This is a genomic window from Nonomuraea composti, from assembly GCF_012034275.1.
Classification (GTDB): domain Bacteria; phylum Actinomycetota; class Actinomycetes; order Streptosporangiales; family Streptosporangiaceae; genus Nonomuraea; species Nonomuraea composti.
Map to the genome: position 1 here is coordinate 1 of NZ_JAATEP010000043.1, position 55,599 is coordinate 55,599.

Below are 55,599 nucleotides of genomic sequence, written 5' to 3' on the forward strand. Positions count from 1 at the left end.
CGCGCCCATGGCCAGCATGAACAGCACCGCCACCGGCAGGTCCACCAGCTGCAGCGGCGTCTGCACCCCGAACAGGTTCACCACCGGCCCGAACGGCACGATGGAGAAGGCCAGGAACGCCGGCACCACCATGATCACCGGAGCCAGCAGGTAGAGCACCTTGTCCACGGTCCGCGGGAAGATGTCCTCCTTCAGGCCCATCTTCAGACCGTCGGCCACGGACTGCAGCAGACCGAACTTGCCGGCCCGGTTGGGGCCGTAGCGGTGCTGCATCCGCGAGATCAGCTTGCGCTCGAACCAGACGCCGAACAGGATGCCCAGCATCAGGAAGGCGAACAGCATCACGGCCTTGATGATGGTGATCCAGAGCGGATCGTGGCCGAAGTTCTCCAGAGTGGGACTCATGAGGCGCTCCCGATGGTGACGATGTCGCCGGCCACCGCGCGCAGGTCACGGGTGACCGAGCAGCCGCCGGAGTTCGCCGGCACCCAGACCACGCGGTCGGGCAGGTCGGCGATGCGCACCGGCAGGGTGACGCTGTCGCCCACGACGAGCTTGTCGCCGTCGGCGACGCCCAGCTCGGCGGCGGTGCTCTCGGAGACCAGGGCTTCGGCGGTGCGGGCGGTGCCCGCGAGGTACGGCTCGCCGTCCTGCAGCCTGCCCTCGTCGAGCAGCAGGTGCCAGGTGGCCAGCAGCGCCTGACCCTGCTCGGGCAGGTCGAGGGCGCGGGCCAGGGCGACCGGCGCGCTGACGCGGCTGCCGCGCCAGGAGCCGAGGCTCGACAGCTCGCGCCGGGCGGCCTTGGCGTCGGGCAGGCCCAGGTGCACGTCCATCCGGTCGGCCAGGTTGGCGATCACGGACAGGTCGGACTGGATGCCGGGCACCTTGAGCGGCGCCTCGAACGAGCGGCCCCTGCCCTCCCAGTTGACGAACGTGCCGCCCTTCTCCTGCACCGCGGCGACGGGCAGGACCACGTCGGCGCGGTCGGTGACGGCGCTGGCGCGGATCTCCAGGCTGACGATGAACGGCGTGTGCTCCAGCGCCTCCAGCGCCGCGGCCGGGTCGGGCAGGTCGTACGGGTCGACGCCCGCCACGACCAGCGCGTCCAGCTCGCCGTCGCGGGCGGCGGCGAGGATGCCGGAGGTGTCGCGGCCGGGGGTGGCGGGCAGCGAGGCCACGTTCCACGCCCTGGCGACCTCGGCCCTGGCGCTCTCGTCGTCCACGGGGCGGCCGATCGGCAGCAGGTTCGGCAGCGCGCCGGCCTCGACGGCGCCGCGCTCACCGGCGCGGCGCGGGATCCAGGCGATCCGCACGCCGGAGGAGGCGGCGGCCAGGCGCACCAGCGCCGACAGCGCGCCGGGCACGGTGGCCAGGCGCTCGCCGGCCAGCACGATCGTGCCCTCGGCCAGCGTGCCGACCAGGTCGCCGATCGCGTCGGCCTCGCCGCCAGGGGCGGTGCGGATGAGCGTGCCGCCCATCTTCGCCAGGCCCGGGGAGGCGAACGGCGCGATCGAGCTGACCTTGAGACCCTTCTTCCGCCACGCCTTGCGCAGGCGCAGGAAGACGATCGGCGACTCCTCCTCGGGCTCGAACCCGACGAGCAGCACGTGCGGGGCGTTCTCCAGGTCGGCGTAGCTGATCTCGATGCCCTTGCCGGCCACCGCGTGCGCCAGGAACTGCGCCTCCTCGACGGAGTGCGGCCTGGCGCGGAAGTCGACGTCGTTGGTGCCGAGCGCGACCCTGGCGAACTTGGCGTAGGCGTAAGCGTCCTCGACCGTGACCCGGCCGCCGACCAGCACGCCCGCCTTGCCGCGGGCCCTGGCCAGGCCGTCGGCCGCCACCTGCAGCGCCTCCGGCCACGAGGCGGGCACGAGCACGCCCTCCTCGTTGCGGACCAGCGGCTGCTTGAGGCGGTCGGGCTGCTGCGCGTAGGTGAACGCCCAGCGGCCCTTGTCGCAGTTCCACTCCTCGTTCACCTGCGGGTCGTTGCCCGCCAGGCGGCGGGTGACGCGGCCGCGCCGGTGGTCGGTGCGCAGGCTGCACCCGGAGGCGCAGTGCTCGCACGCGCTCGGCGTGGAGACCAGGTCGAACGGGCGGGCGCGGAAGCGGTAGGCGGCGCCGGTGAGCGCGCCGACCGGGCAGATCTGCACCGTGTTGCCGGAGAAGTAGGAGTCGAACGGCTTGCCTTCGGCCGTGCGGACCTGCTCCTTGGCCCCGCGCTCGAAGAACTCGATGAGCGGGTCGCCGGCGATCTGGTCGGAGAAGCGGATGCAGCGCGCGCACTGGACGCAGCGCTCGCGGTCGAGCAGCACCTGCGTCGACAGCGGCAGCGGCTTGGGGAAGGTGCGCTTCTGCTCCTGGAAGCGGGACTCGCCCTGGCCGTTGGACATCGCCTGGTTCTGCAGGGGGCACTCGCCGCCCTTGTCGCAGACCGGGCAGTCCAGCGGGTGGTTCATGAGCAGCAGCTCCATGGCCCCGCGCTGTGCCTTCTCGGCGACCGGCGAGGTGAGCTGGGTCTGCACCACCATGCCCTCGGCGACCTCGATCGCGCACGACGGCTGCGGCTTGGGGAAGCCGCGGCCGTTGCCCGCGTCGGGGATGTCGACCAGGCACTGCCGGCAGTTGGCGGCCGGGTCGAGCAGCGGGTGGTCGCAGAACCTGGGGATCTGGATGCCCAGCAGCTCGGCGGCCCTGATGATCAAAGTGCCCTTGGGGACACTGACCTGGAACCCGTCGATGGTCAGGGTCACCAGGTTCACTTCTGTCTCTACGACGGTCACTGCTCACCCCAGAGAGTGGACTTCTTCGGGTCGAACGGACAACCGCCGATCTCGAAGTGCTTGAGGTACTCCTCGCGGAAGTACTTCACCGAGGAGTGGATCGGGCTGGTCGCGCCGTCGCCCAGCGCGCAGAAGGAGCGGCCCAGGATGTTGTCCGCGATGTCGGTGATCGTGGCCAGGTCGTCCTCGGTGCCCTGCCCCTTCTCCAGGCGCTTGAGCACCTGCTTGAGCCAGTACGTGCCCTCGCGGCAGGGCGTGCACTTGCCGCAGGACTCGTGGGCGTAGAACTCGGTCCAGCGCAGCACCGTGCGCACCACGCACGTGGTCTCGTCGAAGATCTGCAGCGCCCGGGTGCCGAGCATGGAGCCCTTGGCGCCGACCGCCTCGAAGTCGAGCGGCACGTCGAGGTGCTCGTCGGTGAAGATCGGCGTGGACGAGCCGCCCGGGGTCCAGAACTTGATCTGGTGCCCCTCGCGGATGCCGCCCGCCATGTCGAGCAGCTCGCGCAGCGTGATGCCGAGCGGGGCCTCGTACTGGCCGGGCCTGGTGACGTGGCCGCTGAGGGAGAAGATGCCGAAGCCCTTCGACTTCTCCGTGCCCATCCCGGCGAACCACTCGGCGCCGTTGGCGATGATCGAGGGAACAGACGCGATCGACTCGACGTTGTTCACGACAGTCGGCGAGGCGTACAGGCCCGCCACGGCCGGGAACGGGGGCTTGAGCCGCGGTTGACCTCTGAAGCCTTCCAGCGAGTCCAGCAGCGCCGTCTCCTCGCCGCAGATGTACGCGCCCGCGCCGCTGTGCACGACGAGCTCCAGGTCGTAGCCGGAGCCGAGGATGTCGGTGCCGAGGTAGCCCTTCTCGTACGCCTCGCGCACGGCCGCGTGCAGCCGCCGGATGACGTGCAGCACCTCGCCGCGCACGTAGATGAAGGCGTGGTTGGCCCGGATCGCGTACGAGGTGATGATGATGCCCTCGACCAGCGCGTGCGGGTTGGCCATCATGAGCGGGATGTCCTTGCAGGTGCCCGGCTCCGACTCGTCGGCGTTGACGACGAGGTAGTGCGGCTTGCCGTCGCCCTGCGGGATGAAGCCCCACTTCATGCCGGTGGGGAAGCCGGCGCCGCCGCGGCCGCGCAGGCCGGAGTCCTTGACGGCCTGGATGACCGCGTCGGGGTCCATGCCCAGGGCCTTCTTCGCCGCCTCGTACTCTCCGTAGGCGTCGAGGGTGAAGGAGTTGGGCTGGTCCCAGTTCGCGGTCAGGACCGGTGTCAAAGTGGTGCTCATGCCTCCGGTGCCTTCCATCCCTTGGCCTTGGCGACCTTCAGGCCCTCCAGCGACGCGCCGGCGGCCGACGGGCCCTCGCCCGCGAGGTCGTCGGGCAGGCCGGAGAGCACGCGCGAGGCCTGCTTGAACGTGCACAGCTTGCTGGGCCCGCGGGTGGGCGCGACCTCCTTGCCGGCGCGCAGGTCGTCGACGAGCTGCTTGGCCGACTCGGGCGTCTGGTTGTCGAAGAACTCCCAGTTGACCATCATGACCGGCGCGAAGTCGCAGGCCGCGTTGCACTCCAGGCGCTCCAGCGACACCTTGCCGTCGGCGGTGGTCTCCTCGTGGCCGACGCCGACGTGCTCCGTCAGCTCGTCCCAGATCTGGTCGCCGCCCATGACCGCGCACAGCGCGTTGATGCACACGCCGACGTGGTACTCGCCGGCCGGCTTGCGCTTGTACATGGTGTAGAAGGTGGCGACGCCCGTGACTTCGGCCTTGCTGATGCCGAGCATCTCGGCACAGAACTCCTGGCCGTCGTCGGAGACGTACCCGTCCTCGGACTGCACGAGGTGGAGCAGCGGCAGCAGGGCCGAGCGCGCCTTGGGGTAGCGCCCCATGATCTCCTTGGCGTCCCGCTCCAGACGCTCACGGATCTCCGGTGAGTAAGTCACCGGTCCACACCTCCCATGACGGGGTCGATAGAAGCCACCGCGGCGATCACGTCGGCGACCTGGCCGCCCTCCGCCATGGCGGGGAAGCTCTGCAGGTTGCAGAAGGACGGCTCGCGGAAGTGCACGCGGTAAGGCCGGGTGCCGCCGTCGCTGACCACGTGCGCGCCGAGCTCGCCCTTGGGCGACTCGATGCTGGCGTACGCCTGCCCGGCCGGCACCCTGAAGCCCTCGGTCACCAGCTTGAAGTGGTGGATGAGGGCCTCCATGGAGGTGCCCATGATGTGCGCGATGTGGTCGGGCGAGTTGCCGAACCCGTCGGGGCCGAGCGCGAGCTGCGCGGGCCAGCCGATCTTCTTGTCCTCGATCATCACGGGGTCGCCCTTGAGCGGACCGGCGATGCGGTCCAGCGCCTGCTCGATGATCTTGAGGGACTCCTCCATCTCCTTCATGCGGACGAGGTAGCGCGAGTACACGTCGCAGCCGCGCTCGGTGGCGACATCGAACTCGTAGGTCTCGTAACCGCAGTAGGGCTGCGACTTGCGCAGGTCCCACGGGAGGCCGGCGGCGCGCAGGATGGGCCCGGTCACGCCGAGCGCCATGCAGCCGGTCAGGTCGAGGTAGGCGACGTCCCTGGTGCGGCGCACGTAGACGGGGTTCTCGTCGAGGAGCTTGCGGATGTCCTTGATCCGCTTGGGCATCTCCTTGAGGAACTCGCCGACCTTGTCCACCGCGCCGGCCGGCAGGTCCACGCTCACGCCGCCGGGGCGGATGTAGGCGTGGTTCATGCGCAGGCCGGTGATGTACTCGAACAGGTCCATGATCATTTCACGATCGCGGTACCCGAACAGGAACGGCGTGGTCGCGCCCAGCTCCATGCCGAACGTGCCCATCGCCACCAGGTGCGAGGCGATGCGGTTGAGCTCCATCATCATCACGCGGATGGCCTGCGCCCGCTCGGGCACACGGTCGGTGATGCCGAGCAGCTTCTCCACGCCGAGGCAGTAGGCCGTCTCGTTGAAGATCGGCGAGAGGTAGTCCATGCGGGTCACGAACGTGGTCCCCTGGGTCCACGTCCGGTACTCCATGTTCTTCTCGATGCCGGTGTGCAGGTAGCCGATGACGCCGCGCGCCTCGGTCACCGTCTCGCCGTCGAGCGTCAGCACCAGCCGGAGCACGCCGTGCGTGGACGGGTGCTGCGGGCCCATGTTGACGACCAGGCGCTCCTCCTCGGAGTCGCGCACGCCGGTGACGACCTGGTCCCAGTCAGCGCCGTTGACCGAATAGACCTTGCCCTCGGTCGCCTCGTCATAAGCGGTGCTCATGAGTAGCTCCTTCTGTGGTCAGGCGAGGGGATGGTGGCGCCGCGGTACTCGACCGGGATGCCGCCCAGCGGGTAGTCCTTCCGCTGCGGGTGACCGTCCCAGTCGTCCGGCATCATGATCCGGGTGAGCGCGGGGTGACCGTCGAAGATGATGCCGAAGAAGTCGTACGTCTCGCGCTCGTGCCAGTCGTGACCAGGGTAAACGCTGACCGTCGAGGGGATGTGCGGGTCGGCGTCGGGGGCGCTGACCTCCAGGCGCACCCGCCGGTTGTGCGTGATCGAGACCAGGTGGTAGACGGCGTGCAGCTCCTCGCCCGCCAGGTGCGGGTAGTGCACCCCGGACACGCCCGTCGACAGCTCGAAGCGCAGGGCCGGGTCGTCGCGCAGCTTCTGGCAGACCTCGACCAGGCGCTCGCGCTTGACGTGCAGGGTCAGCTCGCCGCGGTCGACTACCACGCGCTCGATCGCGTCGTCCATCGCCAGGGCGTCGACGATCTCGTCGAAGTAGCCCCCGTACGGGCGGGGCGTCGAGATCTGCGGCGGCCGGCGCACGACGAGACCGCCGTAACCGGAGGTGTCGCCGCTGTCCTGGGCGCCGAACATGCCCCGGCGGGCGACCGGCGGCTCCTGCGCCGCCGGCACGTCCGGGACCTGCGGGTCGGGGACCTCGGGCAGGTTGTCGGGCGAGGTCACTTCGAGGCCCCCTGGTCGATCAGCGGCAGCGTGCGCAGCGCCTGCAGCTCGAGCTCCTCGATCTGCTTGGCGCGGTGCGCGCCGAACTTCATGTTCTGGATCTTGTCGTGCAGCTTGACGATCGCGTCGATCAGCATCTCGGGCCGCGGCGGGCAGCCCGGCAGGTAGATGTCAACGGGGACGACGTGGTCGACGCCCTGCACGATGGCGTAGTTGTTGAACATGCCGCCGCTGGAGGCGCACACGCCCATGGAGATGACCCACTTCGGCTCGGCCATCTGGTCGTAGATCTGCCGCAGGACGGGCGCCATCTTCTGCGACACGCGCCCGGCGACGATCATCAGGTCGGCCTGCCGGGGAGACGCCGAAGCGCGCTCCATACCGAAGCGCGCCAGGTCGTAGTGGGGGCCACCGGTGGCCATCAGCTCGATGGCGCAACACGCGAGGCCGAACGTGGCCGGCCACACGGAGTTCTTTCGCGCCCACCCCGCGGCCGCTTCGACCGTGCTGAGGATGAACCCGCTGGGGAGTTTCTCTTCAAGTCCCATTTTCAGTCCCAGTCCAGACCCTTGCGGCGCCACACGTACGCGTAGGCGACGAGCACGGTGACGATGAACAGCAGCATCTCGACGAGCGCGAACAGGCCAAGGCCCGAGGAGAGCACGCGGCCGAGGTCGTCCGTCTGCGGAGCGAACGAGACGGCCCACGGGTATAGGAAGATGATCTCGATGTCGAAGACGATGAAGAGCATCGCCGTGATCATGTATTTGAGCGGGAACCGTCCACCACCGACAGGCTGGGGCGTGGGCTCGATGCCGCATTCGTAGGCGTCGAGCTTGGCGCGGTTCCAGCGCTTGGGACCGGTGAAGGGAGCGATGGCGACCGAGAAGATCGCGAAGCCCCCCGCGAGAACGGCGAGCACCAGGATGGGCACGTAAAGGTCCATCGCTACGCCTCCTCTGGAGTCGCCGCGCGCGCGGGCGCGCAGCCGGATCTGTTGATTGCGAGATTCATGCTGATGGCGCGACCTTTGAGAGTGCGTTGATGATCATGTCTGACGCATCGCCTCGCCGGTCGGTGAGATTACCAAGGAGTTTGAGCGCGAAGCGCATCAGCCTCGGGTGCGGAAGCCCGTGCCTGGTGCCGAAGCTCATCACACCCGGCTTCCCGATCGCCTCGACGAACAACCTCCCGAGCGTGAAATAACCGCCGTAGGCGTCCTTCAGCACTTGAGGATAGGTCCGCAGGATCCGCTCGCGTTGCGCGGGGGTGGTGTTCCTGAACGCCTTGGCGATGACCTCGGCGGCGATCTCGCCGGTCTCCATGGCGTAGGCGATGCCCTCGCCGTTGAACGGGTTGATCGACCCGCCGGAGTCACCCACGAGCAGCAGGCCGCGGGTGTAGTGGGGCTGCCGGTTGAAGGCCATCGGGAGCGCGGCGCCGCGGATCGGGGCCGTCATGTTCTCCTCGGTGAAACCCCAGTCCTGAGGCATGGAGCGGCACCAGCGGCGCAACAGGTCACGGTAGTCGATGTTCTTGAACTGGGCGCTGGTGTTGAGCAGGCCCAGCCCCACGTTCGCGGTGCCGTCGCCGACGCCGAACACCCAGCCGTAGCCGGGCAGCAACGTGTCGCCGTCCCACAGCTCCAGCCAGGTCTCGAGGTAGTCGTCGTCGTGGCGCGGGCTCTCGAAGTACGTCCGCACGGCCACGCCCATCGGGCGGTCCTCGCGCTTGTGCAGGCCCATGCTCAGGGCCAGGCGGGTGCTGTTGCCGTCGGCGGCCACGACCACGCGGCTGCGGTACTCGCGGCCGTCCTTGGTGGTCACGCCCACGATGTGGCCGCTGCGGTCGTCGAGCACCGGGCCGGTGACGGTGACGCCCTCCATGAGGCGTACGCCGTTCTTGACCGCGTTGGCGGCGACGATCTGGTCGAAGTCCTGGCGGGTGCGGACGAGCCCGAAGTCGGGGAAGCGCTCCAACCGCGGCCAGTCGAGCTCGAAGCGCAGGCCGCCACCGACGACGCGCAGGCCCTTGTTCCTGATCCAGCCGGGAGCGTCGATGTCGACGCCCATGTTCTGCAACTGCTTGACCGCGCGGGGCGTCAGCCCGTCGCCGCAGACCTTCTCGCGGGGGAACCTGGTCTTCTCCAGGAGCAGCACGTCGAGGCCGGCCTGAGCGAGGTAAAAAGCAGTGGCGGAACCGGCGGGACCGGCGCCGACGACGATGACATCGGCGTCAGCCTGTATGGCTGTTGGCACGGTCACTGGACTAGTCCTGTCCCTACACGCTCGAAGGCCGTGGGGTGTCGCGCCTTCGTTCCTTTGTGAACCCCTTCACAAACTTACCGGCCCGCAGTCTACTGCTTTTCCTGTACATAGTGGCAGTCGGGGTGCGGTTCTGTGACCCATGAGGACGGCGTGTCGCCTGAGGCCGCGCAGTCATGATCGTCACGCTAGCAGCAGCCCCCCGGGCGATCAGAGCCCGGCCAGTGAGGCGATGCAGTCTCGAGATGCTTCTTCGCCGAGCGCGGCCTGCCGCAGCAGGTCGAAGAGCAGCGAATAACGGTAGACCCGGTCCTCCGACTCGATCAGCTCCAGCCCCGGATAGTCCTCCGTGTAGACCACATCGCTGGAAATCGGGCCGAGCAGTGGCATCGAGGGAAATCGCAGGTGCACGAAGCTCGACAAGTCGATGGGGTGCGGCTGCTCCAGCAGCATGACATGAATCGTGATATTCGGCAGGAGGGAGAGGCGCAGCAAGTGGCGTAACTGCTCGCGCATCATCGCCTCGTCGGCCTCGCCGAACCTGCGGCGCAGGGCCGCCTCCTCCACCACCGCCGTGTAGGTCACCCGGCCGTTGGTGAGCAACTGCTGGCGTCGCATGCGCACGCGGATCCGGCGCTCGATCTGGCTCGGCGTGGCCACCTCCACCGCGCGGTAGAGCCGGGCCAGCTCCGTGGCGTAGGCGCGGGTCTGCAGCAGGCCGGGCAGCACGTTGTTGTGCCAGGCGCTGATGACGCTGGCGCCGTCCTCCAGGCCGACGTACTCCAGAGCGATCTCGTGCAGCACGTCGGAGTAGGACTCCCACCAGCCCTTGCTGACGTGGTTGCCGGCCAGCTCCAGCAGCAGGTCGCCCTCCTCGCCCAGGGCGTCGTAGTGCTTGAGCAGCCGGGCGACGTCCTTCGCGGCGGGCGCCACCTGCCCCGTCTCCAGCCGGGAGAGCTTCGAGGTGGACCAGCGCAGCGCCTGCGACACCTGGACCCCGTTGAGCCCCGCTTCTTCACGGAGCCGCCGCAGCTCAGAGGCGAGTTTCCGGCGGCGGAGTGTCGGATTGATCTCCCCGATCACCCGGGCTCCTCTCGGACATTCTTCGAAATATGCCCGCCCCATCCGCGCGCAATCGTCGCCGGGAAGAATGAGTCACGTTCCGCCAGGAATCCCCTGACTCATCCCCGCGGGAATTGCACGGGGCCGCCCGATGGCACACCCTCAGGGTAGCCCGCAGGCAGGAAAGCGGGCCAGATGGAAATGAGGTTTTCGCCAGACGCGAGCGGGCGGATGGTGGGAGCCCATCCGCCCGTGACCGCGCAGCACCCCGACTCTGTCCGAAGAGCGGAAATTGGGAGCCGCGGCATGAACGACGCTACACGGGGCGCCGGAGATCGCAAGGGCGGATGGCAGCGATTAACCATCGCCGTCAACAGGTGGCTCTGGCGCCGGTCCAACGACTTCGCGAGGGAGCACGGCTGGGAGATCGACAGGTCGGCCTGGGGCGGGCGGAGATACCGCGACCCCCGGTTCGAGCAGCGCAAGAAGGAGATCCTGGAGTCGCCGCTTCAGGACGAGCCGATCAGCGAGCCGCCCCCGCGCAAGTTCAGCCCGGGGGACGGGTTCCCCAGGAAACACCCGAAGATCGCCAGAGCCTACGGGCCCGTCGCCACCGCGGGCCTGCTCTGGCGGTGGCGCAGCGAGATCACGTTCGCCGGCGTGAGCTCGCTGATCGCCTGGCAAGGGCCGGTGGCGGCACTGCTGCTCGCGGGGGCGGTGCTCGCCGGCGGCGCGATCCCGGCCGTACGCCGGGCCGCGGGGCGGCTCGTCACCCGCCACCGCTTCCAGGGGTTGTGCCTGCGTACGTCGATGCGCACCCCCGAGGGGCGGCTACCCCTGATCGTCCACACGCAGTCGATCCCCGGCGGGACCGCGATGCTGATCTGGTGCAGGTCGGGCATGAGCCCTGAGCTGTTCGAGGACTACATCCCGGAGATCAGGGTCGCCTGCTTCGTCAAGGAGGTCACGTTCCACCGTCATCCCCGCTGGGCCCACCTGCTGACTATCGAGCTCAGGCGGGCTTGAACCCCCTGTGCATGGCGACGATCCCCATCGTGAGGTTGCGCCATGCCACCCGTTGCCAGCCGGCGTCCTGGATCGTCCGGGCCAGCGTCGGCTGGTCGGGCCAGTCTCTGATCGACTCCGCCAGGTACTCGTAGGAGTCGTCGTTGGACCCGAACACCTTGGCCACCTTGGGCAGCAGCCGCATCAGGTATTCGCGGTAGACCAGGTCGAACGCGCCGAACGTCACGTGCGAGAACTCCAGGATCACCAGGCGGCCGCCCGGCTTCGTCACCCGCAGCATCTCGCGCAGCGCCTGCCCGGTGTCGTGCACGTTGCGCAGCGCCACCGAGATCGTCACCGCGTCGAACACGTCGTCGGCGAACGGCAGCCGCATCGCGTCGCCCGCGATGAACGGCACGCCCGGCCCCGACAGCGCGTTTCCGCCGTGCCGCCGCACCCCCGTGCTGAGCATGCCGAAGGAGAAGTCGGAGGCGATCGCCCGCGCGCCCAGCGTGGTGAACGCGTCGGTGGACGTGCCGGTGCCGGCACCCAGATCGAGCACGAGCTCTCCCGGCCCGGCGTCGACGGCGGCGGCCACTGCCTTGCGCCAGAGCCGCACCTGCCCGAGGGAGATCACGTCATTGACCAGGTCGTAGCGCCGGGCGGTGCGATCGAACATCGCGGCGACCTCGTCCGGCTGTTTGTCCAACTGAGCGCGCGTCATGCCTCACACCTTATTGGGGGCCGCCCGCTGGTACGCGGTCATGCCCATCCGGGACAATCAACGGAAAGTAGTCGCAGGACTACCCAACGTCTGCTAGATATTGGCGAATGCTTGCCCGTGCCGCTCTTGCGGCCATCCTCGCCTCTTCCCCCGTCGCGCAGGCGCGCGTCGTGTCGGCCGACCCGATCGACAGCACCCCCCACGTGCTCGACGGCATCGTCAACGCCATCACCGTCGTCGGCCGCACCGTCGTCGTCGGCGGCTCGTTCAGCGAAGTGAGCGACGCGTCCCGCACGACGGTGCTCGCCCGCGACAACCTGTTCGCCTACGACCTGGTGACCGGGCGCATTCTGCCCGGCTTCGCGCCGAGCATGGCCGGCCCCGTGTACGGCCTGGCGGCCGGCGACGGCGGCACCGTCTACGTCGGCGGCGAGTTCCACGGCGTCGACAACCGCCGGGCCCGCGCCCTGGCCAGGCTCAACGTGGCCGACGGCTCCCTGGTGCCGGGCTTCCAGCCGCGCATCGGCGGCGGCATGGTGACGACGCTGGCCAGGCAGGGCCCGCACCTGTACGTGGGCGGCGACTTCAGCAGCCCGCGCACGGCGCTGGCCAGGCTGGACGCCACCACGGGCGCGGCCGACCCCGGCTTCGCGATCGAGCCGGACGCGCCGCTGACGTCGCGGGTGAAGGTCTACGCGCTGGCCGTCTCGGGGCGCCGGCTCGCCGTGGACGGCTCGTTCACCACGCTCGACGGGCAGTCGAGGCCGCAGCTCGGGCTGATCGACGTCGGCGGCCCGGCCGCCAGGGTGGCGCCGTGGCGCACCGAGGCGTACGCGCGCAAGTGCAGCAGCGCCTTCCCCTCCTACGTCCGCGGCCTCGACTTCGCCCCCGACGGGCGCTCCTTCGTGGTGGTCACGACGGGCGGCGCCAGGGGCGGCATGTGCGACACGGCGGCCCGCTTCGAGACCTACACCAGGGGCTCCGCCATCCGTCCGACCTGGGTCAACAGCACCGGCGGCGACTCGCTCTACTCCGTCGCGGTCACCGGGGCGGCGGTGTACGTGGGCGGCCACCAGCGCTGGCTGGACAATCCGCAGGGCCGCGACTCGGCGGGCCCGGGCGCGGTGTCGCGGCCGGGGATCGGCGCCATTCATCCGAGCACTGGAAAGGCTCTCAGTTGGAATCCCACACGGGAGCGCGGCATCGGGGTGAAGGCGTTTTACGCGCACGCCAGTGGACTACTTGTCGGTAGCGACACAACGAGACTCGGACGGGAGTACCATGCCCGGATTGGCATGTTCCCCCTGCCCTAGTCGTTCTGCGGCTTCGGCCGGTCGATCCTGTCGCTGAGACGCGCACTCACGGCGTCGCGCTGCTTGGACAGCAACACGTAGCTGGCTATGCCGCTGATCAAGAAAGAAGCGGCGATGAGGATCAGCGGGTTTTGGAGTCCGAGCAGGTACAGGACACCCAGGGTCACGAGAAACAAGCCGATCCGCGACGCGGTGTAAACGAGAACGGGACGCACAGGTTCGAGGTTACTCGGACCTGCGTAGCGGTCGCTCTTCGCATCGGTCGCGAGCACTGCTAGTGTTCCCAGTTAGGGAGTTTCGTAAAGAAACACCCACGAGAGCCCCAAAGAGGCTCTATCATATAACAATCGGGCAGTCAGCTGATAACAACCCGTGATCTTTGTAGAAAACCACGGATAAATCAGGCTTCGCTCGACACACTGGTTACCTGTCCGCCCGCTGGCAGGAAGCGGGATGCGAGGGGGAGAGATTGGTGGAGAGTAGCAGCGAGCGTCTGCTGACCCCAGGAGAGGTTGCCGCCCTCTTCCGGGTAGACCCAAAGACGGTTACGCGCTGGGCTGCGGCAGGCCGCATCAGCAGTATCCGCACCCCCGGAGGGCACCGGCGCTTCCGCGAGTCGGAAGTCCACGCCCTTCTCCGAGGCGAGGACGTTCTCACGGCCGACAGGCCAGCAGGTGAGTCCCCGCGCGTCTGACGTTCCGTCTAGTCGGTGATCCTGCACGGCGGGCCGCCTGAACAGCGGTCCCTCCCGCCAGGATCACCGCTGGCGGAACCACTGCAACGCGTGCCCTCCCGGCCACACTTCCGTACGGGAACGGCACGGGGCGGCGCCAACCGCCGACCGTGGCTGGCGCCTGTCCGTTCGCCCGGCCCCGGCCCGCACATCCCCTCGCCGGTCCCGGCCCGCACGTCTCCCCGCAGGCCCCCGGCTCGCGCGTCCGCCCGGCTCAGGCCCCGGCTCGCGCGCCCGTCCGCCTGGCTCAGGCCGCGTGTCCCCCTCCGCTGCCCGGTCAGGCGTCTTCCTGCCGCGCCTTGAAGGCCAGGAACTCCCGCTCCAGCTCGTCGTTCTCCTCTTCCCAGCGCCGCCGCCGCAGCCGCGCCTCCTCCTCGGTCAGCGACTCGGCCAGCCACCGCTCGTAGTCGGGCTCACCGGGCTGGACCTCCACGTAGGCGTTGCCGATCAGACGGCCGTCCTGGCTGGTCAGGCTCTGCGGTACGCGCAACGTCCCGTCCGCGAGCCGGATGACGTACATGGCCGATCACCTAGATTCCGTAGCGCCGGTTGAAGAACAGCATGATGTCGAGCGCCATCCGCGTGTCGCCGCCGAGCATGTCCACCAGGGCCGGGCGCTGGCGCGCGGCGATCGCGGCGAAGGCGTCGGCGAAGAACTCCTTGCGGCCCAGCCCGCCCCCCTGCCGGTGGAACGTCGAGGCCAGCAGCGGCGCGGCCGACTCGTAGAGGCGCACGAACTCCGGCGAGTCCGACACCCACTCGCCGTACGCCGCGTCGATGTCGTCGATGGCGTGGCCGACCTCGTGCATCATCACGTCGGGCGTGGGCGAGGGGCGGTCGCCCACGACGATCTTGCGGTCGCCGTACGCGCCCGCGCAGATGTCCCACGTCGCCCGGCTCGACGGGAGCGGGGCGCCGCGCAGGTAGCCCATGTCGTCGAGATCGGGCACGCCGCCCGGCCCCACGTAGATGCCCTCCAGGCCGGAGGCCAGCAGCTCCTTCAGCCGCTCGGGCAGCCGCGCCAGGCTCTCCACCGCCCTGACCACGTCCGCCGGCGGCGGGCCCTGCCGGGCGTCCCACTGCCGGTGCAGGATCGACTCCAGCCGGCCGCAGTGCCGCAGCCCGTCGCCCAGCGAGGGCGCGTCGGGGCGGTGCGGGCGGGCCCTGAGCGGCTCGTCCACGAGCTCGAAGTCGTCCCAGGTGTAGCGGGGGCGATCCACCACGACGGCGGCCGGCAGCCGCTCGCCGCGCTCCCGCACCGAGAACGCGTCCCAGCCCGCCCCAGGCTCACCACGCTCGCGCCCCTTGTAAGCGCCGCGCCCCGGCTCGCGCACCGCGTCGGCGGAGCGGCCGGGCTCGCCGGTCAGGGGCCACATCGTGCGCTCGGGACCGTCACCGCCGGGCCATAACACCCTGTCCTGGGGGCCGGTCGCCGTCCCGTTCTCACCGGGCCGCCCCGTCCGGTGCGGCTCCCCGCCGCCCTCCTGGCGCCTCTCCCGGGCGTCGGACCAGAACGAGCGGTCGGCGTCGGGCCGCGCCTCGCCACGGCGGGAGAAGAGGTACGAGCCGCGCCGCCACCACCGGCCGCGCCGGTGCCGTCCTCGGTCGTTGGGTCCCCTGTCGGAAGAAAAGGCCATCGCACCCCTCAACGCCACGTGGAGCCCCTTGGACACCGACGCATCGGCTTCCACCGTACGACGCCGATCTTCCGCTAGTCACCCGAAAGGGGACATCAGGCAGCACGATCACGCCGAAACATGGCTTACAGTTCGGGACATGGCAGGTGTTCTGATCGGCCTGGCGCTGCTGGCCTTCTGGCTCTTCTCACTGTTCGACGTGGTGACCACCCCCGAAGACGAGGTGCGGAACGTACCGAAGCCTCTCTGGATCCTCATCGTGGTGCTCATCCCGCTGCTCGGCGGCCTGGTGTGGATGGCGCGCGGCCGTCCGCGCGCGCCCAGGGCGGCCTGGCCGGTGCCTCCGGGCCCGGGCGTGCCGAAGGGCCCGGACGACGACCCCGACTTCCTGCGTGATCTCGACCGGCGGATGCGCGGCGACGACGTCTCCTGACCGCCCCTTACGGCACGTCGGCGTAGCTGTGCAGGCCGCTGATGAAGATGTTGACGCCGATCAGGTTGAACAGGAGGCAGCCGAACGCCACGAGCTGCACGATGGTCGCGGCCTTCCCCCGCCAGCCCGCCGTCACCTTCGCGTGCAGGTAGGCCGCGTAGGCCACCCACGTGATGAACGACCACACCTCCTTGGGGTCCCAGCCCCAGTAGCGGCCCCACGCCCGGTCCGCCCACAGCGCGCCCGCGATCACCGCGAACGTCCACAGCGGGAAGGCGAACACGATCGCCCGGTGCGCCACCTTCTCCAGGTCCGCCCGCGACGGCAACCGCGACATCCCGTCGCCGCGCACCAGGTAGAGCACACCCGACACGCCGGCGAGCGTCAGCAGGCCGCTGGAGATGATCGCCGCCGTGACGTGGATGGCGATCCAGTACGAGTTCAGCGCCGGCACCACGGGCCCGGCGGTCGTGTAGAAGACCTTGACGGCCAGCCCGAGCCCGAGCGCGGCCGTCACCATGACGAACCCGCCCAGGAAGCGCACGTTGTGGCGGAGCTGGGTGCCGAGGAACGCGGTCACGGCGGCGAAGCAGATCGCGACCACGAACTCGTACATGTTGCCCCAGGGCCAGCGGTCGACGGCGAGGCCGCGGGTGACGATGGCGCCGAGGTTGGCCGCCCAGCCGAGCCAGGCGAGCACGAGCGCCACCGTACCGGCCTTGACGGCGCCTCCCGGCGGCGCGGGCACGGGAGCGTCGGCCGAGGCGGCGACAGGCGTCTCAGAGACGGTGCCGGCGCCCGCGCCGGAGGAGGCGGCCCCGACCGCGACGGGCTGCTTGACCTCCGCCCGTGCGGCGGCTCCGGCCTTGCCGGGGCGGGCCCGCCCGAAGGCGAGCTCGATCGCGAAGCCCACCATGGCGACGACATAGAGCAGGACGGCTGCGACGACGAAAAGATCGCTCAGCTCGGCGAGTTGCTCAGCGGACATCCTTCTCTCCTGCTGATAGGGCCTTGACGATGTCGGAGAACTCTTCGGCGAAGCCCGCCGCGGAGCCCTCGGTGCGGGTCAGGCCGCCCACGTCGACCTTGCCCCCGGAGGTGCGGACGAAGACCCGCCGGCGGCGGATCATGAGCGACAGCGCGATGGCGATGACGGCCGTGGCGGCCGCCACCAGGGCGGGGAAGCGCCCGGGGTCGTAGGACGTCTGGAGCGTGATCCACTGCTTGACGCCGGTGAACTCGAGCTTGCCCAGCCCGTCGGGCAGCTCCAGCGACTGCCCCACGGCCAGCGGCTTGGGCGCGGCGGACCCCATGACGAGGGGCTTGAGCTTCTTCAGCACCTCGGGCTCGGCCAGCTCGTAGACCGACTGCGGCTTGCCGGAGCGCACCCCGAGGTCGCCGGAGAACGCCCCGAGGAGCTTGACCTCGGGGTTGAGCTCGCCGGGGAAGGCGGAGGCGTAGTCGCCGTTGGTCAGCGGCACGCTGGTCGGCAGGAACCGCAGCAGGAACCCGAGCTGCGACGGCTGCGCGTCGGGCACCTTGACCACGCAGCCGGAGGTCATGGTGGTCTTCTGCTCGATGAGGCAGGGCACGGGCCCCTCGAAGGCCACCTGCCCCTTGCCGTCGGTGACCTTGAAGACGGGCGCGTAGCCGTTGCCGATGAGGTACATCTGCGTGCCGTCGACTTCCAGCGGCTCGTTGACCTTGAGCTCGAAGTCGCGCGTGGGCGCGGAGGGCGTGTCGTTGACCTTGAGGTGCGCGGAGTAGTCGAGCGCCTGCCCGCGCTTGTCGCCGGCGACCTGGTAGGCCACCTTGAACTTCGACAGCGTGAAGGAGAACGGCTGCAGCGACTCGGCGGAGACCTGGTTGCCGGGCATGAACCGGTCGTAGGCGGCCACGGTGTTGGCGAACCCGTCGCCCTCGACGACCAGGACGTTGCCGCGGTAGCCGTAGAGGGAGCCGGCGCCGATGGCGAGCAGGATGCCGAGCAGGGCGACGTGGAAGAACAGGTTGCCGGTCTCGCGCAGGTACCCCTTCTCCGCCGACACCCAGCCGTCGCCGGTGACCACGCGGAAGCGCAGCTTGCGCAGCCGGCGCGCGGCCTCCTCGACGGTGAGCCCGGACTCGAAGGAGGCGGAGTGGGGCAGGCGCGACAGGTGCTTGGGCGCGGCGGGCGGCTTGCGGCGCAGCTCGCGCAGGTAGGTGGCGGTGCGCGGGATGATGCAGCCGATGAGCGAGGTGAACAGCAGCAGGTAGACGGCCGCGAACCAGGTGGAGGTGAACACCTCGAAGAGCTGGAAGCGGTCGTACCACTCGGCCAGCGCAGGGCTCTGCTCGTAGAGCTGGGCGACCTTGTCGGGCTCGACGCCGCGTTGCGGCACCAGCGAGCCGGGCACCGAGCCCAGCGCGAGCAGGAACAGCAGGATGAGCGCGGTCTTCATCGAGGTGAGCGTGCGCCACGCCCACCGCAGCCACGCCAGCGGGCCGAACCCGCCCTGCTTGGGCGCCTGCTCCTTCTCCAGCTCCTGGACGCTCATCAGATCACCGGCTCGAACGCGCCGATCAGCCCTTGCATGGCGGCGATCATCTCTCCCCAGAGCCCGCTCACCAGCAGGACGCCGACGGCCACCATCATGCCGCCGCCGATCCTGGTGATCAGGCGCGAGTGCTTGCGGATGGCACGGAACGTGCGCAGCGCCCTGCTGTAGGCGAGCGCGGCGGCCACGAAGGGCAGGCCGAGGCCCAGGGCGTAGGCGACGGCCAGGATCGCTCCCCTGCCCGCGCTGCCTTCGTTGAGCCCGAGCGTCAGCACCACGGCCAGCGTGGGGCCGATGCACGGCGTCCAGCCCAGCCCGAACACCACGCCGAGCAGCGGCGCGCCGGCCAGCCCGGCGGCCGGCAGGCGGTGGATGCGCACGTCGCGCATGAGCCCGGGCAGCACGCCCAGGAAGGCGAGCCCGAGCACGATGGTGAGGACGCCGAGCACGCGCGTGATGACGTCGGCGTTGCCCAGCAGGACGGAGCCGAGACCGCCGAACAGCGCCCCGCTGAGCACGAAGACCAGCGCGAACCCGGCCACGAACAACGACGCCCCGAGCACCAGCCGCCCCCGCTTGGGGTCGGCGCTCATGCCCGTGACGTACGACAGGTAACCCGGCACGAGCGGCAGCACGCATGGCGACAGGAACGACACCACCCCGGCCAGCACCGCGATCGGCACGGCCAGCAGCAGCGAGCCCGAGGCGACGACGTCACTCATCGCGCACCTTGGTCACGGTGTCGAGCAGGTCGGTGTACTTGACGGCGCCGAGCGCCCTGGCCGCGATCCTGCCCTGCTTGTCGATGATCAGCGTGGACGGGATGGCGGCGGGCGGCACGGTGCCCTGGAAGGCCAGCGCGACCTTGCCGGGCTGGTCGAAGATGTGCGGGTAGCCGGTCTGCTCGGTGCGCTCGAACGCCTTGGCGTCGGCCTGGCGGTCTTTGAAGTCGACGCCGAGGAACTGCACGCCGGTGTCCTTCGTCTTGGCCGCGACCTCTTTGAGCACGGGCGCCTCGGCCCGGCAGGGGCCGCACCATGAGGCCCAGAAGTTGAGGACGACGACCTTGCCCTTGTGCGCGGCCAGGGAGGCGGTGCCGCCGTCGAGGGTGGGCCCTTCGACCGCGGGCGCGGGCTCGCGCTCGGCGGCCTCGAAGACCTGCATCTTCCCGTCGCCGGCGATGAACCGGGTGTCGCCCGCCTGCGGCTGGCCGCCCTGGTTGCCGGCGCATCCCGCGACCAGGACCGCCAGGGGGAGGATGAGGGAGAGGGACTTGGCGCGCACGGAGGAAGATCTCCTTGTACTACAACCGGTAGAGCTTGCAACTCTACCGGGGTGCCCCCGCGCTCCGGACATCAGGCCCCGGGGACGGAGGGGCCCGTCTCCAGTGATCCCGCGGGCTCGCTGTAGCCGATGCTGACCAGCCTGTCGCCGTCGAAGGTGAGCGTGGTCAGGCTGGCCAGCGCGCACTGCCGGCGTCGCGGGTCGTGCCAGAGCCTGCGGCCCTCGGCGGCGCACCTGATGGCCCAGATGGGCAGCTGGTGGCTGACGAGCACGGTCTCGTGCCCGCGCGCCGCCGCCCTGGCCGTGTCGATCACCGCTTTCATCCGGCGGACGATGGCGGGGTACGGCTCGCCCCAGGACGGGCGCAGCGGGTTGTAGAAGTAGCGGTAGTTGCGCCAGTCGCGCAGCAGCCCGAGGCCCGGGCCGGCGGGGCGGCCCTCCAGGAGGTTGCCCGCCTCGATCAGCCGGACGTCCTGCTCGATCTCCAGGCCGAGCTTGTCGGCGAGCGGGGCCGCCGTCTCCAGGGCGCGTTCGAGCGGGGAGCTGTAGAGCTTGACGATGTCGCGGCCGCCGACGGCCTTGGCGACCGTCTCGGCCATGAGCTGACCTGTCTCGGACAGGTGGTAGCCGGGCAGCCTGCCGTAGAGGACGCCGGCGGGGTTGTGCACCTCACCGTGGCGCAGCAGGTGGACGACGGTGGTTTCAGCCATGGTGCGCACAGCCTATCCGCTCGCCCGCGCCGGGCGGCGCAGGCCCCGGCCGGTGTCAGCTCACCGCCCAGGCGTTCTCCTGTTTCCTGCTCGACTCGGCCAGCGCCTCGACCATGGCCCTGATGGCGGGGCGGCGGGCCGCGTCGGTGCGCCACACCGCGTAGATGCGGCGCGACTGGCGCGGCAGCAGCGGGACGAGCCGCACGCCCGGCGGCACGCAGTCGCGGCCGAGCCGCGGCACGATGGCGCAGCCCAGACCGGCCGCGACCAGCGCGAGCTGGGTCGGGTACTCGTCGGCCATGCAGGCGATCACCGGCTCCAGCGACGCGCTGCGCAGGGTGAACACCAGCCAGTCGTGGCAGACGGTGCCGGGCGAGCCGCTGATCCACTGCTCGCCGCGCAGGGCGGACAGCTCGATCTCGCGCGCGTCCGCCAGCGGGTGGCCGTCGGGCACGGCCACGTCGGCGACGTCGTCGAGCAGAGTGGCCTTGGACAGGCCCTCGGGGATGGCCATGGGGCGGTTGAGCCAGTCCTGGATCACGCCGAGGTCGAGCTCGCCCCTGGCGACCTCGCGGACGACCCGCTCGGGCTCGCGCTCGTTGAGCTGCACCCACAGGTCGGGGTGGCGCTGCTTGAGCGAGACGAGCGCGCCCGGCATGAGGCCGCGGACGGCGGTGGGGAAGGCGGCCACGTTGAGCCGGCCGACGACCGCGCCGCGCAGCGCCTCGAAGTCGGCCTCGGCGGTCTCGACCAGGGCGAGGATGCGCTCGGCGTGCTCGGCCAGCAGGCCGGCGGCGTCGGTCAGGCGCACGCCGCGCCCGTTGCGCTCCATCAGGCGGGCGCCGGTCTCGCGCTCCAGCTTGGCGATCTGCTGGGAGACGGCCGAGGGGGTGACCATGAGCGCGTCGGCCGCCGCGCCCACCGAACCGTAGACGTGCACAGCGTGAAGAGCCTTGAGCCGGTTCAGGTCCAACATGTAAGCCAGCCTAAACGGTTTAGCGTAGAAAGTCTCGCTTGTCGTTGAATGTGTAGCAGATGAAAATAGATGCATGAGAATCCTGAAGACGAAGAAGCAGCAGACCGGCTCCGTGTCGTACCTCAAGGTCCTCGCCGAGCAGGCCCGCGAGCAGCGCATCCGCTACCAGAAGCCGGCTCGCTGAGCGAGCGCTCCGGGGGTGTGGGCAGGTACACCCCCAGCCGGTTGCCAGACGCAGGGATCACGAGCTGACCCCACGGCATCGTCAGGACGGACAGATCCCCCGACCTGACGGAAGTGCGTGACAACGTGGGGCAGAACACCAGAGAGGCCGCCGTCATGGCGGCCTTTGTCATGGTGGTGGGGGTGGTGGCGCCGCTGTGGCCCACGCCGGTGCGCCGCGCCCTGGACGGCGCCGTCCGGCTCCGTCCCGTCGAGGGCGGGCGGGCCCTGGCGCTGCCCGCCACGGCTCCCCTGGTCATCGCGGCCGGCGTGGCCGCGCCCCTACCTCAAGCGGTGATCACAGGGCCGCCGCGGCGGCCTCGGCGGCGGCGGGCAGCGCCTCGGCCACCCGCCCGATGGCCTCGTCGTCGTGCGCGGCCGACAGGAACCACGCCTCGTAGGCCGACGGCGGCAGGTAGACGCCCTGGTCGAGCATCGCGTGGAAGAACGCGGTGAAGGCCGCGGTGTTCTGGGTCTTGGCCTCGTCGAAGCCCGTCACCTCGGCGTCGGTGAAGAAGATCGAGAACAGGCTGCCGGCCCGCTGTAGCCGGTGCGGCACCCCGGCCTTGGCCAGCGCCTCGGAGGCCAGCTCGCCCACCTTGAGCGCCGCCGCGTCGACCCGGGCGTAGGCGTCGGCGTCGAGGGCCCGCAGCGTGGCCAGGCCCGCCGCGCAGGCCAGCGGGTTGCCCGACAGCGTGCCCGCCTGGTAGACGGGCCCCTCGGGCGCGAGGTTGGCCATCACGTCGGCCCGGCCGCCGAACGCCGCCGCCGGCAGCCCGCCGCCCATGACCTTGCCGAACGTCATCAGGTCGGCATCCACGGGGTCGAGGCCGTACCAGCCCGCCGGGGAGACGCGGAAGCCGGTCAGCACCTCGTCCACGATGAGCAGCGCGCCGTGGGCGGTGCACAGCTCGCGCAGGCGCGCGTTGAAGCCGTCGCGCGGCGGGACGACCCCCATGTTCGCCGGGCACGCCTCGGTGATCACGCACGCGATCTCCGCGGCGGCGAAGGCCCGCTCGACGGCGGCGAGGTCGTTGTACGGCAGCACGATCGTGTCGGCCGCCGACGCCCCGGTCACCCCGGGCGTGTCGGGCAGCCCGAACGTGGCCACCCCCGACCCGGCCGAGGCCAGCAGCGCGTCGACGTGCCCGTGGTAGCAACCGGCGAACTTGATCACTTTCGACCGCCCGGTGAACCCCCTGGCCAGCCGCACCGCGCTCATCGTCGCCTCGGTGCCCGAGCTGACCAGCCGCACCTTCTCGACCGGCGCCACCCGCGCCACGATCTCCTCGGCCAGCTCCACCTCGCCCTGCGTGGCGGTGCCGTAGGAGAAGCCGCTCGCGACGGCCCGCTCGACGGCCTCGACGACGGCCGGGTGGCGGTGCCCGAGGATCATCGGCCCCCAGGAGCACACGAGGTCGACGTAGCGGTTGCCGTCGACGTCGGTGATGTACGGCCCCTGCCCCGAGGCCATGAAACGCGGCGTGCCGCCCACCGAGTTGAACGCGCGCACCGGGGAGTTGACGCCCCCGGGCACGATCCGGCGGGCGCGGGCGAACAGGGTCTCGGAGTTCTGTGTACGGCTCACCGGCCTAGGTTATCCGGCCCTGCCTCCGCCCCCGAGATCAGTCGGCCAGCCACTCCAGGATGCGCAGCGGGTCGGGCAGCGGCCGGCCGTCGGGCGGCCGCAGCCACGAGACGGGCTGCCCGCTCGGCAGCGTGGACGGCGGGGCCAGGACGTAGCTGTCGCGGCAGTGCCAGCGCAGCCCCGGCGTGTCGTCGATGGTGGCCGGGTCGCAGTCGAGGTGGCAGGACCACCATTCGTCCTCGTCCTCGGGGTTGCCGCGGGTGGCCACGTAGAACAAGACCCGGTCGCCGTTGGCGGCGACCGGGCCTGAGTGGGCGTCGGCGGCGTCGATCCGGGTGAGGGCGGACAGGCCGACGGAGAGGGGTACGTCGAAGACGTCGAACACGCGCCCCGTGGGCAGGATCACATTGGCCTCGGGCTCGGCCTGCCACCAGCGCGTGAGCTGGGCGGTGTCGGTCGTGGCCTGCATGTGCCAGGCGGGCGAGAGCGGGTGGGCGCCGGGGTCGGGACAACCGACGCGGTCACAGGAGCACGCGCGCGGCCCGTGCGGCAGCGGATAGGCACCGGGCACGACGGGCCAGCCCAGCTCGGCGTACTCCAGCACGGCCGTGATGCGTGTCGGCCGTGCTTGTTTCCGGGCCCGCTTTTTGGTACGCCGAGCCAGTGGTACCCCCACCATGGTGTCTCCCGTTCGACTCACAGCGCCTGAGGAGGCCCCGACACCGGACGGAACGGCAGCCGCGGTCAAGCGGCCTGCCGCAGGCACCTACGCACACGCGGGACACACCAGCACTTGTCATGCAACTCTAACCCACGGGCCCCATGAGTTGACGGGAAACCCCTTGGTTAGAGCCGTCGAGCCACTTCCGTGGCCCAGTAGGTCAGGATCAGGTCGGCGCCGGCCCGCTTGATCGCGACCAGCGACTCCATGATCATCCGCTCGCGGTCGACCCAGCCGTTGGCCGCGGCGGCCTCGATCATCGCGTACTCGCCGCTGACCTGGTAGGCGGCCACCGGCACGTCCACCTCGGCGCGGACGCCGGCGATGATGTCGAGGTAGGCCAGCGCCGGCTTGACCATGACCGCGTCGGCGCCCTCCGCCAGGTCGAGGCGGACCTCGCGCAGCGCCTCGCCCAGCCGGCCCGCCGGGTCCTGCTGGTGGGTGCTGCGGTCGCCGAACTGCGGCGCGCACTCGGCGGCGTCGCGGAACGGGCCGTAGAAGGCTGAGGCGTACTTGGCGGAGTAGGCCAGGATCGGCACGGTGCCGTGGCCGGCGGCGTCGAGGGCCGCGCGGATGGCGCCCACCTGGCCGTCCATCATGCCGCTGGGCGCCACCATCTGGGCGCCCGCCTCGGCCTGGGCCACCGCGACGGAGGCGTAGCGCTCCAGCGTCAGGTCGTTGTCGACGTCGCCCGACGGGGTGAGGATCCCGCAGTGGCCGTGGTCGGTGAACTCGTCGAGGCACGTGTCGGCCATGACCACGATCGAGTCGCCCACCTCGGCGACCACGTCGCGCAGCGCCACCTGCAGCACACCGTCGGGGTCGTCGGCGGCCGAGCCGCGGGCGTCCTTCACCGCCGGGATGCCGAACAGGATGAGGCCGCCGACCCCGGCCGCGGCGGCGTCGTGCGCGGCCTTGCGCAGCGAGTCGCGGGTGTGCTGGACGACGCCCGGCATCGAGGCCACGGGCTGCGGCTCGGTGATGCCTTCCTTGGCGAACAGCGGCAGGATCAGGTCGGCGGGGTGCAGCCTGGTGCCCGCCACCATCCGGCGCAGCACCGGGCTGCGGCGCAGCCGCCTGGGACGGGCGACGGGGTACTCGGCGCTCATCTGGCTCTCCTCCTCGCGCCCCGGCGGTTCTGCGACGGCCGGCGGGGCGTGTCGCCCGCGGCCAGCGCCGCCTGGCGCTGCTTGGCTCCGAACTCGGCCACCGCGGCGGCCAGGGCGGAGGCTGACGGCTTGTCGGCCATGACGTCGACCCGGAGCCCGAACTCCTCGGCCGTCTTGGCCGTCTGCGGCCCGATGACCGCGATCACGGTGACGTTGTGCGGCTTGCCCGCGATGCCGACGAGGTTGCGCACCGTGGACGAGGACGTGAAGAGCACGGCGTCGAAGCCGCCGCCCTTGATGGCCTCGCGGATCGGCGCGGGCGGCGGGGCGGCCCGCACGGTGCGGTACGCGGTGACGTCGTCGCACTCCCAGCCCAGCTCGGTGAGCCCGGCCACGAGCGTGTCGGTGGAGATGTCGGCGCGCGGCAGCAGCACGCGGTTGATCGGGTCGAGCATCGAGTCGTACGGCGGCCACTCGGCCACCAGCCCCTCGGACGACTGCTCGCCGGAGGGCAACAGGTCGGGCTTGACCCCGAACTCGATCAGAGCCCGCGAGGTGGCGTCGCCGACGGCGGCCACCTTGAGCCCGGCGAAGGCGCGGGCGTCGAGGCCGTACTCCTCGAACTTCTCGCGCACCGCCTTGACGGCGTTGGCGCTGGTGAAGGCCACCCACTCGTAGCGGCCCGTGACCAGGCCCTTGATCGCGCGGTCCATCTGCTGCGGGGTGCGGGGCGGCTCGACCGAGATGGTCGGCACCTCCTCGGGCACCGCGCCGTAGGCGATGAGCTGCTCGGACAGGCTGCGCGACTGCTCCTTCGTACGCGGCACCAGCACCCGCCACCCGAACAGCGGCTTGGTCTCGAACCACGACAGCTTGTCGCGCTGGCCCACGGCCTCGCCGACCACGATCAGCGCGGGCTCGGTGAACCCGGCGTGCTTGAGGTCGGCCTGGAACCGGCCGAGCGAGGACACGACGGTGTACTGCTCGGTGGTGGTGCCGCCGCTGCTGACGGCGACCGGCGTGGTGTCGGGCTTGCCGCCGGCGATCAGCGCCTTGCCGATGGCCACGGCGTCGCCGATGCCGTTGTAGATGACCAGCGTGCCGCGGCAGGCGGCGTGGGCCGCCCAGTCCTGCTCCTGGGCGGCGTCGACGACGCGGAACTCGGGGACCGCCGTCGCCGGCGGGATGCCGGCGTAGGTGAGCACGGCGGTCGCGGGCGGCACGCCGGGCACGATCTCGAAGTCCACCTCCGCCGCGGTGCAGGCAGCGGCCTCCTCGGTGATCGAGGAGAACAGCATGGGGTCGCCTTCGACGAGGCGGACCACGAGCTGCCCCCGTGCGGCGCGCCGCACGAGGTCGCCTTCGGCGGCCTGGGCGACCTCGACGCCTTCACGGCAGTGGCGCAGCAACGGGGTCTGCGTCTCGGCGTCGAGCACCACCGCGTCGGCCTTGGCGAGCAGCTCGGCGGCGCGGAGCGTCAGCAGGTTGGGGTCACCTGGACCCGCGCCCACGAACGCGACGAAACCGGAGGTTGGACTATCGGAGCTCAATGGGAATGCTCCCCCATCAATCTGTCGGCACCTTCGGCGATCATCTCGGCCGCTAGGAGGCGGCCCAGGTTCGCAGCCTCCGAAGGAGAGCCGGCGGCGGACTTGCGGACCGTTTCGCGGCCGTCGATGGAGACGACCACAGCGGTCAGGTTCAGAGTGTGCCCGTCATCGGCGGCGAACGCACCCACCGGAGCGGCGCACCCGGCCTCCAGGGCGGCGAGCAGGGCTCGCTCGGCGGTCACCGCGGAGCGGGTACGGGGGTCGTCGAGCACGCGCAGGAACTCGATGACGTCGGCACGGTCGGCGCGGCACTCGACGGCCAGCGCGCCCTGGCCGGGCGCGGGCAGCAGCTCCTCGACCTCGAAGATCTGCGCGATCTCGGCGTCGCGGCCGATGCGGTGCAGCCCGGCCGAGGCGAGGACGACCGCGTCGAGCTCGCCGGAATTGACTTTGCCGATGCGCGTGTCGGCGTTGCCGCGGATGGCGACGTACTCGAGGTCGGGGCGGAGCGCGCTGAGCATGGCGACGCGGCGCGGCGAGCCGGTGCCGACCCGGGCGCCGGGCGCGAGGTCGGCGAACTTGTGCGTGCCGACCAGCGCGTCGCGGTGGTCGTGCCGGGCCGGCAGCGCGGCCAGCGTGAAGCGTGGGTCCTGTCTGGTCGGCAGGTCCTTGAGGGAGTGGACGGCGAAGTCGATCTCGCCCTCGACGAGCTTGTCGCGCAGCGCGCTGACGAACACGCCCGTGCCGCCGAGCTGCGCCAGGTGCGCCTTGGTGACGTCGCCGAACGTGGTGACGCCGACCAGCTCGACCGCCCTGCCGGTGCGCTCGGTGTAGGCGTCGGCCACCAGCTGCGACTGCGTGGTCGCGAGGAGGCTGCGGCGGGTTCCGAGCCGCAACGCGCCGGACCGCGACGTCACAGCTCCACCTCCCTCACGGCCTCGGGCATCTTCGGATCCAGGTTGAACAGCTCACGCAGGGCTTCCGCATAATGATCGCCCCCCGGGCAGGTGGCGAGCTGCTTGACACGCACAGTCGGCTCGTGAAGCAGCTTGTCGACGACCCGCTGGACGGTCATGGCCACTTCGTCCCTGGCCCGCTCGTCGAGGTCGGGCACGCGCATGAGCAGGCGGCCCAGCTCCGACTCCACCACGCTCGCCGCCTTGCTGCGCAGCGCCACCACGGTCGGGGTGACCCTGGCGGCCCGCTCGGCGTCGAGGTAGGCGCGCAGCTCCGCGGCGACCAGGGCGCGGACGGACTGCACCGCGTCGCCCTCGCGCGAGCCGATGCCGGACTCCTGGATCGTCTCCAGGTCGACCAGCGTGACGCCGGGCACGGCGCGCACGGCGGGGTCGATGTCGTGCGGCAGCGCCAGGTCCAGCAGGAACGCCGGCCCCGCCAGCATGTCGGGCGTGACGATGTGGCGGCCGGCGCCCGTGCAGGTGATGACGATGTCGGCGGCGGCCAGCTCGTCGCCGACGCGGGAGAACTCGACGGCCCGCCCGCCGACGGACGCGGCCAGCCGGGCGCCCCGCTCGTACGTGCGGTTGGCCACGACGATGTCGGTGACCCCGGCGCGCGACAGCGTGGCGGCGGCCAGCGAGCTCATCGAGCCCGCGCCGATCACCAGGGCGCGCCGCCCCGCGAGGTCGCCCGCGAGGGCGAGGCCGGCGGTGACGAGGGAGGCGCCGTGCTTGTCGATGCCGGTGTCGGTCTGGGCCCGCTTGCCGACGCGCAGCGCCTGCTGCACCAGCTCGTTGAGGGTGGCGCCGACCGTGCCCTGGCGCTGCGCCAGCTTGAGCGCCTGGCGGACCTGGCCGAGGATCTGGCCCTCGCCGACCACCATGGAGTCGAGCCCGCACACCACGGAGAACAGGTGCTCGACCGCCCGCTCCTCGTAATGAACGTAGAAGTGCGGGGTCAGCTCGTCGACGGGGACGCCCGAGTGGACGCCCAGGAGGTTGCTGATGGATGTGACGGCGGCGTGGAAACGGTCGACCGTGACGTAGACCTCGACCCGGTTGCAGGTCGAGACCACCATGGCCTCCGCGACGCACGGATCCTGCCGTACGTCGTGCAGGAGCTTGACGAGCGCGTCGCCCGTGACCGAGACGCGCTCCAGCAGAGCCACCGGCGCGGTGCGGTGGCTGAGTCCGATGGCCAGAACACTCATTGACTGTCCACCGCCATGAGCGGCCCCCCAGCTTTGCGTTGCTCGTGGAACGCGAGAATCTGCAGTTCTATGGATAGATCGACCTTACGGACATCGACGCTCTCCGGCACGGAGAGCACGACCGGGGCGAAGTTCAGGATGCTGGTGACGCCCACGGCGACCACGCGATCGCAGACCTCCTGCGCCGCTGCCGCCGGTGTCGCCAGAACCACGATCGAAACTCCACGCCGCTTGATGACGGCTTCCAGGTCGTCGATGTGCTCCACATTCAATCCCGCGATGGTGTCGCCCACGACTTCGGGGTCGGCGTCCACGAGCGCGGCGACCCGGAAGCCCCTGGAGACGAAGCCGCCGTAGTTGGCCAGCGCGCGGCCGAGGTTACCGACACCGACGATCGCGACCGCCCAGTCTTGCGTCAGGCCGAGCTCGCGGGAGATCTGGTAGACGAGGTACTCAACGTCATAGCCTACGCCGCGCGTGCCGTACGAGCCGAGGTGTGACAGATCCTTGCGCAACTTCGCGGAATTGACACCGGCGGCGACGGCGAGGTCCTCGGAGCTGACCGTCGCGATGCCCCGCTCGGCCATCCCGTGCAGCGCCCTGAGGTACAGCGGAAGCCTGGCGACCGTCGCCTCGGGAATACCGCGGTCACGGGGCTGGGACGGGCTCTTCACGTGCCGGTGCTCCAGGGAACGGGCGGCTTGGGGACCGCGTGACGGAATCGAACCGTCTTTCAGGTTAATCCCTTTGTGAACCGATGCACAAAGTCGGCGGCGGTACGGTTGCCGTATGCATCGCATCACGTTGCTCGGCAAGCCCGGCTGTCACTTGTGTGACGACGCGCGCGAGGTCATCGCCAGGGTCGCGGGCGAGCTCGGCGTGCCGTGGGAGGAGGTCAGCATCGAGTCTTCGGCCGAGTTGCAGGAGAAGTACTGGGAGATGATCCCGGTCACGCTGATCGACGGCGTGCAGCACGACTTCTGGCGGGTCGACGAGGCGCGCCTGCGCGCGGCGCTCAGCAGCTGACGGTCTCTCAGCAGCCGACGGTCTCTCAGTAGTCGACGGTCTCTCAGTAGCCGACGGTGGGCAGCGGCACCACCTTCGCCGCGTTCACGTTGAGCTCGATGACGTTCGTGGCCAGCACCATCGCCTGCCGCTCGTTGACGAACCGCTCGACGTGCGGCTGCCGCTGGTGGTCGCGGTAGGCGACCTCGTCGCGGTAGAGCTCGTAGACGATGCGCTGCAGCGGCGCGGACTTCACGGCGTGGCAGACGTACACGAGCGTGTCGGGCTCGCCGCGCCGCACGGCCTCGACGGTGGCCTCGGCCAGCCGGTCGAACGCCTCGCCCGCGCCGTCCATGATCGTGAAGACGGTGAGCATGCCGTAGATGCCCGGCGCGGGCCGGCCGGAGCCGGGCTGCTGCTGCGCGGGCGAGAACAGGTCGGCGCCCGGGAAGATCGCGCCCGTGGCCGGGGCCGGGGCCGGAGGCGGCGGGGGCGGGCTCATGGAGGGGGCGCCGTTCATGATGTAGCCCGTGGAGGGGCCGTCGTCGAGCGGGGCGGCCATGCGGGCCGCGTAGTCGACGTCGCGCTGCCGGTGGCCCTCGTCGCCGGCGCGGTACTCGGCCACGAGGTCGCCGAGCCCGGACGCGCGGCGCGGCGGCGCGGGCGGCAGGTCCGCGGCCGGTACGGGCTCGGGCGCGCCCCTGCGGCCGCCCTGCGGCGGCACCTCGTCGCGGAACATCGGGCGCTCGCCGGGCGTCATCCGGTGCTCGTCGAGCGCCAGGGGACGCTCCTCGCCCGGAGCCGGACGCGGCATCGGACGCGGCACCGGACGCTCCTCGCGGCGCTGAGAGCGCTCCTCCCGGCGCGAGGAGCGCGTCTCGCGGTCGTCGTCGAAATCGTCCTCGTCGTCGTCCTCGTACGGCGCCAGCGGCCGCAGGACGGTGTACCAGACCGCGGCGGCGGCCACGGCGAGCAGCGCCGTGGTGAACAGCGGCGCCACCGCGAACCGCAGCGCGCCCACCAGTGCCAGCCCCGACGGAACGACGACCACGGTCGCGTGTAGGTTGTCGGTGTCGTACTCGTCGCCGTTGCGCCATTTGATGCCCGCCACCACCAGCATGGCCAGCATGACGAGCAGGGAGACCACGTGGGCGCCGGTGAGCAGGTAGCCGGGGAAGACGTTCCAGTGGGCCGAGCCCGAAGGCAGGCTCTTGCCCATGTCCTCGGTCTTCAGCGGGTCCCAGACCATGATCACGACGGACACGAAGGTCAGCGCGCCGCCGAGCAGCCATGCCAGGAACCTGGGCGGCACCTTCTCCGAGAGCAGCTGCACCAGGCCGATGGCCAGCCAGAGCGGCGCCACCAGCGATCCCGTCACCTGGTAGATCCGGAACGTGAGGCCGCCGAAGCCGGCGAGGTAGCCGATGCCGATCACAAGGAGTGACAGGCACAGGCCCACGACTGCAACGGTCCAGGCGACCAACCACCCCTCAGGCTCGTCGCGCAGTCGTTGGATCAGGGCACCGGCCGCGACGGCGGCCAGGAGCGCACCGGCAAAAGCTATGACAGCAACGAGGATCTCCATGGTGACTCCAATGCTGCCGGACGATGCCTCCCAGCCGGTAGCCGAAGAGGGAACGGGTCGGTCCACCACGGTATCCGCCGATTACGCCTAGTCATGCATGACTTCCGTGGATTGTGGATTTTCCGGTTGATTTCTAGAGTGTTCGAGCACGCCGCACCCCTTACCCCTAGGGATACCGGATGCCTGACTCGTCGCCGTTCGCCGGGCTGCTCGCTCCAGCGGTCGCTGGACCTGCCCGGACGGGCGAGTTCGCCGTGCGCGAAGACGTCCCGGAAGATGTCTCCGGCGACCTGCGCACGCTGGTGATGCACGCCAAGAACGGCTGCACGCAGTCCTTTGGCACGCTCTACGACCGCTACGTCGACCTGGTCTACCGCTACATCTACTTCCGGGTGGGCTCCCACCCCCTCGCGGAGGACCTCACCAGCGAGACCTTCCTGCGGGCACTGCGCAGGATCGGCGACTTCACCTGGCAGGGCCGCGACTTCGGGGCCTGGCTCGTGACCATCGCGCGCAACCTGGTGACCGACCACTTCAAGTCGGGGCGCTACCGGCTGGAGATCCCGACCGGCGAGGTCATCGACGTTCCGCTCGACGGCTCGCACATCCCCGAGAACGCCGTGGTCACGGCCATCATCAACGACCGGGTGCTGCGTGCCGTACGAGACCTCAATCCCGAACAACAGGAATGCGTCGTCCTGCGCTTCCTGCACGGCCTCTCGCTCGCGGAAACCGCGCTGATCATGGGGAAGAAGAGTGGAGCGATCAAAGCGCTGCAGTTCCGTGCCGTCCGGGCCCTGGCCAGGGCTCTCAAGCACGACCTGGCGTAACCTCCACCATCCGCCCCTCGTTAAGCAGGTGTCATGGCCGCGTCGGTCAGGGAGCCGTCATGAGTAGGGCGCGCAGGCGGCGCGAACGCGTGCTGGAGCAGCTCACCGAGCTGCGGGAGCTGCCTCTCGGCGGCGCTCCGGGAGCCGCCTTCAAGGAGCGGCTGCGCGCGGAGCTGCTGTCGGGGGCCCTGGAGGCCGAGCCGGAGCCCGCCGCCGAGCCCGCGCGCCGCGACCTGCCGCGGCGCCGTCCGCTGCTGTCGCAGCTGGCGGCCGTGGGGCTGGCGGCGGCGCTGATGGTCTCCTCCTTCGCGACCTACCAGGCCGTGCCCGGCGACTCGCTCTACCCGCTCAAGCGCGCCGCCGAGACCACGCTCGTGCACCTCAGCCCCGGCGAGGCGGAACGCGCCGAGCGCGAGCTGGACTCCGCCAAGACCCGCGCCAAGGAGGTCGCCAGCCTGCTCGGCTCCTCCGCCGACGGCCCGCTGGTCAAGAAGACGCTCAAGGACATGGAGGAGTCCACCCGGTCGGGCATCAGCAGGCTCGAACGCGCCGAGCCGCGCTCGCCGAAGATCAAGAAGTTCGCCCGGGAGCAGGAGGAGACCGTCAAGCCCATGCTCCAGGAGCTCGACGAGGACCAGCTCGCCCAGGCCGAGGGCTACCTCGACTACATCGAGGGTCTGGTCGCCCCTGAGTAGGTAAGTAAGCTGAAGCCCATGTGGCGGCTTATGCGACGACGACACGAGACGCAGCCCGAGGTCGCCGGCGAGGTCGCGGCGCAGGCGGCGGTCACCGTCGCGCCCGTCGAGCCGGACCTGGAGGCCGCGGCCTTCTTCGACGTCGACAACACGATGATGCGCGGCGCGTCGATCTACCACTTCGCCAGGGGCCTGGCCACGCGCGGGCTGTTCACCACGTCCGACCTGTTCAAGTTCGCGGTCGGGCAGGCGGTGTTCCGGCTGCGCGGCAACGAGAATCCCGAGCACATCGCGGTGGCCCGCGAGACGGCGCTGGCGTTCGTCGCCGGGGCCAAGGTCGACGACGTCGTCCGCCTCGGCGAGGAGATCTACGACGAGGTCATGGCCGACCGCATCTGGGGCGGCACCCGCGCGCTCGCCCAGCAGCACCTCGACGCCGGCCAGCGGGTCTGGCTGGTCACCGCCACGCCGATCGAGCTGGCCCGGGTGATCGCGCAGCGGCTCGGCCTGACGGGCGCGCTCGGCACGGTGGCCGAGACCAGCAACGGCGTCTACACCGGCCGGCTCGTCGGCGACCTGCTGCACGGCCCCGCCAAGGCCGAGGCGGTGCGCGCGCTGGCCCGCAGGGAGGGCCTCGACCTGACCCGCTGCACCGCCTACAGCGACTCGGCCAACGACCTGCCGATGCTCTCGCTGGTCGGCACCGCCGTCGCGATCAACCCCGACAACGAGCTGCGCGAGCACGCCAGGAAGCACGACTGGGAGGTCAGAGACTTCCGCACCGGCCGCAAGGCCACGCTCACGGCGCTGCCCATCGCGGCCGGCGTGGGTGCCGTGGCGGGCGGCGTGGCGGCGGGCATCGCCCTGCGCCGCCACTACCGCCGCTGACCCCCTACTTCAGCGAGTCGAACAGCGAGGTGGCCGCCGGCTGCTTCCACTGGATCCGGTTGGGGTCGCCCGGGTAGGGCTCCCACGGCACCGCCGCGACGTTCACCTTCACTTCCTGGAGCTGCCTGCCCAGCTCGTACATCTCCTCCACGCTCAGGTCCGTCCGCACGCCCTTGCGCATCTCGCCCAGGAACGCCTTGAGCTTGGCCGGGTCCGCGACCAGTTGCCGCTGCGCCTTCTTCAGCATCGCCAGCACCAGCGCCTGCTGCCGCTTGATCCGCGCGATGTCGGAGCCGTCGCCGTAGCGGCGCAGGCGCGCGTAGCCGAGGGCCTGCTCCCCGTTCAGCACGCTCTCGCCCGCGGGCAGCTTCAGCTTCGCGGCCGCGTCGTCCACAGGCTGGGGAAGCTTGACGGTCACGCCGCCGAGCGCGTCCACCATGGTCTTGAAGCCGCTGAAGTCCACCTCCACCGTGTGGTGCAGCCGCAGCCCCGTGAGCTTCTCCAGCGTCGTCCTGAGGCAGCTCGCGCCGCCCTTGGCGTAGGCCGAATTGATCATGTCGAGCCGGGCGGGTTCCGTCCCGCAGCGCGCGATGCGCACCATGGAGTCGCGCGAGACGCTGACCGCGGTGGCCTTGCCCCGGTCGGCGGGCACGTGCACGATCATGATGGTGTCGGAGCGCTGGCCCGCGTTCTGCCTGGCCGACTGGGGGCCGTAGCGCTCGTTGCCGGCGCCCTCGCGCGTGTCCGAGCCGATCACCAGGATGTTCCTCGTGCCGCTCATGTCGGCCGGGTCCGCTCCGGCTGGGGGCGCGGCGGTCGGCCTGGCCGCGATGAACGCCACCGGCGCCGCGACCGCCGCGGCCGTGGCGGCGGCCACGAGCCCGGCCGTCCACCACGCGGACCAGCGGCGCCGGGGCCGGGCGCGCAGGAAACGCGCGCGCTGGCGGGCGAGCGAGGCGGGTGGCTGGTGCTCCAGCTCGGCCCCGAGGTCTCGGAGCAGCTTCAGGTCGTCCATCGTCACTCCTCCTCCATCGGGTTGGCGTCGCCGAGCGCGGCACGTACCTTCCGCCTGCCCCTGTTGAGGCGGGAGCGCACGGTGCCCACGGGGATGCCGAGCGCGCGGGCCGCCTCCTCGTACGTCAGGTCGCCCCAGGCGATCAGCAGCAGCACGTCGCGGTCCCTGGCGGGCAGCGCGGCCAGGGCGCCGGCCAGCTCCGCGCGCACGGCCTGCGCGGTCACCCCGGCGGCCACCCGGTCGGCGGGCGACTCCACCTCGGAGTCCACGGGGGCGCGCAGGAGGGCGCGGTAGCGGGCCGCCTCGGTGCGGTGGTGGCGGGAGACGAGCTTGGTCAGGATGCCGAACAGCCACGGCCTGGCGTCCGGGTACGCCAGGTCGTAGCTCTTCCTGCGGGAGAAGGCGACCAGGAACGTCTCACCGACGAGGTCCTCGGCGGGCTCGGGGCCGAGCCGGCGGGAGACGTAGCGGTAGAGCATGGCGGAGTAGCGGTCGAAGAGCTCGGCGAAGGCCTCGGGTTCGGTCCACGAGGCTCGTACGAGGTCGGCGTCCGCACCCCTGACGGCGGGTTGCGTGATCATCTCCGCCCTTCTGTGGGGGATCGGTCACGGATGTCTTGCCACAACCCGCCCAAAGGGTTCAGATCTCCTTGAGCTGGCCCCCGTCGATCACGAACTCGGCGCCGGTCGTGCTGCCGGAGCGGGGCGAGGCGAGCAGGGCGACCGCGTCGGCGATCTCCTGCGCGTGGACGAGCCGGCCGGTGGCCAGCCCCATCATCGCAGGAGCCACCTCGGTGAGCACGCTGTCACGGTCGGAGCCGACCATGCCGGCGAAGACCTCGGCCGCGCCGCCCTCCTTCGTCCACCAGTCCGTCAGCACCGCGCCGGGCGTGACGGTGTTGACCCTGATGCCCTGCGGGGCGTACTCGGCGGACAGCGACTTGCTGAGCGCCAGCACGGCCGCCTTCGCCGCGCCGTAGTCCACGTTCACGGCGGAGGGCTGCCTGGCCATCGTCGAGGAGACGTTCACGATCGAGCCGCCGCCGCGCTCCAGCAGGTGCGGCACGGCCGCGCGGATCATGCGGACGGCCGCGAACAGGTTGAACTCGAACATCGCCGCCCAGTCCGCGTCGTCCGGCGTCATGAAACCGGCCCGCGGCAGCGTGGTGCCGGGCGGCGGCCCGCCGGCGTTGTTGACCAGGATGTCCAGCCCGCCGAACTCCTCCACCGCCCGCGCCACGACCCGGGCGGGCGCGGCGGGGTCCATCAGGTCGGCCGCGACGTGCGTCACCTTGGCGTCGGCGAGCGCGTCGGACGGGGTTCGCGAGACGGCGACCACGTGGGCGCCCTCCTCGGCCAGGGTGCGGGCGACGGCCAGGCCGATGCCCTTGGACGCGCCGGTGACGACGGCGACGCGGCCGGAGAGCTGCAGATCCATGGGGTTTCCCTTCGGTGTTCCTTCAGTCCGTGCACAGAACACCGGCGGGATCGGGGCGGTTGCACCCGGGAGCTACAGAAACGGCGGGAAGGCGTGCCCTCTGCGCAGCCGCAGCTCGTTGAGCAGCTGCTGGATGACCTCGCGCACGTGGTCGGTGATGTTGAAGACCAGCATGGGGTCGTCGGCGGCCGACGGTTCGTACTCGTCGGTGCGGATCGGCTCGCCGAACTCGATCATCCACTTGGACGGCAGCGGCACCAGCCCGAGCGGCCCCAGCAGCGGGAAGAACGGGGTGATCGGCAGGTAGGGCAGCCCCAGCATCCTGGCCAGGGTCTTCAGATCGCCGATCTTGGGATAGATCTCCTCGGCCCCCACGATCGCGGTGGGCACGATCGGCACCCCCGCGCGGATGGCGGAGGCGACGAAGCCGCCGCGGCCGAAGCGCTGCAGCTTGTAGCGCTCGGAGAACGGCTTGCCGACGCCCTTGAAGCCCTCGGGGAAGACCCCGACCAGCTCGCCCTTGCGCAGCAGCCGGTCGGCGTCCTCGCGGCAGGCCAGCGTGTGGCCGGTCTTGCGGGCCAGGTGGCTGAGCAGCGGAAGCTGGTAGACCAGGTCGGCGCCGAGCAGCCGCAACGGCCGGCCGGCCTCGTCGTGCAGCGCCACCTGCAGCATCAGCGCGTCGAGCGGCAGCGTGCCGGAGTGGTTGGCGACGACCAGGGCGCCGCTGTCGTGCGGAATGTTCTTCAGCTCGACCGTCTCGACCCTGAACCAGTGGGTGTAGAGCGGCCTGATCAGCTCCAGCACGACCTTGTCGGTCAGCTCGGCGTCGTAGCCGAACTCGTCGACCTCGTAGTCGCCGGTGACGCGCCTGCGCAGGAACGCCAGCAGCCTGGCGAGGTGGTCGGCGAGCTCGTCGGCGGGGCTCTGCCGGTCGTCGAAGGACGGCGCCGCGCTGATGGGGATCACGCGGCCCTTCTCCTCGCGGGGGACGCTCACGCGCGCACACCTCCGGACTGCTCGCGGGGAACGCTCACGCCCGCACACCTCCGAGCGGCCGCAGGCCGCGGGAGCGCAGGAAGTCGTCGAAGGCCGCCCCGGTGGTGAACTTGGGCTTCCAGCCCAGCTCGGCCTCCAGCCGGCTGATGTCGACGGCACGGCCGTGGCTCATCAGCCGGACCTGCTCAGGGGAGTACTCCACCAGCCCGATCCGGCGCACGGCGCCGCCCAGCACCTTGAAGGCGGGCGAGAGCAGCGGCAGCGTCGGCCGCCCCGCCCTCCTGGCACACTGCGACAGCAGCAGCACACCGGCCCCGGCCACGTTGTACGTGCCGGGGTGATCCTCCGTCGCCATCCGGCGCAGCACCTCGACCGCGTCGTCCTCGTGGACGAACTGCAGCCGCGGGTCGAAGCCGAACACGGTCGGCAGCACCGGCTGGGTGAAGTAACGGGTCAGCGGCGAGTCGACGCCGGGACCCATGAAGTTGGCGAAGCGCAGCAGCGAGACGACCACGTCGGGCCGGCGCCGGGCGAAGCCCCGCACGTAGCCCTCGACCTCGGCCGCGTCTTTCGCGTAGCCGTGGACGGGACCCTCGTGCGGCTCCAGGTCTTCGGTGAACACCGCCGGGTCGCGGGGCGACGAGCCGTAGACGGCGGTGGTGGAGCGCACCACCACGCGCCGCACGGTCGCCGACCGCTGGCAGGCACCGAGCAACTGCATGGTGCCGATGACGTTGTGCTCTTTCATGGCCGCCCTGCCGCCGTTCTTCGACGGAGCGCTGACCAGGCTCATGTGCACAACGGTGTCGATGTCCGCGGCCGCGATCACCTGGGCGATGTCGGGGCTGCGCAGATCGACCCGGACGAACTCCGTCCGGCCCAGAGAGATGCCGCCGTCTCGCGTCAGCGAGGGGGGCGGCACGGTGTCCACTCCGATGACACGGCTGATGTCCGGGTCTGCCGCCAGAGCACTCGCCACCCGGGCGCCTATGTGGCGCGAGACCCCGGTGACAAGCACGGTGTGGGTCATCAGCGCCTCGCAGCTGCGTCGATTACTTCTTGTTGCGCCGCTGGATGCGCGTCTTCTTGAGCAGCTTGCGGTGCTTCTTCTTAGCCATCCGCTTGCGGCGCTTCTTGATCACAGAGCCCACGGGACCCCCAGGTACTGATAGCACGTCTGAACCGGAGTGCGAGCGCACACCGGCTCACAGACTACCGGCGATCCGCGGTGGATCGCCCCTCGGGGGGTGAGGGCCCGGCCGCAGCAGCGCCGGCCGGGCCTCTCCCGCGAGAGCACTCACGACACGTCTCGGCGTGTCGCTACGTCAACCTGCCTCGATGTAGGCCTCCCGCAGATAGTCGTGTACCGCCTGCTCAGGCACCCTGAACGATCGGCCGACTCTGATGGCCGGCAGCTCACCCGAGTGGACGAGCCGGTACACCGTCATCTTGGACACCCTCATGACCGTCGCCACTTCTGCGACGGTCAGGAACTTCACCTCACTGAGAGGTCTTTCGCCTGCACCCATCGGACGCCTCTTCCGCACGTGTTTCCGGGTTATCCCCACTGGTGCCATTGCTCACGCACGTGTACTGCCGTCAGCGTAAGTCGGGACTCCGAGTGCGCAAACCCCCTAGTTTCTCAACGGGCGGAGCCACCTGTCAGCCGAACCAGCGAAATCGCTGGCCAATGGCCTGGCCGAGCACCGCACTTGGACGTTGGAACTGTCCAAGCTGCCACACATAAGAGTCGCCGAGGCCCTATCAAAAGTTGGCAAAGGGACAGCGAGCCTCTTGGAATGCAGGCGCGAAAAGACGGTATGCGGATGACCGAATTAGACTCAAAGGGCTTGTGAGACTCCTGTGACCAACCTCTCGGTCAGCGGAGCGTAATAGCGGGGTAGCACGTTGTCGTCGAGTGGCACGACCACGTCAAGCTTGCCTTCCGCCTCGCCGACGAAGAGCCCGGGGTCGTTGCTGTCGGCGAACGCCACCGTCGGCACACCCGCCTCACCGGCCGCTCCCGCCCAGCCGTGGTCGGCGATCACGAGGTCGGGCAGGTCGCCGTTCAGCTCGCCGAGCATGTGCCGCATCGGGGCCGCGTCGTGCGTGTGCACCAGCGCGCCCCGGTCGTCGAGCATGGCGATGTCCTGCAGATAACGGATCCTTCTGGGACGACCGAAACCCGACCCCGCGTACGTCCAGCCCTCGGCGGGAGACAGCAGCCGCGCTCCCCTGGCCGCGCAGAAGGCCGCCAGCGGCAGGTGCACGGCCAGCAGGCCCGTGGGGTGGCCGGTGGCGAACAGGATGCGCGGCTCCGGCCGCGACAGCACGGCGGCGATGCGCTCGGCCATCGCGTCGATCGCGTCGATGGTCAGGTCGGGGTCGATGGTGTCCTGGCCCCAGCGGTGGCCCGCGTCGGGCACGACGCCCGCGGACTTGGCCATCAGGGCGAGGATGTCGCGGTACGACCACGGCTGGTCGAAGGTCAGGCCCAGCGCGTAATAGGGGTCGCCGTTCGCCAGCGAGCTGTAGTGGTCCAGGTTGTTCTCGCGGGGGGTCGCGACATCGCCGGCTATGCGGCTCTGGATGAGATGATCTCGGAGTTCGTCGCGGCTCAGCACTGGTTCTTCCTCGTCAGGGCAACGGATCGAGGCCGTGCAGCCTCAGTCAGGGCAGCGGATCGAGGCCGTGCAGGGGGAACACCGCGTTTCGGGTCGCCATGACCGCACGGTCAATGGGGTCCGCTGGATCATAACCACCGGACAGGTCACGAAATTCCGGGTTTCGGCCGTCCGTCATGGTCAGCGGCGGTGTCTCGCCCGTCCGCTCCCGTACGAACCGGCGCCAGCCCTGGCTCGTCGGCGTGGCCGGATCGACCGGATGGCCCGCCACCTCGGCGATGAGGTGCGTCCACGCCCGTGGCACCACCTGCACCAGCTCGTAACCGCCCCCGCCGGTGGCGATCCACCGGCCGCCCGCCGTCTCATGGGCCAGGCGGTGCAGCGCGGCGTACGCGGCCCGCTGGCCGTCGACACTCAGCATGAGGTTGGCCAGCGGGTCGAGCGCGTGGCTGTCGCAGCCGTGCTGCGTCACCAGGATCTCGGGCCTGAACTCGTGCAGCAGCGGCGGCACCACCGCGTGGAAGGCCCGCAGCCAGCCGGAGTCGCCGGTGCCGGCCGGGAGCGCGACATTGACGGCCGTGCCCTCGGCCCCCGTCTCCTCGGGGAAGCCGGTGCCGGGGAACAGCGTGCGCGGGCTCTCGTGCAGGCTGATCGTCAGCACCCTGGGGTCGTCGTAGAAGATCGTCTGCACGCCGTCGCCGTGGTGCACGTCCACGTCCACGTACGCGACGCGGCTCACGCCCTGACGCAGCAGCCAGGCGATGGCCAGCGCCGGATCGTTGTAGACGCAGAACCCGCTGGCCGTGGCCGGCATCGCGTGGTGCAGCCCGCCCGCGACGTTGACCGCGTGCTCGGCCGCGCCCTCCCACACCGCGCGGGCCGCCGCCAGAGACGCGCCGGCGATCAGCGCGGACGCCTCGTGCACGCCCGCGAACGCGGGATTGTCGGTCGTGCCGAGCCCGGCGGACAGGTCGGGGCGGCCGTCGGCGGAGACCCGCTTGACCGCCTCGATGTAGGAGCGGCTGTGCACCATGGACAGCTCGTCGTCGCTCGCGGAGCCGCAGCCGCTCAGCTCGACCTTGTCGAGCACGCCGAGCTCGCGGGCCAGCGCCATGGTGAGCTCCACGCGCACGGGGGCGAGTGGATGGCTCGGGCCGAAGTTGTAGGAGGTGAGAGCGTCGTCCCAGATCACCCGTGCCGACCGGCTCATGCCAACCCCTCCGCGTGTCCCTCGCCTTGCGCCGACGTTACCGCAGGGCAGACATCGCGTTGTAGCCCGGGCTTCGGCTCGTTCTCGTACCGGGTGCGACGTTCTCCTCCTGGATGCGGTGCCGAAAACCTCCCGGCAATACCGACATTTACTGAATAGGGTTTGGTCGTGCGCGTGGTGCGGGCCTTGACGAGGGTGGTGCGGTTCTTCCAGCGTCCCAAGGTCGCCGACCGGACGCTGGTGATCCTGCTCGTCATCCCCTCGATCCTCGGCGGCGTCGCCGTGCTGCTCCGGGGCGACCTCCCGCTCGCCCTGGGCAACGTGCACTACCTGCTGACCGTGCTGCCCCTGCTCATGCGCCGCAACCGGCCGGTCACCACCATGAGCGTGGTCGCCGCCATCGACGCCGTGTGCATCGTGACGGGCCTCGTCGACGGCCCCAACATCGGCACGACCGTCGCCCTCTACAGCCTGAGCCGCTACGCGCCCGGCCGCACCACCGCCATCGCCTCCGGGGCCGCCTGGCTCTTCTACGCCCTCCTCCTCGACCTCGCCACCCCGATGCAGGCCGGCTGGCTGGCCGCCGTGTTCCTCGTCGTCCTGCCCGTCGGGCTGGGCCAGGTCTTCCGGCTCAGGCACGAGCTCAACGAGCGCGGCCGGCGCGAGGCCGCCGACGCCGCCGTCCGCGCCGAACGGCGGCGCATCGCCAGGGAGCTGCACGACGTCGTCGCCCACCACATCACCGTCATCAACGCCCTGGTCGGCGGGGCCCGCGCCACGCTGCCGCCCGAGCAGACCGTCACCAGGGACGCCCTGGAGAGCGCCGAGCAGACCGCCCGCCAGGCGATGACCGAGATGCGCCGCCTCCTGGACGTGCTGCGGGCCGACGGCAGCGAGGGGCCGGACGCCGCCACCGGCGTGGGCGCCGACCGCCTGCCCGCCCTGGTCAAGGAGGCCAGGTCCGCGGGCCTGCCGGCCGAGCTGACCGTCACCGGGGAGCCCGTCGAGCTGCCCGCCGCCGTGGACCACGCCGTCTATCGCATCGTCCAGGAAGCGCTCACCAACACCCGCAAGCACGCCCTCGGCGCCAGGGCCAGCGTGCGCCTGGCGTACGAGACCTCCGCCGTGGAGATCGAGGTGCTCGACGACGGCCTGCCCAAGGACGGCGGCACGCCCGGCTTCGGCCTCGGCGGCATGGCCGAGCGGGTCGCCCTGTGCGGCGGCCAGCTGTCCACCGGGCCCCGTCCAGAAGGAGGATTCCGCGTGCACGCCCGTATCCCGCTGGAGCAGGCATGACCCCTGGAGAGAAGATCGGCGTGCTGCTGGTGGACGACCACGCGCTCGTCCGTACCGGCTTCAAGCTGATGCTCGACGCCCAGCCCGACATGAGCGTGGTCGGCGAGGTCGCCGACGGCGAGCAGGCCGTGGCGCTGAGCCGGCGGCTGCGCCCCGACGTGGTGCTGATGGACCTGCACATGCCCGGCATGGACGGCGTCCGCGCCACCGAGCTGATCACCACCGAGCTGCCGGGCGTGCGGGTGCTCGCGCTCAGCACGTTCGACCTGGACGAGAACGTGGTGGCGGCGCTGCGCGCGGGCGCCGACGGGTTCCTGCCCAAGGACGTCTCCCCCGAGGAGCTGATCGAGGGCGTGCGCGTCGTGCACCGGGGCGAGTCGGCCGTCGCCCCGCGCCTGCTGACCCGGCTCATCGGCACGTTCGTGCGCACCACGCCGGCCCGCGCGGCGCCCGCCGAGCTGGCCGCGCTCACCGACCGCGAGCGGGAGATCCTCGTGCTCATCGCGCGCGGCCTGTCGAACGCCGAGATCGCCGCCGGCCTGGCCGTCTCCCCCTCCACCGTGAAGAACCACGTGACGAGCCTGTTCGCCAAGCTCGGTGTCAGGGACCGCGCCCAGGCCGTGATCATCGCGTACGAGGCGGCGCTCGTCCAACCAGGAGCGTAGGACCACGGTCCTATGACGCCGCCGCCCGAACGGTTCCCTGGCAGGAAGAAAACCGGCGGGCGCCTCGGCACGCTGGGACCATGAGCGCGATTCGAGCAACGAACCTGAGCAAGCGCTACGGCGGCACCATGGCCGTCGCGGACCTGTCGTTCGACGTCGAGCCGGGTCAGGTGACCGGCTTCCTCGGCCCCAACGGCGCCGGCAAGTCGACCACCATGCGCATGATCCTCGGCCTCGACCGCCCCTCCGGCGGGTCCGTGCTCGTGGACGGGCGCCCGTACGCGGAGCTGCGGCACCCGCTGCGCAAGGTCGGCGCGCTGCTCGACGCCAAAGCCGTGCACGGCGGGCGCAGCGCCCGCAACCACCTGCTCGCCATCGCGCAGAGCAACGGCATCTCCGCCGCCCGCGTGGAGGAGGTGCTGGAGATCGTCGGGCTGCGCGAGGTGGCCAAGCGGCGGGTCGGCGGGTTCTCGCTCGGCATGGCGCAGCGGCTCGGCATCGCCGCGGCGCTGCTCGGCGACCCCGAGATCCTGCTGTTCGACGAGCCCGTCAACGGGCTCGACCCCGACGGGATCCTGTGGATCCGCACGTTCATGCGCAAGCTGGCCGCCGAAGGGCGCACGGTGTTCGTCTCCAGCCACCTGATGAGCGAGATGGCGCAGACCGCCGACCACCTGATCGTCATCGGCAAGGGACGGCTGATCGCCGACACGAGCGTGCAGGAGTTCATCGGCCGCAGCTCCCAGGGGTACGTACGGGTGTGCTCGCCCCGGCTGGCCGAGGTGGCCGAGCTGGTCAAGGTCGGCGAGCTGCACCCCGACCACCTGCGGGTGACCGCGATGAGCACCCTCGAGATCGGCACCCTGACCGCCAGGGCCGGCATCCCGCTGGAGGAGCTGACGTTCGTGCAGCCCTCGCTGGAGGCCGCCTACATGGAGCTGACGAAGGACAGTCTGGAGTTCTCGGCATGATCGACATCCTCCGGTCCGAATGGACCAAGATCCGCTCGGTGCGCTCCACGGTGTGGACGCTCGTGATCACCTTCGCGCTGATGGTCGGCCTCGGCGCGCTGCTCAGCGGCTCCGTGAAGAGCATGGCGGAAGGGCCGGTGCCCGCCGGGCAGGCCATCGCCTCCAGCCTGCTCGGCATCATGTTCGCCCAGCTCGCCATGGCCACGCTGGGCGTCCTGGTCATCTCCAGCGAGTACCGCACCGGCGGCATCCGCACCTCCCTGATGGCCGTGCCCCGCCGGATCAGCCTGCTCACCGGCAAGCTCGTCGTGTTCAGCGCGACCTCGCTGGTCGTCTGCGCGCTCGCCTGCGCCGTCGCCATGGGCGTCGGCCTGTCCATCACCCAGCCTCCCGGGCTTGAAGCCGGCGAGTTCCTGCGCGCCCTCGTCAGCGCCTCCCTCTACCTGACCGCCTGCGGCGTCTTCGGGCTCGGCCTCGGCACGCTCATCCGGCACACGCCCGGCGCGATCGTGGCCGCCATCGCCCTCATGCTGGTGCTGCCGCAACTCGTGAACCAGCTGCCCGGCCAGTGGGGCAGGATCGTCGCCGACTACTTCACCACCAACGCGGGGATGCTGCTGGTCGCCGGGGAGGGCAACGCTTCGCTGGGGCCGTGGAGCGGCTTCGCCGTCTACCTGGCCTGGATCGCCGCCGCCACCATCGCCGGCGCCCTCCTCCTGCACCGCCGCGACGCCTGAGCCCACGATCGGGTGGAGCGGCACCTGGGTCCGCGTGCGGGCGCAGGGCGGAGCGGCGCAGTGGCCGACGCGCGGGCGGTGCCGTGGCCGACGCGCGGGCGGCGCGACGCCGGAGCCCGCGTACGGGTGGGCGGGTCACTCGGCGCGGAGGGCGATCACCGGGTCCAGGCGGCCGGCTCTTCGTGCCGGGGCCACGCCGAAGAAGACGCCGACCGCCGCCGACACCCCGAACGCCAGCGCGATCGACCACCACGTGATCGACGCCGGCACCTCGGTCAGCGCCGCGATGGCCAGCGAGCCGCCCACCCCCAGCACGATCCCGACGAGACCACCGATCGTGGTCAGCAGCACCGCCTCGATGAGGAACTGGGCCAGGACGTCCCGCTGCCTGGCCCCAAGCGCCTTGCGCAGCCCGATCTCCCTGGTCCGCTCGCGCACGCTGACCAGCATGATGTTCGACACGCCCACGCCGCCGACCAGCAGCGAGATGCCCGCGATGGCCGCCAGCACCCCGGTCAGCATGCCGAGCACGCTGCCGACCGTCCCGAGCAGCGCGGTCTGCGTGACGGCCGAGAACTGCTCGCCCGGATACCGCTCCCGCAGCGCCGCCGTCACCTTGTCGGACAGCGGGTCGATCTCGTCGGGCACGGACGCGCCCACCGCCATCCCGTTGATCCGCTCGATGCCCAGCAGCCGCTGCGCCGTCGTCACCGGGATGTGGATCTCCTGGTCCCGCGACAGCCCGAACGTCTGCCCTACCTCGGCGTACACCCCCACCACCCGGAACCGCGCCCCCGCCACCGTCACCTGACGCCCGATCGGGTCGAGATCGCCGAACAGCCGACCGGCCACCTCCGAGCCGAGCACCGCCACCCGGCGCCGCGTGTCCACGTCGGTCCCGCTCAGCGGGCGGCCCTTCGCGACGGGCCGTTCGAAGATGTTGACCAGGTTCTGGTCCGTGCCGATCACCGTCACGAACGCCTCGGTCCTGCCCACCCGCACGGTCTCGCCCGACTGCAGCGACACCGTCACCTTCGACGGGTCACCCACCACCCGCCGCACGTAAGCCACGTCGGCCAGGCCCAGCTTGCTCTGCGTCGGCGCGGCCCCCAGGGTGATGCGGCCGGGGACGACGAGGATGATGTTCGTGCCGAGGCCGGAGATCTGCCTCTCGATCTCGTCCTTGGCGCCCGTGCCGATGGCCACCAGCACGACGACGGCGAGCACGCCGATGATCACGCCCAGCATGGTGAGCGCGCTGCGCAACCGGTTGACCCGCAACGCCTCCAGCGCCATCGCCAGCGCCTCACGCAGGCTCACACCCTCACCCCGCCGCCCCTGGTGCCGCCTCGTGGGCCGTCGTCCCGCTCGATCAGGCCGTCCCGCATGTGGATCTGGCGTCTGGCGTGGGCGGCCACCTCGGCATCGTGCGTGACCAGCACCACCGCCATGCCGCCTTCGGCGTTGAGCCGGTCGAGGATGGCCATCACCTCGGCCCCGCTGCCGCTGTCGAGGTTCCCGGTGGGCTCGTCGGCCAGCAGCACCTTGGGCTCGCCCACGAGCGCCCTGGCGATGGCCACCCGCTGCTGCTCGCCGCCGGACATCTGCGCGGGCCGATGGTGCAGCCGATGCCCCAGCCCCACGGACTCCAGCGCCGCCCGCGCCCTGGCCCGCCGCTCGGCCCTGCCCAGCCCCCGGTAGACGAGCGGCAGCGCCACGTTGTCCAGCGCCGTCGTCCTGGACAGCAGGTGGAAGGACTGGAAGACGAACCCGATCGTCCTGTTGCGCAGCTCGGCCAGCTCCGCGTCCGACAGGCGCGAGAGGTCCACGCCGTTGATCCTCAGCACGCCTGAGGACGGGCGGTCGAGGCAGCCGAGCAGGTGCATGAGCGTGGACTTGCCGGACCCGGACGGGCCCACGATCGCCGCGAACTCCCCCTCCCCGACCCGCAACGACACGCCCCGCAACGCCTCGACGGCCACCCCGTCGAGCTGGTAGCGCCGCGCCAGCTCGACCGCCTCGATGGCCGGAGCACCGCCGGAGGTCATGGAAGGGCCTGTCCTTCCCGTACGGAGTCCGCGCCCTTGACCACGATGCGCTCGCCCACGGCCAGCCCGTTCAGCACCTCCACCACGGCATCCCCCTGGGCCCCGAGCTTGACCACCCGCCGGTGCGCCCGGCCGCCGCTGACCGCCCAGACCACGCTCTCGCGCCCGCTGGAGACGATGGCCGAGGCGGGGGCGGCGACGGCGGCCGGCGACTCGCGCACGGTCAGCCGGGCGACCGCGCTCATGCCCGGCTTGGGTGTCGGCGCCTTCGTGCGGTCGTCGAAGGCGCCCGGACCGAGCCTGAGGCTCACCGGGTAGCTGACGCCTCCGGTGGTGCCCTCCATGGGGGTGACGCCGATGCCGGTCACCACGGCCTCGTACGTGGCGCCGGGGACCGCGTCCAGCTCCACCTGCGCCTTGACGCCCTCGCGGACGAGCAGCACGTCCGTCTCGTCCACGTCGGCGGCCAGCGTGAGCACGGACACGTCGGTCACGGTGACGAGCGGGTCGCCGGCCGCGACCGGCACCCCGGCCGCCACCGGAGTGCTGCCCTGCGCCGACCCGCCGGACGGCACGGAGGGGAGCTGCTGGCCGCCGCTCCCGCCGGGGAGCTGGCTGAGCAGGCTCTCGACGCCGCCCGGCAGGCCGCCGCCGCCCGACACCCGGCCGAGCGTGACGACGCCCGCGAACGGCGCCTTGACCGTCAGCGACCGCACCGTCCGCTCGGCCGCCTTGACCGCGGCCCTGGCCTGCGTCCTGGAGGCGGCCTGCAGCGAGGCCATCGAGCTGGACAGGCCGCTCGTGAGGCCGGACATGAGGCCGCCGATCGAGCGGTTGAGCTGGGCGGTGATCGAGGCCAGCGCCTTCGTCTGCGCCCGGTACTGGGTGGCGGCCAGGTCGATCGCGCTCAGCAGCCGCTTGCGGGTCGGCCTGTCCTCGACCTTCCTGGCCTCCTTGCGAGCCTTGGCGAAGTGCCGGGCGACCTTGCGGTCGAAGACGGTGGTGTCGAGCGTGGGCAGGCGCACGGCCGGAGCGCGGAAGCTCGCGGGGGCGGCCATCTCCGAAGCCCTGCGCGCCTGCCGGAGCTGGTCCTCGGCCTGGGGCGAGCGGATCCTGGCCACGATCTGCCCCTTGCGGACGCGGTCACCGTCGCGGACGTAGAGCTTGGCGATCGTGCCCTGGGCGGGCGCGCGCAGGGTCGCGGAGGCACGCGCGCCGATGGTGGCGGGCGCCTCGACGACCTCGGTGACCGGCGCACGCCGCACCTCGGCGACCTGTACGGCCGCCGGTTGCTCGGAGGTGCAGCCGGTCAGGGCCATGAGGACGAGCAGCGGGGCGACCCCGCGACGGACCGTCACCCGACCCATCGTGAACGCCCGCCACTCCCATGCACAAGCGCCCGCTCGGGTCAATCCGCGGCCGGCACGAGCTCGATGCGCCGCGGTGCCGCCGTGACCACGCGGATGGTCAAGGATGCGCACGTAGCGGCGGCCGGCCACGTGCGGGGTCAGCGGGCGTTTTCCTGGAGGCCCTCAGCCACGTGCGGCGGGTGGCGGTGACGTCGGCTCTGCCGTAACAAATGGAGGGTTCACCCAGAGGCGAGCTGACGCCCGCGGTCGCGGGCGGCCTCGATGGCGGCGAGGAAGGCGGCGCGCACGCTGTGCCGTTCCAGCTCCGCGATGGCCGCGATCGTCGTGCCGCCCGGCGACGTGACCGCCTCGCGCAGGATCACGGGGTGCTCGCCCGAGTCACGCAGCATCACCGCGGCCCCCACGATCGACTGGGTGACCATGTCGAGGGCGGCGGCGCGCGGCATGCCGAGCAGGATGCCCGCGTCGACCATGGCTTCCACCAGGTAGAAGAAGTAGGCGGGCCCGCTGCCGGACAGCGCCGTGGCGGCGTCCTGCTGCGACTCGGGGATACGCAGCACCTTGCCGACCGGCCGCAGCAGCCCCTCGGTGAGCTTGAGGTGCTCCTCGCCCGCGTACGCCCCCGCCGAGATCACGCTCATCGCCTCGTCGAACCGGATCGGCGTGTTGGACATCACCCGCACCACGGGCACCTCGACCCCGAGCCGCTGCTCGACGAACGACGTGGTGATGCCGGCCGCCGCGGAGATGACCAGCCGCTCGGCGGGCACGTAGGGGGCGATCTCGGCGAGCAGGGTGCCCATGTCTTGCGGCTTGACGGCGAGGATGAGCGTGTCGGCGGCCTTGGCGGCCTCCGGGTTGGACACGACGCGCACGCCGTACGTCTCGCGCAGCGCCTCGGCCCGCTCGGCCCTGCGGGTGGTCGCCATGATGTCGCCCGGCTTGAACCCGGCGCGCAGCAGCCCGGACAGCAGAGCCTCGCCCATCTTGCCCGTGCCCAGAATCGCGATCATTTCGGCCCCTCGGAGGAAGTAGACGCTGACCTGGAGCCTATCGGCTACGCGTCACAGGGCCGTAGAAGGGGATCAGCGGCGCGATGCCAGCGAGCGGAGGAAGAAGGCGAGGTTGCGGGGGCGTTCGGCGAGGCGGCGCATGAGGTAGGCGTACCAGTCGGACCCGTAGGGGACGTAGACGCGCACCCGCGCCCCGAGCCCGGCCAGCCGCGCCTGCTCGTCGGGCCGCACCCCGTACAGCATCTGGTACTCGAACCCGCTCAGGTCGCGCCCGTCGAGGACGGCGAGCGCGGAGGCGATGCGCAGCAGGCGGGGGTCGTGCGTGGCGACCATCGGGTAGCCGGTGCCGGCCATGAGGATCTTGAGGCAGCGGACGAAGGACCGGTCGATGTCGGCGGGCCTGTGGTAGGCCCCGGGCGCGGTGTAGGCGCCCTTGCACAGCCGCACGCGGGCCCCGCCGAGCTTCTCGCAGCGGTCGAGCGAGTCGGGCAGGTACGCCTGCACGACCACGCCGACGTCGGGATGGTCGCGGCGCAGCGCGGCGTGGACGGCGTGCAGCCCGGGGACGGTGTCGTGCTCCTCGGCGTCGAGCGTGACGGTGACGCCCTTGCCGGCGGCGGCCGCGCAGATGGTGGCGGCGTTGGTGGTGGCGAGCCGCTGCGACTGCCGCAGCCCGAGGGCGGTGAGCTTGACGGACACGTCGGAGCCGGCGGGCAGCAGGTCGAGCAGCGCGACGTAGGAGGCGACGGCCGCTTCGGCCTGGGCGGGGTCGTTCACCTCTTCGCCGAGGTGGTCGACGCTGACGAGGAGCCCGTCGCGGGTGAGGTCGCCGACCACGGCCCCGATGTCGTCGGCGACGTAGCGCCTGACCACGTCGGCGGTCAGGGGCGAGGTGGTGACGAGCCGCTCGGCGCGCCGGCTCTTCGATAGGGCTAGCATGGCCTGTCGGAGCACGCGCACCACACTAGTCACCTGAACCGCCGGGCGCTGCGATCCGTCCTATGGGTATGCGGACTATGACAGCGACTCTCCTGGCCGGATGTCTGGCGCTCGCCGCGGGTTGCGGCGCGGCCCAGCCGGCCGCCGAGCGGGCCTCCACCACCGTGGTCCCGCAGAAGCCCCCGGTGGTGTCGAATCCGGCCGCCACCGTCCCGCCGGCGAAGGATCCGGTGCAGGAGCCGAAGCCGGTCAAGCCGACGGGCGACGCCATCAACGTCCACAAGATCCGCTGGACCAAGGCGAAGGGCGTCTCGAAGGGCAAGAAGGTGCGGCTCACCTGGTGGTCGGGGGTGGAGCCGTGCACGGTCCTCGATCGGGTCAAGGTCAAGGAGACGGCCAGGAAGGTCACGATCACCCTGTACGAGGGCACGTCCCCCAAGGCGAAGAACGTGTCCTGCGTGATGATCGCGATCGAGAAGACGACGACGGTCAAGCTGAAGCGGGCCCTGGGCAAGCGCAAGATCGTGGACGGCGCCAAGCCCTGATCTGTCCACTTACGGACAACCCCAGTGACAAATGATCGATGGCGCGGGATACATCGATCAGAAACACCGTGGCGTGGGGGCGCCGGGGGTGATGTCACGCTCCAATGGGGGGACCTGTGAGAAGGCTCTTATCCTGCCTGGTTTCCGCTGCCCTGATCCTGACCGGCCTCGTCGTGCTCGCGCCCCAGGCGGTGGCCCTGCCCCAGCGCTTCCAGAAGCAGACCGTCTTCAGCGGCCTGACGAACCCGACGAACGTGGAGTTCGCGCCCGACGGGCGGGTGTTCGTGGCCGAGAAGGGCGGTTACATCAAGGTCTTCGACTCGCTCGCGGACACCACCCCCACCGTCTTCGCGGACCTGCGCACGCGGGTGCACGACTACTGGGACCGCGGCCTGCTGGGCCTGGCGCTGCACCCGAACTTCCCGGCCGATCCGCGGGTCTACGTGCTCTATTCGTACGACGCGGAGCCCGGCGGCACCGCTCCCCGCTGGGGTCAGCCGAACGACGACTTCGACGACTGCCCCTCGCCTCCGGGTCCGACGGAGGACGGCTGCCGCATCACGGGCCGCCTGTCGGTCCTGTCGGCGTCGGGCGCGGAGACGCCGCTGATCACCGACTGGTGCCAGCAGTATCCGAGCCATTCGATCGGCGACCTGCAGTTCGGCCGCGACGGCGCGCTGTACGCCTCGGCCGGTGACGGCGCCAGCTTCCAGTTCTCCGACTACGGGCAGGACAACCTGCCCGGCTCGGACGTCGTGCCGGACAACCCGTGCGGCGACCCGCCGGGCGCGGTGGGCACGGCGCTGAGCCCGCCCGCCGCCGAGGGCGGCGCGCTGCGGTCGCAGGATGTGCGGACGAACGGCGACCCGGCCGGCCTCGACGGCACCATCATCCGGATAAATCCGGACACGGGGGCTGCGGCCTCCGGCAACCCGAACGCCGGCAGCTCCGACCCCAACGTGGCCCGGATCATCGCCCACGGCCTGCGCAACCCGTTCCGCCTCACCCAGCGCCCCGGCACGGACGAGATCTGGTCCGGCGAGGTCGGCTGGGGCACGTACGAGGAGATCAACCGGATCCCCAACCCCACCGGCGGCGTCACCAACTTCGGCTGGCCCTGCTACGAGGGCCCGGCCAGGGAGGACGGCTACGACGCCCTCAACCTGACCCTCTGCGAGAACCTCTACGCGGCCGGCGCCTCCGCGCACGCGCAGCCGTTCTACTCGTGGAACCACGGCCGGCGCCTCTACTCCGGCGACACGTGCACGCCCGGCGGCCAGTCGTCCTCCAGCGGGGTCGCGTTCTACCCGGGCGGCGCGTACCCGGACGCGTACGACGGCGCCCTGTTCTTCTCCGACTACAGCCGCAAGTGCGTCTGGGTGATGACGAAGGGCTCGAACGGGCTGCCGGACCCGGCGACGGTGGCCACGTTCGACACCGGGGCCGGCGTGGTGGAGCTGGAGACGGGCCCGAACGGCGACCTGTTCGGGGTGGACTACGACCGCGGCACGATCGTCCGCTACCTGTTCAACAACGCGCCGCCCACGGCGGTCATCAGCGCCACGCCCACCTCCGGCAGCGCCCCGCTGACCGTGAACTTCTCGGGCGCCGGCTCGACGGACGCCGACGGCGACCCGCTCACGTACGCGTGGGACCTCGACGGCGACGGCGAGCTCGACGACTCGGCGTCGGCGACGCCGTCGCGGACGTACCCGCAGGTCGGCTCGTACGTGGTCACGCTGCGCGTCAAGGACGACAAGGGCGGCCAGGGGGACGCCACGGTCACCGTGAACGTCGGCAACACCGCGCCCACGGCGGCGATCACGGCGCCGACGGCCGCGACCACGTGGGCGGTCGGCGACACGATCGCCTTCTCGGGCACCGGCACCGACCCGGAGGAGGGCGCGATCCCCGGCTCCCGCATGACCTGGACGCTGATCATGCAGCACTGTCCTGGCGCGTGCCACGAGCACGAGATCACCAGGTTCACCGGCGCGTCCGGCTCGTTCCAGGCCCCCGACCACGAGTACCCGTCGCACCTGGAGCTGCGCCTGACCGTGACGGACCAGCACGGCCTGACCGACACCAAGAGCGTGCTGCTGCAGCCGAAGACCGTGAACCTCACGTTCCAGACGAGCCCGTCGGGCCTCCAGCTCGGCTTCAACCAGGAGCAGACGGTGACGCCGTTCACGAGGACGGTCATCGTCGGCTCCAGCAACTCGATCACGGCGCCGTCGCCGCAGGGTGAGCAGGCGTTCAAGTCCTGGTCGGACGGCGGCGCGGCGGCGCACAACCTGGTGGCGCCGGCCACGGCGGCGACGTACACGGCGACGTACGAGGCCGTGCAGGCACCGCCGGGCCTGGTGGCGGCCTACGGCATGAACGAGAACGCCGGCTCGACGGTCGCGGACTCCTCCGGCTCGGGCAACACCGGCACCGCGGCGAACGCCACCTGGTCGGCCTCCGGCAAGTACGGCCGCGCCCTGTCCTTCAACGGCACGTCGAGCTGGGTCACCGTGAACGACGCCCCCAGCCTGCGCCTGACCAACGGCATGACCCTCGAAGCCTGGGTCAACCCGGCCACCGTCAACAGCTGGCGCACGGTCATCCACAAGCAATACGGCAACGACCTCGCCTACGTCCTGGCCGCCGGCAACGACAACAACCGCCCCGCCGCCATCATCCACACCACCGGCGAAGTCGGCGCCGGCGGCACCGCCTCCCTGCCCCTCAACACCTGGAGCCACCTCGCCACCACCTACGACGGCACCACCCTGCGCCTCTACGTCAACGGCGTCCTGGCCGGCCAACGAACCGCAGGAGGCCCCATCCGCACCGACAACGGCATCCTCCGGATCGGCGGCAACAGCCTCTGGAGCGAATACTTCAACGGCCTCATCGACGAGGTCCGCATCTACAACCGCGCGCTCAACGCCACCGAGATCCAGACCGACATGACCACCCCCGTCGGCGCGCAGCCCGAGCCCGACACGCAGGCGCCCACCGCGCCCGGCTCGCCCGCCGCGACCGGCGGCCCCGGCAGCGCGCTGCTCACCTGGACCGCCGCCACGGACAACGTGGCCGTCGAGGGCTACACGGTGCACCGGTCCACGACGCCGGGCTTCACGCCGTCGGGCGCCAACCAGGTGGGCTCGGCGCAGGCCACCTCGTTCACGGACGCCGGGCTGGCCGCCGGGACGTACTACTACCGGATCCGCGCGTTCGACGCGGCCAGCAACGTGAGCCCGTCCTCGGCCGAGGTCTCGGCCACCGTCACCACGCCTCCGGCGAACCCGGGGCTGGTGGCGGCGTACGGGATGAACGAGAACGCGGGCTCGACGCTCGCCGACTCCTCCGCGTCGGGCAACACCGGCACCCTGGCGAACACCACATGGACGGGCACGGGCAAGTACGGCCCCGCTCTCTCCTTCAACGGCACGTCGAGCTGGGTCACCGTGAACGACGCCCCCAGCCTGCGCCTGACCAACGGCATGACCCTCGAAGCCTGGGTCAACCCGGCCACCGTCAACAGCTGGCGCACGGTCATCCACAAGCAATACGGCAACGACCTCGCCTACGTCCTGGCCGCCGGCAACGACAACAACCGCCCCGCCGCCATCATCCACACCACCGGCGAAGTCGGCGCCGGCGGCACCGCCTCCCTGCCCCTCAACACCTGGAGCCACCTCGCCACCACCTACGACGGCACCACCCTGCGCCTCTACGTCAACGGCGTCCTGGCCGGCCAACGAACCGCAGGAGGCCCCATCCGCACCGACAACGGCATCCTCCGGATCGGCGGCAACAGCCTCTGGAGCGAGTACTTCAACGGCCTCATCGACGAGGTCCGCATCTACAACCGCGCGCTCAACGCCACCGAGATCCAGACCGACATGACCACCCCGCTCTGAGCCATCTCCCCTGCGGACCCCCGGTGACGCGCCCACCGTTCCGGGGGTCCGCCCCGCTTCACCTGCTGGGCGAGCAGGCCCGGGGACGGTCGGGCCGCCCGTCGGTCCAGCCGCTCTCGAAGGCGTCGTAGGTGAGGGCCGTGCCCTTGGCCAGCCCCGGCAGCGCCCGGTTCGCGATCTGGACCTCGGCCAGCGTGCTGCCGGTGCCGGGGTCGATGACGTACGTGCTGGTCGTGGCCGCCATCATGGATCGGCCCTGGGCGTACCAGGCGATGTCCAGCCCGGCCTGGTCGCCGAAGCTCACCGACAGCCCCTTCCTGCCGAGCGGGTCAGTCACGGTGCCGCCGACCCGGGTGAGCGGGTGCGCGGCCAGCAGCCGCAGGACGGCGGCCCGCTGGCCGGGGCTCAAGGGCAGGCCGAGCAACCGCGCCGCCTTCGTGGCCACGAACGTCTCAATGGGCTGCGACGGGTCGCTCTTGTGCCGGCCGCGCAGGTAGGCGTCCAGGGCGCGGGGTTCGGCGGGGATCGCCTTCAGTCCGGCCAGGGTGACGTCCTCCAGGGGAGCCTGCGCGAGAGGGTTCTCCCGGTGGACGCCCCACAGATACACGCACCCGGGCCGGGTGGTGTCCGCCACCGGCAGCTCCTTGCACTCCGCCGTGGCCGAGCCGCTGGGGCACTCGGGCGTGATCCGCTTCGGCGCGCCCGCCGCCCGCCAGGCCCGCTCGTCCGCCCGGCCGTCGGGCCGGACGACCTGCGACAGCCACCGGATCAGCGCGGGGTCCTTGTCGTCGCGCGGGTACCAGTGGTCGGCCTCCGAGGTCACCCGCACCGTGTACGTGCCCGCGTACATGCGGCGCCCCGTCGTGGTGGTCGTCCGCCAGTACGCGCCCTTCTCCTCGGGCCGCCGCTCGACCCGTGCGGCCAGGTCGAGCAGCGCCTGGCCGGGGTCGGCCGGGCGGACGGCCACCGGCGCCGGCGCCAGGTTCGCGACCAGCGCGAAGACCACCCCCACGACCCCCGTCGTGGCGATCGCCGCCCACAACGCCCA

General features: G+C 71.1%; 57 protein-coding genes (1 of these 57 only partly in view). 14 read left to right on the forward strand and 43 right to left on the reverse strand.

Annotated elements, in window-relative coordinates:
* From HCN51_RS41630 to HCN51_RS41675, 10 genes are all read right to left on the reverse strand, one after another.
* The coding region (locus tag HCN51_RS41630) for an NADH-quinone oxidoreductase subunit H (RefSeq protein WP_206068502.1) at positions 1-405 on the reverse strand (405 nt) is incomplete at its 3' end.
* Positions 402-2,759, reverse strand: a complete 2,358-nt coding sequence (locus HCN51_RS41635) for an NADH-quinone oxidoreductase subunit G (protein ID WP_346433985.1) — start codon at positions 2,757-2,759, stop codon at positions 402-404. The genes HCN51_RS41630 and HCN51_RS41635, both read right to left, overlap by 4 nt.
* 17 nt (positions 2,760-2,776) lie before the next feature.
* Complete coding sequence (gene nuoF / locus HCN51_RS41640) at positions 2,777-4,066, reverse strand: NADH-quinone oxidoreductase subunit NuoF (RefSeq protein ID WP_168017544.1); 1,290 nt, start codon at positions 4,064-4,066, stop codon at positions 2,777-2,779.
* Entirely contained in the window at positions 4,063-4,719 is a 657-nt protein-coding gene (gene nuoE, locus HCN51_RS41645) for an NADH-quinone oxidoreductase subunit NuoE (protein ID WP_080043642.1), read from the reverse strand. Before nuoE ends, nuoF begins: the two co-directional genes overlap by 4 nt.
* Positions 4,716-6,041: an NADH-quinone oxidoreductase subunit D gene (locus HCN51_RS41650; protein ID WP_080043643.1), complete on the reverse strand. Its 1,326-nt coding sequence runs from the start codon at positions 6,039-6,041 to the stop codon at positions 4,716-4,718. Before HCN51_RS41650 ends, nuoE begins: the two co-directional genes overlap by 4 nt.
* Positions 6,038-6,733, reverse strand: a complete 696-nt coding sequence (locus HCN51_RS41655) for an NADH-quinone oxidoreductase subunit C (RefSeq protein WP_080043644.1) — start codon at positions 6,731-6,733, stop codon at positions 6,038-6,040. Before HCN51_RS41655 ends, HCN51_RS41650 begins: the two co-directional genes overlap by 4 nt.
* Positions 6,730-7,281, reverse strand: a complete 552-nt coding sequence (locus tag HCN51_RS41660; RefSeq protein WP_080043645.1) for a NuoB/complex I 20 kDa subunit family protein — start codon at positions 7,279-7,281, stop codon at positions 6,730-6,732. Before HCN51_RS41660 ends, HCN51_RS41655 begins: the two co-directional genes overlap by 4 nt.
* Positions 7,282-7,283: 2 nt before the next feature.
* On the reverse strand, positions 7,284-7,679 hold the full coding sequence (locus HCN51_RS41665) for an NADH-quinone oxidoreductase subunit A (protein ID WP_080043646.1): 396 nt from the start codon (positions 7,677-7,679) through the stop codon (positions 7,284-7,286).
* Between the two features lie 64 nt (positions 7,680-7,743).
* The gene (locus HCN51_RS41670) at positions 7,744-8,997 is read right to left on the reverse strand and encodes a geranylgeranyl reductase family protein (RefSeq protein WP_080043647.1); all 1,254 of its coding nucleotides are present in this window, start codon (positions 8,995-8,997) and stop codon (positions 7,744-7,746) included.
* A gap of 210 nt (positions 8,998-9,207) precedes the next feature.
* Positions 9,208-10,080: a Scr1 family TA system antitoxin-like transcriptional regulator gene (locus tag HCN51_RS41675; RefSeq protein WP_168017546.1), complete on the reverse strand. Its 873-nt coding sequence runs from the start codon at positions 10,078-10,080 to the stop codon at positions 9,208-9,210.
* A gap of 285 nt (positions 10,081-10,365) precedes the next feature.
* Here HCN51_RS41675 and HCN51_RS41680 point away from each other — a divergent pair, with 285 nt between their 5' ends.
* Positions 10,366-11,085 (forward strand): hypothetical protein, encoded by a 720-nt coding sequence (locus HCN51_RS41680; RefSeq protein WP_168017547.1) that lies wholly within the window; start codon positions 10,366-10,368, stop codon positions 11,083-11,085.
* Here HCN51_RS41680 and HCN51_RS41685 read toward each other — a convergent pair.
* Complete coding sequence (locus HCN51_RS41685) at positions 11,072-11,788, reverse strand: demethylmenaquinone methyltransferase (protein ID WP_080043650.1); 717 nt, start codon at positions 11,786-11,788, stop codon at positions 11,072-11,074. The genes HCN51_RS41680 and HCN51_RS41685 overlap by 14 nt on opposite strands.
* A gap of 107 nt (positions 11,789-11,895) precedes the next feature.
* On the opposite strand from HCN51_RS41685, the gene HCN51_RS41690 reads away from it, so the two are divergent.
* Entirely contained in the window at positions 11,896-13,101 is a 1,206-nt protein-coding gene (locus HCN51_RS41690; protein WP_168017548.1) for a delta-60 repeat domain-containing protein, read from the forward strand.
* On the opposite strand, the gene HCN51_RS61755 is transcribed toward HCN51_RS41690, so the two are convergent.
* Positions 13,098-13,373, reverse strand: a complete 276-nt coding sequence (locus tag HCN51_RS61755; protein ID WP_230465651.1) for a DUF4229 domain-containing protein — start codon at positions 13,371-13,373, stop codon at positions 13,098-13,100. The two genes, HCN51_RS41690 and HCN51_RS61755, sit on opposite strands and share 4 nt — an antisense overlap.
* Positions 13,374-13,573: 200 nt before the next feature.
* Between HCN51_RS61755 and HCN51_RS41700 the strand changes: the two genes are divergently transcribed.
* Positions 13,574-13,795, forward strand: a complete 222-nt coding sequence (locus HCN51_RS41700) for a BldC family transcriptional regulator (protein ID WP_026214226.1) — start codon at positions 13,574-13,576, stop codon at positions 13,793-13,795.
* 316 nt (positions 13,796-14,111) lie between these two features.
* Here HCN51_RS41700 and HCN51_RS41705 read toward each other — a convergent pair whose 3' ends face one another.
* Positions 14,112-14,354 carry a hypothetical protein gene (locus HCN51_RS41705; RefSeq protein ID WP_168017549.1) on the reverse strand — a complete coding sequence of 81 codons (243 nt, stop codon included), beginning with the start codon at positions 14,352-14,354 and terminating at the stop codon, positions 14,112-14,114.
* 10 nt (positions 14,355-14,364) lie between these two features.
* Positions 14,365-15,471, reverse strand: coding sequence for a hypothetical protein (locus HCN51_RS41710; protein WP_168017550.1), 1,107 nt, complete (start codon positions 15,469-15,471; stop codon positions 14,365-14,367).
* Between the two features lie 139 nt (positions 15,472-15,610).
* Here HCN51_RS41710 and HCN51_RS41715 point away from each other — a divergent pair, with 139 nt between their 5' ends.
* A complete protein-coding gene (locus HCN51_RS41715; protein WP_080043654.1) occupies positions 15,611-15,904 on the forward strand; it encodes a PLD nuclease N-terminal domain-containing protein in 294 nt (97 codons plus the stop codon).
* 7 nt (positions 15,905-15,911) lie between these two features.
* On the opposite strand, the gene ccsA is transcribed toward HCN51_RS41715, so the two are convergent.
* From ccsA to HCN51_RS41780, 13 genes are all read right to left on the reverse strand, one after another.
* Positions 15,912-16,892: a cytochrome c biogenesis protein CcsA gene (gene ccsA, locus HCN51_RS41720; RefSeq protein WP_168017551.1), complete on the reverse strand. Its 981-nt coding sequence runs from the start codon at positions 16,890-16,892 to the stop codon at positions 15,912-15,914.
* The gene (gene resB, locus HCN51_RS41725) at positions 16,882-18,441 is read right to left on the reverse strand and encodes a cytochrome c biogenesis protein ResB (RefSeq protein WP_168017552.1); all 1,560 of its coding nucleotides are present in this window, start codon (positions 18,439-18,441) and stop codon (positions 16,882-16,884) included. Before resB ends, ccsA begins: the two co-directional genes overlap by 11 nt.
* Positions 18,441-19,163: a cytochrome c biogenesis CcdA family protein gene (locus HCN51_RS41730; RefSeq protein ID WP_080043657.1), complete on the reverse strand. Its 723-nt coding sequence runs from the start codon at positions 19,161-19,163 to the stop codon at positions 18,441-18,443. Before HCN51_RS41730 ends, resB begins: the two co-directional genes overlap by 1 nt.
* The gene (locus HCN51_RS41735) at positions 19,156-19,725 is read right to left on the reverse strand and encodes a TlpA family protein disulfide reductase (protein WP_080043658.1); all 570 of its coding nucleotides are present in this window, start codon (positions 19,723-19,725) and stop codon (positions 19,156-19,158) included. Before HCN51_RS41735 ends, HCN51_RS41730 begins: the two co-directional genes overlap by 8 nt.
* 71 nt (positions 19,726-19,796) lie before the next feature.
* Positions 19,797-20,435 carry a histidine phosphatase family protein gene (locus HCN51_RS41740; RefSeq protein ID WP_168017553.1) on the reverse strand — a complete coding sequence of 213 codons (639 nt, stop codon included), beginning with the start codon at positions 20,433-20,435 and terminating at the stop codon, positions 19,797-19,799.
* Positions 20,436-20,490: 55 nt separating this feature from the next.
* Complete coding sequence (locus HCN51_RS41745) at positions 20,491-21,411, reverse strand: LysR family transcriptional regulator (RefSeq protein WP_080043659.1); 921 nt, start codon at positions 21,409-21,411, stop codon at positions 20,491-20,493.
* A 520-nt stretch (positions 21,412-21,931) separates the two neighbouring features.
* Entirely contained in the window at positions 21,932-23,221 is a 1,290-nt protein-coding gene (gene hemL, locus HCN51_RS41750) for a glutamate-1-semialdehyde 2,1-aminomutase (protein WP_168017554.1), read from the reverse strand.
* Between the two features lie 37 nt (positions 23,222-23,258).
* Positions 23,259-23,900 carry a bifunctional DNA primase/polymerase gene (locus HCN51_RS41755; protein WP_168017555.1) on the reverse strand — a complete coding sequence of 214 codons (642 nt, stop codon included), beginning with the start codon at positions 23,898-23,900 and terminating at the stop codon, positions 23,259-23,261.
* Positions 23,901-24,067: 167 nt separating this feature from the next.
* Positions 24,068-25,051, reverse strand: a complete 984-nt coding sequence (hemB, locus tag HCN51_RS41760; RefSeq protein WP_168017556.1) for a porphobilinogen synthase — start codon at positions 25,049-25,051, stop codon at positions 24,068-24,070.
* Entirely contained in the window at positions 25,048-26,562 is a 1,515-nt protein-coding gene (locus HCN51_RS41765) for a uroporphyrinogen-III synthase (protein ID WP_168017557.1), read from the reverse strand. Before HCN51_RS41765 ends, hemB begins: the two co-directional genes overlap by 4 nt.
* Before the next feature lie 35 nt (positions 26,563-26,597).
* Positions 26,598-27,518, reverse strand: coding sequence for a hydroxymethylbilane synthase (hemC, locus tag HCN51_RS41770; protein WP_168017558.1), 921 nt, complete (start codon positions 27,516-27,518; stop codon positions 26,598-26,600).
* On the reverse strand, positions 27,515-28,771 hold the full coding sequence (locus tag HCN51_RS41775; protein WP_168017559.1) for a glutamyl-tRNA reductase: 1,257 nt from the start codon (positions 28,769-28,771) through the stop codon (positions 27,515-27,517). Before HCN51_RS41775 ends, hemC begins: the two co-directional genes overlap by 4 nt.
* Positions 28,768-29,445 carry a redox-sensing transcriptional repressor Rex gene (locus HCN51_RS41780; protein WP_155128710.1) on the reverse strand — a complete coding sequence of 226 codons (678 nt, stop codon included), beginning with the start codon at positions 29,443-29,445 and terminating at the stop codon, positions 28,768-28,770. The genes HCN51_RS41775 and HCN51_RS41780 overlap by 4 nt, the downstream gene beginning before the upstream one ends.
* Positions 29,446-29,560: 115 nt before the next feature.
* On the opposite strand from HCN51_RS41780, the gene HCN51_RS41785 reads away from it, so the two are divergent.
* On the forward strand, positions 29,561-29,797 hold the full coding sequence (locus HCN51_RS41785; protein ID WP_080043666.1) for a glutaredoxin family protein: 237 nt from the start codon (positions 29,561-29,563) through the stop codon (positions 29,795-29,797).
* 43 nt (positions 29,798-29,840) lie between these two features.
* Here HCN51_RS41785 and HCN51_RS41790 read toward each other — a convergent pair whose 3' ends face one another.
* On the reverse strand, positions 29,841-31,361 hold the full coding sequence (locus HCN51_RS41790) for a putative quinol monooxygenase (protein ID WP_168017560.1): 1,521 nt from the start codon (positions 31,359-31,361) through the stop codon (positions 29,841-29,843).
* Between the two features lie 179 nt (positions 31,362-31,540).
* Between HCN51_RS41790 and HCN51_RS41795 the strand changes: the two genes are divergently transcribed.
* From HCN51_RS41795 to HCN51_RS41805, 3 genes are read left to right on the forward strand one after another with little or no spacing between them, the layout of a single operon-like run.
* Entirely contained in the window at positions 31,541-32,191 is a 651-nt protein-coding gene (locus tag HCN51_RS41795) for a sigma-70 family RNA polymerase sigma factor (RefSeq protein WP_080043668.1), read from the forward strand.
* Positions 32,192-32,250: 59 nt separating this feature from the next.
* Complete coding sequence (locus HCN51_RS41800) at positions 32,251-32,886, forward strand: DUF5667 domain-containing protein (protein WP_168017561.1); 636 nt, start codon at positions 32,251-32,253, stop codon at positions 32,884-32,886.
* A 30-nt stretch (positions 32,887-32,916) separates the two neighbouring features.
* Positions 32,917-33,774, forward strand: a complete 858-nt coding sequence (locus HCN51_RS41805) for an HAD family hydrolase (protein ID WP_230465652.1) — start codon at positions 32,917-32,919, stop codon at positions 33,772-33,774.
* A 4-nt stretch (positions 33,775-33,778) separates the two neighbouring features.
* On the opposite strand, the gene HCN51_RS41810 is transcribed toward HCN51_RS41805, so the two are convergent.
* The 9 genes from HCN51_RS41810 to HCN51_RS41850 all read right to left on the reverse strand — a co-directional run bounded on the left by HCN51_RS41810 (position 33,779) and on the right by HCN51_RS41850 (position 41,056).
* Positions 33,779-34,789: an LCP family protein gene (locus HCN51_RS41810; protein ID WP_168017562.1), complete on the reverse strand. Its 1,011-nt coding sequence runs from the start codon at positions 34,787-34,789 to the stop codon at positions 33,779-33,781.
* Between the two features lie 2 nt (positions 34,790-34,791).
* Entirely contained in the window at positions 34,792-35,370 is a 579-nt protein-coding gene (locus tag HCN51_RS41815; RefSeq protein WP_080043672.1) for an RNA polymerase sigma factor, read from the reverse strand.
* Between the two features lie 58 nt (positions 35,371-35,428).
* A complete protein-coding gene (locus HCN51_RS41820) occupies positions 35,429-36,226 on the reverse strand; it encodes an SDR family NAD(P)-dependent oxidoreductase (protein ID WP_168017563.1) in 798 nt (265 codons plus the stop codon).
* Between the two features lie 72 nt (positions 36,227-36,298).
* The gene (locus HCN51_RS41825; protein WP_418113260.1) at positions 36,299-37,222 is read right to left on the reverse strand and encodes a lysophospholipid acyltransferase family protein; all 924 of its coding nucleotides are present in this window, start codon (positions 37,220-37,222) and stop codon (positions 36,299-36,301) included.
* Positions 37,223-37,256: 34 nt separating this feature from the next.
* Positions 37,257-38,252, reverse strand: coding sequence for an NAD-dependent epimerase/dehydratase family protein (locus tag HCN51_RS41830; protein WP_080043675.1), 996 nt, complete (start codon positions 38,250-38,252; stop codon positions 37,257-37,259).
* A 22-nt stretch (positions 38,253-38,274) separates the two neighbouring features.
* Positions 38,275-38,373 carry a 30S ribosomal protein bS22 gene (locus HCN51_RS41835; protein ID WP_018654693.1) on the reverse strand — a complete coding sequence of 33 codons (99 nt, stop codon included), beginning with the start codon at positions 38,371-38,373 and terminating at the stop codon, positions 38,275-38,277.
* A gap of 174 nt (positions 38,374-38,547) precedes the next feature.
* On the reverse strand, positions 38,548-38,751 hold the full coding sequence (locus HCN51_RS41840) for a helix-turn-helix domain-containing protein (RefSeq protein WP_026214222.1): 204 nt from the start codon (positions 38,749-38,751) through the stop codon (positions 38,548-38,550).
* A gap of 312 nt (positions 38,752-39,063) precedes the next feature.
* A complete protein-coding gene (locus HCN51_RS41845; protein ID WP_080043676.1) occupies positions 39,064-39,846 on the reverse strand; it encodes a phosphatase in 783 nt (260 codons plus the stop codon).
* Positions 39,847-39,892: 46 nt separating this feature from the next.
* A complete protein-coding gene (locus HCN51_RS41850; protein WP_168017565.1) occupies positions 39,893-41,056 on the reverse strand; it encodes an acetoin utilization protein AcuC in 1,164 nt (387 codons plus the stop codon).
* A gap of 168 nt (positions 41,057-41,224) precedes the next feature.
* On the opposite strand from HCN51_RS41850, the gene HCN51_RS41855 reads away from it, so the two are divergent.
* The 4 genes from HCN51_RS41855 (at position 41,225) to HCN51_RS41870 (ending at position 44,725) form a co-directional block, all read left to right on the forward strand.
* Complete coding sequence (locus HCN51_RS41855; RefSeq protein ID WP_168017566.1) at positions 41,225-42,352, forward strand: histidine kinase; 1,128 nt, start codon at positions 41,225-41,227, stop codon at positions 42,350-42,352.
* Positions 42,349-43,017 (forward strand): response regulator, encoded by a 669-nt coding sequence (locus HCN51_RS41860; RefSeq protein WP_168017567.1) that lies wholly within the window; start codon positions 42,349-42,351, stop codon positions 43,015-43,017. The genes HCN51_RS41855 and HCN51_RS41860 overlap by 4 nt, the downstream gene beginning before the upstream one ends.
* 80 nt (positions 43,018-43,097) lie before the next feature.
* Positions 43,098-43,988, forward strand: a complete 891-nt coding sequence (locus tag HCN51_RS41865; RefSeq protein ID WP_168017568.1) for an ABC transporter ATP-binding protein — start codon at positions 43,098-43,100, stop codon at positions 43,986-43,988.
* Positions 43,985-44,725 (forward strand): ABC transporter permease, encoded by a 741-nt coding sequence (locus HCN51_RS41870; protein ID WP_168017569.1) that lies wholly within the window; start codon positions 43,985-43,987, stop codon positions 44,723-44,725. The genes HCN51_RS41865 and HCN51_RS41870 overlap by 4 nt, the downstream gene beginning before the upstream one ends.
* 135 nt (positions 44,726-44,860) lie before the next feature.
* Here HCN51_RS41870 and HCN51_RS41875 read toward each other — a convergent pair whose 3' ends face one another.
* The 5 genes from HCN51_RS41875 to HCN51_RS41895 all read right to left on the reverse strand — a co-directional run bounded on the left by HCN51_RS41875 (position 44,861) and on the right by HCN51_RS41895 (position 50,095).
* On the reverse strand, positions 44,861-46,045 hold the full coding sequence (locus HCN51_RS41875; protein ID WP_168017570.1) for an ABC transporter permease: 1,185 nt from the start codon (positions 46,043-46,045) through the stop codon (positions 44,861-44,863).
* Positions 46,042-46,773 carry an ABC transporter ATP-binding protein gene (locus HCN51_RS41880; protein ID WP_168017571.1) on the reverse strand — a complete coding sequence of 244 codons (732 nt, stop codon included), beginning with the start codon at positions 46,771-46,773 and terminating at the stop codon, positions 46,042-46,044. Before HCN51_RS41880 ends, HCN51_RS41875 begins: the two co-directional genes overlap by 4 nt.
* Positions 46,770-48,131 (reverse strand): efflux RND transporter periplasmic adaptor subunit, encoded by a 1,362-nt coding sequence (locus HCN51_RS41885; protein ID WP_168017572.1) that lies wholly within the window; start codon positions 48,129-48,131, stop codon positions 46,770-46,772. Before HCN51_RS41885 ends, HCN51_RS41880 begins: the two co-directional genes overlap by 4 nt.
* Positions 48,132-48,361: 230 nt before the next feature.
* On the reverse strand, positions 48,362-49,156 hold the full coding sequence (proC, locus tag HCN51_RS41890; RefSeq protein ID WP_080043685.1) for a pyrroline-5-carboxylate reductase: 795 nt from the start codon (positions 49,154-49,156) through the stop codon (positions 48,362-48,364).
* 72 nt (positions 49,157-49,228) lie between these two features.
* Positions 49,229-50,095, reverse strand: a complete 867-nt coding sequence (locus tag HCN51_RS41895; RefSeq protein ID WP_206068504.1) for a proline dehydrogenase family protein — start codon at positions 50,093-50,095, stop codon at positions 49,229-49,231.
* Between the two features lie 77 nt (positions 50,096-50,172).
* On the opposite strand from HCN51_RS41895, the gene HCN51_RS41900 reads away from it, so the two are divergent.
* On the forward strand, positions 50,173-50,640 hold the full coding sequence (locus HCN51_RS41900; protein ID WP_168017574.1) for a hypothetical protein: 468 nt from the start codon (positions 50,173-50,175) through the stop codon (positions 50,638-50,640).
* A 116-nt stretch (positions 50,641-50,756) separates the two neighbouring features.
* Complete coding sequence (locus tag HCN51_RS41905; protein ID WP_206068505.1) at positions 50,757-54,551, forward strand: LamG-like jellyroll fold domain-containing protein; 3,795 nt, start codon at positions 50,757-50,759, stop codon at positions 54,549-54,551.
* A gap of 58 nt (positions 54,552-54,609) precedes the next feature.
* On the opposite strand, the gene HCN51_RS41910 is transcribed toward HCN51_RS41905, so the two are convergent.
* Positions 54,610-55,599 carry the 3' portion of a hypothetical protein gene (locus tag HCN51_RS41910; protein ID WP_168017576.1) on the reverse strand. 123 nt of this gene lie beyond the right edge of the window, so the window shows 990 of its 1,113 coding nt (coding positions 124-1,113); the start codon falls outside the window, past its right edge; the stop codon is at positions 54,610-54,612.

Excerpts from the sequence above, each read along its gene's own strand:
- nuoF (WP_168017544.1), bottom strand. The coding sequence starts at position 4,066 with ATGAGCACCACTTTGACACCGGTCCTGACCGCGAACTGGGACCAGCCC.
- HCN51_RS41650 (WP_080043643.1), bottom strand. The coding sequence starts at position 6,041 with ATGAGCACCGCTTATGACGAGGCGACCGAGGGCAAGGTCTATTCGGTC.
- HCN51_RS41660 (WP_080043645.1), bottom strand. The coding sequence starts at position 7,281 with ATGGGACTTGAAGAGAAACTCCCCAGCGGGTTCATCCTCAGCACGGTC.
- HCN51_RS41665 (WP_080043646.1), bottom strand. The coding sequence starts at position 7,679 with ATGGACCTTTACGTGCCCATCCTGGTGCTCGCCGTTCTCGCGGGGGGC.
- HCN51_RS41680 (WP_168017547.1), top strand. The coding sequence starts at position 10,366 with ATGAACGACGCTACACGGGGCGCCGGAGATCGCAAGGGCGGATGGCAG.
- HCN51_RS41685 (WP_080043650.1), bottom strand. The coding sequence starts at position 11,788 with ATGACGCGCGCTCAGTTGGACAAACAGCCGGACGAGGTCGCCGCGATG.
- HCN51_RS41690 (WP_168017548.1), top strand. The coding sequence starts at position 11,896 with ATGCTTGCCCGTGCCGCTCTTGCGGCCATCCTCGCCTCTTCCCCCGTC.
- HCN51_RS41705 (WP_168017549.1), bottom strand. The coding sequence starts at position 14,354 with ATGTACGTCATCCGGCTCGCGGACGGGACGTTGCGCGTACCGCAGAGC.
- HCN51_RS41710 (WP_168017550.1), bottom strand. The coding sequence starts at position 15,471 with ATGGCCTTTTCTTCCGACAGGGGACCCAACGACCGAGGACGGCACCGG.
- HCN51_RS41715 (WP_080043654.1), top strand. The coding sequence starts at position 15,611 with ATGGCAGGTGTTCTGATCGGCCTGGCGCTGCTGGCCTTCTGGCTCTTC.
- ccsA (WP_168017551.1), bottom strand. The coding sequence starts at position 16,892 with ATGTCCGCTGAGCAACTCGCCGAGCTGAGCGATCTTTTCGTCGTCGCA.
- resB (WP_168017552.1), bottom strand. The coding sequence starts at position 18,441 with ATGAGCGTCCAGGAGCTGGAGAAGGAGCAGGCGCCCAAGCAGGGCGGG.
- HCN51_RS41730 (WP_080043657.1), bottom strand. The coding sequence starts at position 19,163 with ATGAGTGACGTCGTCGCCTCGGGCTCGCTGCTGCTGGCCGTGCCGATC.
- HCN51_RS41740 (WP_168017553.1), bottom strand. The coding sequence starts at position 20,435 with ATGGCTGAAACCACCGTCGTCCACCTGCTGCGCCACGGTGAGGTGCAC.
- HCN51_RS41745 (WP_080043659.1), bottom strand. The coding sequence starts at position 21,411 with ATGTTGGACCTGAACCGGCTCAAGGCTCTTCACGCTGTGCACGTCTAC.
- HCN51_RS41755 (WP_168017555.1), bottom strand. The coding sequence starts at position 23,900 with ATGGTGGGGGTACCACTGGCTCGGCGTACCAAAAAGCGGGCCCGGAAA.
- hemB (WP_168017556.1), bottom strand. The coding sequence starts at position 25,051 with ATGAGCGCCGAGTACCCCGTCGCCCGTCCCAGGCGGCTGCGCCGCAGC.
- HCN51_RS41775 (WP_168017559.1), bottom strand. The coding sequence starts at position 28,771 with ATGAGTGTTCTGGCCATCGGACTCAGCCACCGCACCGCGCCGGTGGCT.
- HCN51_RS41785 (WP_080043666.1), top strand. The coding sequence starts at position 29,561 with ATGCATCGCATCACGTTGCTCGGCAAGCCCGGCTGTCACTTGTGTGAC.
- HCN51_RS41790 (WP_168017560.1), bottom strand. The coding sequence starts at position 31,361 with ATGGAGATCCTCGTTGCTGTCATAGCTTTTGCCGGTGCGCTCCTGGCC.
- HCN51_RS41795 (WP_080043668.1), top strand. The coding sequence starts at position 31,541 with ATGCCTGACTCGTCGCCGTTCGCCGGGCTGCTCGCTCCAGCGGTCGCT.
- HCN51_RS41800 (WP_168017561.1), top strand. The coding sequence starts at position 32,251 with ATGAGTAGGGCGCGCAGGCGGCGCGAACGCGTGCTGGAGCAGCTCACC.
- HCN51_RS41805 (WP_230465652.1), top strand. The coding sequence starts at position 32,917 with ATGCGACGACGACACGAGACGCAGCCCGAGGTCGCCGGCGAGGTCGCG.
- HCN51_RS41810 (WP_168017562.1), bottom strand. The coding sequence starts at position 34,789 with ATGGACGACCTGAAGCTGCTCCGAGACCTCGGGGCCGAGCTGGAGCAC.
- HCN51_RS41815 (WP_080043672.1), bottom strand. The coding sequence starts at position 35,370 with ATGATCACGCAACCCGCCGTCAGGGGTGCGGACGCCGACCTCGTACGA.
- HCN51_RS41820 (WP_168017563.1), bottom strand. The coding sequence starts at position 36,226 with ATGGATCTGCAGCTCTCCGGCCGCGTCGCCGTCGTCACCGGCGCGTCC.
- HCN51_RS41830 (WP_080043675.1), bottom strand. The coding sequence starts at position 38,252 with ATGACCCACACCGTGCTTGTCACCGGGGTCTCGCGCCACATAGGCGCC.
- HCN51_RS41840 (WP_026214222.1), bottom strand. The coding sequence starts at position 38,751 with ATGGGTGCAGGCGAAAGACCTCTCAGTGAGGTGAAGTTCCTGACCGTC.
- HCN51_RS41850 (WP_168017565.1), bottom strand. The coding sequence starts at position 41,056 with ATGAGCCGGTCGGCACGGGTGATCTGGGACGACGCTCTCACCTCCTAC.
- HCN51_RS41860 (WP_168017567.1), top strand. The coding sequence starts at position 42,349 with ATGACCCCTGGAGAGAAGATCGGCGTGCTGCTGGTGGACGACCACGCG.
- HCN51_RS41865 (WP_168017568.1), top strand. The coding sequence starts at position 43,098 with ATGAGCGCGATTCGAGCAACGAACCTGAGCAAGCGCTACGGCGGCACC.
- HCN51_RS41870 (WP_168017569.1), top strand. The coding sequence starts at position 43,985 with ATGATCGACATCCTCCGGTCCGAATGGACCAAGATCCGCTCGGTGCGC.
- HCN51_RS41880 (WP_168017571.1), bottom strand. The coding sequence starts at position 46,773 with ATGACCTCCGGCGGTGCTCCGGCCATCGAGGCGGTCGAGCTGGCGCGG.
- proC (WP_080043685.1), bottom strand. The coding sequence starts at position 49,156 with ATGATCGCGATTCTGGGCACGGGCAAGATGGGCGAGGCTCTGCTGTCC.
- HCN51_RS41895 (WP_206068504.1), bottom strand. The coding sequence starts at position 50,095 with ATGCTAGCCCTATCGAAGAGCCGGCGCGCCGAGCGGCTCGTCACCACC.
- HCN51_RS41900 (WP_168017574.1), top strand. The coding sequence starts at position 50,173 with ATGACAGCGACTCTCCTGGCCGGATGTCTGGCGCTCGCCGCGGGTTGC.